Source organism: Oligoflexus sp. (assembly GCF_035638955.1).
GTDB lineage: Bacteria > Bdellovibrionota_B > Oligoflexia > Oligoflexales > Oligoflexaceae > Oligoflexus.
In genome coordinates this window covers 1-41,900 of sequence record NZ_DASQYZ010000079.1, presented here as the reverse complement: position 1 = coordinate 41,900, position 41,900 = coordinate 1, and the positions used below count along the sequence as shown (strand labels likewise).

Annotated in this window: 39 protein-coding genes; 21 read left to right on the top strand and 18 right to left on the bottom strand. The window is 53.0% G+C overall.

Annotated features, from left to right (window positions below; translation table 11 throughout):
* A partial coding sequence (locus VE954_RS07680; RefSeq protein ID WP_324951328.1) for a TonB-dependent receptor domain-containing protein occupies window positions 1-1,468 on the bottom strand: 1,468 nt, incomplete at its 3' end.
* 2 nt (window positions 1,469-1,470) lie between these two features.
* Window positions 1,471-2,538 carry a TonB-dependent receptor plug domain-containing protein gene (locus VE954_RS07675; RefSeq protein WP_324951326.1) on the bottom strand — a complete coding sequence of 356 codons (1,068 nt, stop codon included), beginning with the start codon at window positions 2,536-2,538 and terminating at the stop codon, window positions 1,471-1,473.
* Window positions 2,539-2,765: 227 nt separating this feature from the next.
* On the opposite strand from VE954_RS07675, the gene VE954_RS07670 reads away from it, so the two are divergent.
* Entirely contained in the window at window positions 2,766-5,000 is a 2,235-nt protein-coding gene (locus tag VE954_RS07670; protein WP_324951324.1) for an Hpt domain-containing protein, read from the top strand.
* A gap of 11 nt (window positions 5,001-5,011) precedes the next feature.
* Window positions 5,012-6,223, top strand: coding sequence for a phospholipase D-like domain-containing protein (locus VE954_RS07665; RefSeq protein ID WP_324951322.1), 1,212 nt, complete (start codon window positions 5,012-5,014; stop codon window positions 6,221-6,223).
* Window positions 6,224-6,226: 3 nt separating this feature from the next.
* Here the strand turns inward: VE954_RS07665 and VE954_RS07660 are convergent, their stop codons facing one another.
* Window positions 6,227-7,351 carry an endonuclease/exonuclease/phosphatase family protein gene (locus VE954_RS07660; RefSeq protein ID WP_324951320.1) on the bottom strand — a complete coding sequence of 375 codons (1,125 nt, stop codon included), beginning with the start codon at window positions 7,349-7,351 and terminating at the stop codon, window positions 6,227-6,229.
* Between the two features lie 164 nt (window positions 7,352-7,515).
* Between VE954_RS07660 and VE954_RS07655 the strand changes: the two genes are divergently transcribed.
* Window positions 7,516-8,730: an EAL domain-containing protein gene (locus VE954_RS07655; RefSeq protein WP_324951318.1), complete on the top strand. Its 1,215-nt coding sequence runs from the start codon at window positions 7,516-7,518 to the stop codon at window positions 8,728-8,730.
* A gap of 1 nt (window position 8,731) precedes the next feature.
* On the opposite strand, the gene VE954_RS07650 is transcribed toward VE954_RS07655, so the two are convergent.
* A complete protein-coding gene (locus tag VE954_RS07650) occupies window positions 8,732-9,577 on the bottom strand; it encodes a hypothetical protein (RefSeq protein ID WP_324951316.1) in 846 nt (281 codons plus the stop codon).
* A 215-nt stretch (window positions 9,578-9,792) separates the two neighbouring features.
* On the opposite strand from VE954_RS07650, the gene VE954_RS07645 reads away from it, so the two are divergent.
* Entirely contained in the window at window positions 9,793-11,694 is a 1,902-nt protein-coding gene (locus VE954_RS07645; RefSeq protein ID WP_324951314.1) for an LTA synthase family protein, read from the top strand.
* Here the strand turns inward: VE954_RS07645 and VE954_RS07640 are convergent.
* Window positions 11,629-12,423 (bottom strand): GDSL-type esterase/lipase family protein, encoded by a 795-nt coding sequence (locus VE954_RS07640; RefSeq protein WP_324951312.1) that lies wholly within the window; start codon window positions 12,421-12,423, stop codon window positions 11,629-11,631. The two genes, VE954_RS07645 and VE954_RS07640, sit on opposite strands and share 66 nt — an antisense overlap.
* A gap of 138 nt (window positions 12,424-12,561) precedes the next feature.
* Between VE954_RS07640 and VE954_RS07635 the strand changes: the two genes are divergently transcribed.
* Window positions 12,562-13,254: an SDR family oxidoreductase gene (locus VE954_RS07635; protein WP_324951310.1), complete on the top strand. Its 693-nt coding sequence runs from the start codon at window positions 12,562-12,564 to the stop codon at window positions 13,252-13,254.
* Here VE954_RS07635 and VE954_RS07630 read toward each other — a convergent pair.
* From VE954_RS07630 to VE954_RS07620, 3 genes are read right to left on the bottom strand one after another with little or no spacing between them, the layout of a single operon-like run.
* Window positions 13,236-13,835, bottom strand: a complete 600-nt coding sequence (locus VE954_RS07630; RefSeq protein WP_324951308.1) for an alpha-ketoglutarate-dependent dioxygenase AlkB family protein — start codon at window positions 13,833-13,835, stop codon at window positions 13,236-13,238. The genes VE954_RS07635 and VE954_RS07630 overlap by 19 nt on opposite strands.
* Complete coding sequence (locus tag VE954_RS07625; protein ID WP_324951306.1) at window positions 13,832-15,064, bottom strand: hypothetical protein; 1,233 nt, start codon at window positions 15,062-15,064, stop codon at window positions 13,832-13,834. The genes VE954_RS07630 and VE954_RS07625 overlap by 4 nt, the downstream gene beginning before the upstream one ends.
* Complete coding sequence (locus VE954_RS07620; protein WP_324951304.1) at window positions 15,061-15,708, bottom strand: ABC transporter ATP-binding protein; 648 nt, start codon at window positions 15,706-15,708, stop codon at window positions 15,061-15,063. The genes VE954_RS07625 and VE954_RS07620 overlap by 4 nt, the downstream gene beginning before the upstream one ends.
* A gap of 184 nt (window positions 15,709-15,892) precedes the next feature.
* Between VE954_RS07620 and VE954_RS07615 the strand changes: the two genes are divergently transcribed.
* On the top strand, window positions 15,893-17,137 hold the full coding sequence (locus VE954_RS07615; protein ID WP_324951302.1) for an MFS transporter: 1,245 nt from the start codon (window positions 15,893-15,895) through the stop codon (window positions 17,135-17,137).
* 19 nt (window positions 17,138-17,156) lie between these two features.
* On the opposite strand, the gene VE954_RS07610 is transcribed toward VE954_RS07615, so the two are convergent.
* Window positions 17,157-17,603, bottom strand: coding sequence for a hypothetical protein (locus tag VE954_RS07610; protein ID WP_324951300.1), 447 nt, complete (start codon window positions 17,601-17,603; stop codon window positions 17,157-17,159).
* On the opposite strand from VE954_RS07610, the gene VE954_RS07605 reads away from it, so the two are divergent.
* Window positions 17,586-17,870, top strand: coding sequence for a hypothetical protein (locus VE954_RS07605; protein WP_324951298.1), 285 nt, complete (start codon window positions 17,586-17,588; stop codon window positions 17,868-17,870). The two genes, VE954_RS07610 and VE954_RS07605, sit on opposite strands and share 18 nt — an antisense overlap.
* A gap of 24 nt (window positions 17,871-17,894) precedes the next feature.
* Window positions 17,895-18,500, top strand: coding sequence for a hypothetical protein (locus tag VE954_RS07600; protein WP_324951297.1), 606 nt, complete (start codon window positions 17,895-17,897; stop codon window positions 18,498-18,500).
* Here VE954_RS07600 and VE954_RS07595 read toward each other — a convergent pair.
* Window positions 18,497-20,449: a 7TM diverse intracellular signaling domain-containing protein gene (locus VE954_RS07595; RefSeq protein ID WP_324951295.1), complete on the bottom strand. Its 1,953-nt coding sequence runs from the start codon at window positions 20,447-20,449 to the stop codon at window positions 18,497-18,499. The genes VE954_RS07600 and VE954_RS07595 overlap by 4 nt on opposite strands.
* 175 nt (window positions 20,450-20,624) lie before the next feature.
* Between VE954_RS07595 and VE954_RS07590 the strand changes: the two genes are divergently transcribed.
* The 3 genes from VE954_RS07590 (at window position 20,625) to VE954_RS07580 (ending at window position 25,523) form a co-directional block, all read left to right on the top strand.
* Window positions 20,625-22,532, top strand: a complete 1,908-nt coding sequence (locus tag VE954_RS07590; protein ID WP_324951293.1) for a 7TM diverse intracellular signaling domain-containing protein — start codon at window positions 20,625-20,627, stop codon at window positions 22,530-22,532.
* Between the two features lie 281 nt (window positions 22,533-22,813).
* Window positions 22,814-23,857, top strand: a complete 1,044-nt coding sequence (locus tag VE954_RS07585) for a PA14 domain-containing protein (RefSeq protein WP_324951291.1) — start codon at window positions 22,814-22,816, stop codon at window positions 23,855-23,857.
* Window positions 23,858-24,026: 169 nt separating this feature from the next.
* Window positions 24,027-25,523, top strand: coding sequence for an MFS transporter (locus tag VE954_RS07580; protein WP_324951289.1), 1,497 nt, complete (start codon window positions 24,027-24,029; stop codon window positions 25,521-25,523).
* On the opposite strand, the gene VE954_RS07575 is transcribed toward VE954_RS07580, so the two are convergent.
* Both VE954_RS07575 and VE954_RS07570 read right to left on the bottom strand, forming a co-directional pair.
* Complete coding sequence (locus VE954_RS07575) at window positions 25,520-26,902, bottom strand: glycoside hydrolase family 5 protein (RefSeq protein ID WP_324951287.1); 1,383 nt, start codon at window positions 26,900-26,902, stop codon at window positions 25,520-25,522. The two genes, VE954_RS07580 and VE954_RS07575, sit on opposite strands and share 4 nt — an antisense overlap.
* An 89-nt stretch (window positions 26,903-26,991) precedes the next feature.
* Complete coding sequence (locus VE954_RS07570; protein ID WP_324951285.1) at window positions 26,992-28,209, bottom strand: hypothetical protein; 1,218 nt, start codon at window positions 28,207-28,209, stop codon at window positions 26,992-26,994.
* Window positions 28,210-28,369: 160 nt separating this feature from the next.
* Here VE954_RS07570 and VE954_RS07565 point away from each other — a divergent pair, with 160 nt between their 5' ends.
* On the top strand, window positions 28,370-28,909 hold the full coding sequence (locus VE954_RS07565; protein WP_324951283.1) for a heme-binding domain-containing protein: 540 nt from the start codon (window positions 28,370-28,372) through the stop codon (window positions 28,907-28,909).
* A gap of 54 nt (window positions 28,910-28,963) precedes the next feature.
* Here the strand turns inward: VE954_RS07565 and VE954_RS07560 are convergent, their stop codons facing one another.
* Window positions 28,964-30,472 (bottom strand): hypothetical protein, encoded by a 1,509-nt coding sequence (locus VE954_RS07560; RefSeq protein WP_324951281.1) that lies wholly within the window; start codon window positions 30,470-30,472, stop codon window positions 28,964-28,966.
* Window positions 30,473-30,883: 411 nt separating this feature from the next.
* Between VE954_RS07560 and VE954_RS07555 the strand changes: the two genes are divergently transcribed.
* The 4 genes from VE954_RS07555 (at window position 30,884) to VE954_RS07540 (ending at window position 33,713) form a co-directional block, all read left to right on the top strand.
* The gene (locus VE954_RS07555) at window positions 30,884-31,270 is read left to right on the top strand and encodes a hypothetical protein (protein ID WP_324951279.1); all 387 of its coding nucleotides are present in this window, start codon (window positions 30,884-30,886) and stop codon (window positions 31,268-31,270) included.
* Window positions 31,271-31,375: 105 nt separating this feature from the next.
* Window positions 31,376-32,074, top strand: a complete 699-nt coding sequence (locus VE954_RS07550) for a hypothetical protein (RefSeq protein WP_324951277.1) — start codon at window positions 31,376-31,378, stop codon at window positions 32,072-32,074.
* Window positions 32,071-32,892 carry a DUF692 domain-containing protein gene (locus VE954_RS07545; RefSeq protein ID WP_324951275.1) on the top strand — a complete coding sequence of 274 codons (822 nt, stop codon included), beginning with the start codon at window positions 32,071-32,073 and terminating at the stop codon, window positions 32,890-32,892. Before VE954_RS07550 ends, VE954_RS07545 begins: the two co-directional genes overlap by 4 nt.
* Window positions 32,889-33,713, top strand: coding sequence for a putative DNA-binding domain-containing protein (locus tag VE954_RS07540; RefSeq protein ID WP_324951273.1), 825 nt, complete (start codon window positions 32,889-32,891; stop codon window positions 33,711-33,713). The genes VE954_RS07545 and VE954_RS07540 overlap by 4 nt, the downstream gene beginning before the upstream one ends.
* Here the strand turns inward: VE954_RS07540 and VE954_RS07535 are convergent.
* Genes VE954_RS07535 through VE954_RS07525 form a run of 3 tightly spaced genes read right to left on the bottom strand, consistent with a single transcriptional unit; the run spans window position 33,710 to window position 35,416 of the window.
* A complete protein-coding gene (locus VE954_RS07535; RefSeq protein WP_324951271.1) occupies window positions 33,710-34,072 on the bottom strand; it encodes a hypothetical protein in 363 nt (120 codons plus the stop codon). The two genes, VE954_RS07540 and VE954_RS07535, sit on opposite strands and share 4 nt — an antisense overlap.
* Window positions 34,069-34,962 carry a hypothetical protein gene (locus VE954_RS07530; RefSeq protein WP_324951269.1) on the bottom strand — a complete coding sequence of 298 codons (894 nt, stop codon included), beginning with the start codon at window positions 34,960-34,962 and terminating at the stop codon, window positions 34,069-34,071. The genes VE954_RS07535 and VE954_RS07530 overlap by 4 nt, the downstream gene beginning before the upstream one ends.
* Window positions 34,949-35,416, bottom strand: a complete 468-nt coding sequence (locus VE954_RS07525) for a hypothetical protein (protein ID WP_324951267.1) — start codon at window positions 35,414-35,416, stop codon at window positions 34,949-34,951. Before VE954_RS07525 ends, VE954_RS07530 begins: the two co-directional genes overlap by 14 nt.
* A 90-nt stretch (window positions 35,417-35,506) precedes the next feature.
* On the opposite strand from VE954_RS07525, the gene VE954_RS07520 reads away from it, so the two are divergent.
* From VE954_RS07520 to VE954_RS07500, 5 genes are all read left to right on the top strand, one after another.
* Window positions 35,507-36,790: a HAMP domain-containing sensor histidine kinase gene (locus VE954_RS07520; protein WP_324951265.1), complete on the top strand. Its 1,284-nt coding sequence runs from the start codon at window positions 35,507-35,509 to the stop codon at window positions 36,788-36,790.
* Window positions 36,787-37,296 carry a response regulator transcription factor gene (locus VE954_RS07515; protein ID WP_324951263.1) on the top strand — a complete coding sequence of 170 codons (510 nt, stop codon included), beginning with the start codon at window positions 36,787-36,789 and terminating at the stop codon, window positions 37,294-37,296. The genes VE954_RS07520 and VE954_RS07515 overlap by 4 nt, the downstream gene beginning before the upstream one ends.
* 84 nt (window positions 37,297-37,380) lie before the next feature.
* A complete protein-coding gene (locus VE954_RS07510) occupies window positions 37,381-38,865 on the top strand; it encodes a hypothetical protein (RefSeq protein ID WP_324951261.1) in 1,485 nt (494 codons plus the stop codon).
* Window positions 38,866-38,971: 106 nt separating this feature from the next.
* Complete coding sequence (locus tag VE954_RS07505; RefSeq protein ID WP_324951259.1) at window positions 38,972-40,939, top strand: hypothetical protein; 1,968 nt, start codon at window positions 38,972-38,974, stop codon at window positions 40,937-40,939.
* Window positions 40,940-40,969: 30 nt separating this feature from the next.
* Window positions 40,970-41,287 carry a hypothetical protein gene (locus tag VE954_RS07500; protein ID WP_324951257.1) on the top strand — a complete coding sequence of 106 codons (318 nt, stop codon included), beginning with the start codon at window positions 40,970-40,972 and terminating at the stop codon, window positions 41,285-41,287.
* A gap of 334 nt (window positions 41,288-41,621) precedes the next feature.
* Here VE954_RS07500 and VE954_RS43740 read toward each other — a convergent pair whose 3' ends face one another.
* Both VE954_RS43740 and VE954_RS07495 read right to left on the bottom strand, forming a co-directional pair.
* Entirely contained in the window at window positions 41,622-41,690 is a 69-nt protein-coding gene (locus VE954_RS43740; RefSeq protein WP_349263805.1) for a hypothetical protein, read from the bottom strand.
* On the bottom strand, window positions 41,687-41,900 hold a 214-nt coding region (locus VE954_RS07495), incomplete at its 5' end, for a transposase (RefSeq protein WP_324951255.1). The genes VE954_RS43740 and VE954_RS07495, both read right to left, overlap by 4 nt.

The window sequence follows — 41,900 nt, the reverse complement described above, 5'->3', positions numbered from 1 at the left end:
TCACAATCATTCGGCGGCCCAGGTAACTGTAAAGACGGTCATCGTTATCCGGCACAGGACGATCAAAGACGTTTTGGAAGCCCAGACCGATCTCCGCGTTCCAGAAGGCCTTGTAGTTCATGTTGAGGCCCCACTCAGCATAATCTTCAACGTCCGCACCATTGTTCTGCTGAGGTCCGATGACGTTGACGGAGGCGGCTGCCGAATAAGGATCCTGATCCCAGCGGAAGAAAGTCTTGTTTCTCCACTTCGGTTTGCTGAAGTTCCCGACCTGCTCGGCAAGGACAGCACCTGGCCAGTCCTTGGATTTGTTGGTTAGCATCACCGAATGATCCGACTTCACACTGAAACGACCCACACCTGTTTTCATGGCATAAGCAGCTGTGTAATCGAGACCACGTGCTTCCTTGCGGCCGAGGTTTTGGTTGAGCGCAACCACGCTGACGATCTGATCCGTCGTGGCATCGCGGGTAATGCTCGCCCATTTACGGATGTCGTAGCCCTGGCCTTCCGCTTCAGTCAGCGAGGTCAGGTTCTGAAAGCCGATGGTATTACGCACGATCAGGGACCAGTAATCAACAGTTAAACTCAGGTCCTGAATCGGTTCATAGCCAAGACCCAGCGAGAAGGATTCAGACCCTTCCTCTTCCAGATCCGGGTTACCACCAGCCGTGATGTAAGTATTTTTACTTCCGCAGTTGGAGTTGGTTGTATCATCAGCCGGACAGAGTTTGCGATCGCGGTACGAAGTGTACTGCTGATACTTGTCACGATAAAGTTCATCAAGAGTAGGAGCGCGGAAACCAGTACCGACTGAAGCACGTAGCAACAGGTCCGACAAGGGACGATAGCTCAAAGCAAACTTGGGGTTCACGGCGGAACCAAAGTCGCTGTAGCGATCGTAACGGGCTGCAATCTGTGCTTCCAGGTCTTTCAAAACGGGCACGCTGGTTTCCAGAAACGCTGAATAGACCTTGCGCGCGCCGCCACCCGAATAACCTGTGAAGTTGCCACCGTTGAAGCTCTGGCCGTCGGTTTCCAGGCGGTTGACGATCGGATCGTTTTTGGCGTCGAATGATTCACTCAGGAACACCACCCCAGCTGCGGCCTGGACGGGGCCTGCGGGCAGTTCAAATACAGGGCCTGACAGTTGAGCGGTGGCTTCGCGCGAATAGTTGATGGTGTTCATCCATGGCGCGATTTCTGCGTCTGCCAGGGAACCTCTGGTCTCAGGCGTGGTCCCAAAGGGATTGAATTTGCCCGTTTCCATCAGCTCGACCGCGGTGCGTTTATGAACGGAGCCGTTGGACTCGACATCCGATTGAAAGGCGCGGTCTTCTGTCACGTAGACTTCCCATTCGAAGTCTTGATTCAGAGGGAGAGGACCCTTGAGGCCGATCCCGCCGCCAAAGACATTCGATTCGACTTCACGAACTTCGTTGCCAAGGTCAGTCAACTGAAACTGCAAGGTCACATCACCTGTTTGATCGTCGAAGATCGTGGGGTAGATGTGTCCTTGACCATCTTCTTGGCTGTCGCGTTGGTGACGGTAAAGTTACGACTTGGTGTATAAGGTCCCCAGTTGTAAACAGAGCTCTTGCGCATGCCCCAAAGCCCACCAAAGAGCTCAAGATTGTCATTGATTTGATGGCGAAAGCTATTCAAAATGCTGAACGTCTCCACCGCAGGTACGACGACCGACTCATCTGCGTAATACGAAACGCAGGAAGGACCGCTGCCGGTATCGAGGAGTTTATCAGCCGGGCAATCCGGGAATGGAATCCAGGCGCCGCTGCCATTCCGGTAATTGCCGACGCCGCCGAAGGTTCGGGTGCTTTCGCGGCCAATCAGGTTGGGTCTCTGCGTCCAGGAGAGGGCCTCCCTCTGGTTATACGTCACCATTGTGGTGGTGCTGGTCTTTTCCGAATTCGTGCCTTGATAGAAAGTATAGGTTCGCGACTCGCCACCTGGATCTTCAGGCAGGTTCAAGCGAACGTTGGCGGTTGAGCCGTTAAAATCTTTTTTGGTGATGACATTGATCACGCCACCCAAAGCATCCGTACCATAAATAGCGGATGCGCCATCGCGAAGAATTTCAATCTTTTCCACGGCGGCCATGGGAATCAGGTTCAAGTCAACAGCACCGGCACCGGCGCGCTTGGCAATACGCTTGCCGTTCAGAAGGACCAGCGTACGGGCCACGCCCACGCCGCGAAGGTCGACGTTGGCTTCGGCAAAAAAGTTCCCGCCTGATTTTTCACGGCGTGAACCAAAGGCGTTAAATGTCTGATCCCGCAATAAATCGCCCACGGATTCCACTCCGGACTGGGTGATGTCTTCGGCTTCGATCGTTGTGATAGGGGAGGGGCCTTCGACATCGATACGGCGAATCCTCGATCCCGTGACTTCGATCTTCTCCGGCTTTTTTTCCTTGGCTTCGGCTCCTTCTTTTGGAGCTTCCGTGTTGTTTTCCTGTGCGGCTACCCAATTGGGAGCGCACAATGCTCCCAGAAGACTCAAGACCACAAGAGCTTTCATTCGACCTCCCTATGCGCCAATGATGAAATTCTATCCTGCTTTTCCAAGGTTGTCTGGTCTTTTCATGTCACGCTCGAAAATTGGCAGAAGCATAAAAGCCTTGAAAAACGCAGCTAATAATCCCATTTTGGGCCAAAAGCGCTGAAACATTTTCAGTAATCGTGCTTAAGTTACACGTGATTTGGGCCGAACTGCGACCCATGGACCATCAAAGGAACCAGAACGAAATGATTCGGACCAGCCTGACATTCAGATTGAATGCGACGATCCTTGGGATTGTCCTGGTGATGACATCGATGATGGTTCTGGCCTCGTCCTACTATCTCTATCAAAGAACCATCCAGGATCTGCGCATGGACGCAGACCAGACGGCCAGCCTTGCCCAGCTTTCGCTGGTGGATAGGCTTTGGGATTTCGACAGCGATGGGGTCAATGACATTGCCCGCTCGCTGCTTTTGGATGAAACATTCGCAGTGGTCAGCATTCGGGATAAAAGTGGTCATATTCAGCTGAAAATCCAGGGACAAGGCTATGAGAGCGTCAGCCTGGATCGATTCTCCGACGATGATTTCTTCCGCGTCACCCGCAAGATCAGTAAGGGGAACGACGAAATCGGTCAGCTGGATGTCCTGGTCAGCACGCACGTCGCCCATCAAAGGATTCTAGGCAACACGATGAACATCGTGCTCGCCAGTATCCTTTTGAGTATTATCCTGACAGGCTCGATTTCACTGGCCGCGGATCGGCTGATCAAGCGTCCCATCTTCAAACTGCGCAAGGAAACAGACGAGGTCATCAACGGTAACCTTCTGTCACCCATCGACCTTTCCCGTGATGACGAGCTGGGGGCCCTGGCCCGTGATTTTGCCCACATGCGTGACTCCGTGCGGGAAAAGATCGGCATCATCGAGCAGCAGAACTTCAGTCTGGAACAGAAGGTTCAGGATCGTACGGCCCAGTTGGAACAGAAGACCAAAGAGCTGACTGCGGTTTTCAGCAGCCTCCAGGAAGGTATTGTGACCTTTTCCCGGACCCAGAAACTTGACCCTCAGCCTTCGCCTTATCTTCTCGAAATCTTCGCCATTCCCAGCGTGGAAGGCCGATCGTTGGGTGATTTGCTCTTTGTCGACCAGAAAACCGATGCCGCCGCACAGTGTCTGTCCGCTTTGGACGCCATCCTGGGCAGCTCGGATCTGAACTTCGATTTCAATCGTTTCCTGTTGCCTCGCGATCATGTGATCAAAGTGAATGGCAAGACCAGGATCCTGGATCTTTCATGGTCCCCGGTGATATCCGATGCCGGAACGGTTGAAAAAATGGTGCTCTGCGTTCGTGACATCACCGAAATTCAAGCTGTACGCGCTCTGGCCCGCAGCAACCAGGAAACAGTCCGCTGTCTGCAGGAATTGATGAGCTGCGAAGCCAGTACCTATAATCTGTTCTTTGACGCTCTGCCGGGTCGCATCAGCAATATCCGCGAGCTGATCCTGCTCAATTCGCAGGAATCGGTGCGGGATGCCATGCGCAGCCTGCATACCATCAAGGGCAATTCCAGGACCTTTGGTTTCACCGCCCTATCCGATAAAACTCACGAGATTGAAGGTTTGCTCAAAGACGAGCTGCTCGGTACGGCGACTTTGAAAGACAATCAAAAGATTACCAATCAACTGATCTGCCTTCAGGAAATTTATCAGCAGTATCAGGACGTCCGGTATAAGGTTTTGAAAATCGCCCAGGCGGAAATCAAAATCACCTTTGGTGACTTGGTGGACGACTTCCTGAAAGACCTGCAGGGTCGCGAGAGCCCATCGGCACGCGAACTCAGCCGTCGTCTGAAAGGTGTCTTCGGACAACAGGATCTACGCATGGCTTTGGAAAGCATGGCTCAATCAGCCCTTCCATCGATTGCACGGGACTGTTTGAAACCAACTCCTTTGCTTCGAGTTCAGGGCGATAACGTTTATCTGGCCGCCGATCGACTGACCTTGCTCAGTGACGTTTTCATGCATCTCTTCAGAAACAGCATGGATCATGGTACCGAGCCGCCTTTTGAAAGAGATCGACTGCATAAGAGCTCTCAAGGGCAGATCGATGTCACCATGCATCATCACGATCATGAATTGGAAATCATCTATCAGGATGATGGGCATGGGTTGGATATCGGCCGGACTCGTGACGTTATGGTGAAGCAGGGCATGCTGGAAGCGGGCGCCAGGCCATCACGAGAGGCACTGCAGAAGGCGATTTTTGCGGATGGCTTCAGCACGGCCGAACGCGTCACGGCTGTCTCAGGGCGTGGTGTGGGCATGAGCGCAGTGCGCAGCATGATTCAACATCAGGGTGGATCCATTCAATGCGAAATTATGGGCGACGACAACCTCAACGAAGGTCATGCGGCTTTGCGTTGGATCATTCGATTGCCGCTGGATAAAAACAAGGAAACTCTGAAATCCGTGTCATGACAGGTGGTGCCATGAAGCTCAATCCATTTCTCCTCTTTATCGCCGCCTGGGCTATCCTCGGGTGCTCAACGCTCCCCGACGCTTCCGATCCAGTGGCCCAGCTCCAACTCGTGGAATCCGTTCCCGTAGAAACCGATCTTGGTAACCCCGACATGCCCAAGGCTGAAGCGGTCTGGATGGATATGATCAGCAAGGCCCGTGAAAGCATTCACGTGAGCCAGTTCTATGTGCAAACGGTTCCTCATTCCAGTCTGGACCGGGTGCTCAAAGCCATGGAAGCGGCGGCAGCTCGCGGCATCAAAATTCAATTCCTGGTGGATGAAGCCTTTGTCAAACGCTATCCCGATGATACGGGCAAAGCGGTCGAGGCGATCAAAAAATGGCCCAACACCGAGGTCCGTATTACCAACCGCTGGACCAAATCCGGCGGCATTCAGCATGCCAAGTATTTTGTGGTGGACAGTCGCGATGCTTTTTTAGGCAGTCAGAACTTTGATTGGCGGGCTCTGGACCATATTAAAGAGCTGGGCTTTCGTCTGCGTTCGCCGCCCTTGGTTGGCAGCCTGATGGCTGTTTTCCAGGATGATTGGACCAAGGCTTTCAATAAGGAAGCCGCGCAGGAACTCGATCCAAAGCTCTTTCAGCCTGCCATGTGGAAAGATGCCGACGGCACGGTGAATACAGTATCACTCAAGGTCAGCCCTAACCCGGATTCCAATAACCCGGTGCTCTGGGATCTGCCGCCGATTCTGCAGATGGTCCGCGAGGCGAAGACGCACGTCCGTATCGCGGCCATGCTCTATAAACCCTCGTTTTTTGATAAACGCACCTGGACGGAGCTGGAATCACTCCTGATCGAAGCCGCGAAGCGGGGTGTGAAAGTGCAGGTGATGGTGGATCAGAAAAATAAGCCGGTGCTGTTTAAGAATCTGATTGAAGGGGGTGTTCAGGTGGGTTTTGTTAAAATCCCCACCCATAGTTCTGGCGTCATCCCCTATGCGCGTCTGGTTCATGCCAAGTATATGGTCGTGGACAATCAGAAGGCCTGGCTCGGGACGAGCAACCTCGAAGGTGATTACTTTTATAACTCCCGCAATATCAGCCTGATCTTTGACAGCGCTCGATTCGCTCAGAATATGGGGCAGGTTTTCGACCGTTACTGGTCGTCGAGCTTCACCGCCATGCTCAAGTCTGATGACAAAGGCATCCTGAAAGCCCATTGAAGCTTATTTCTTTGGTCTTGGCACCGCTTTCAATTGCAAGGTGATAGGCAGATGATCCGATTGCCCCGGTACGGCGGCGCTTTCCCAGCCTATGGGAAGGCCATCGGGGGTCGTTTGGAAATCAAAGCCTTTCACGACAGCCACGGAATCACGATCCAAAGTCCACTGGTGCTGCGGCTGCTCTTGACCACCTCTCCAGACCATAATCGAATCCAAAAACGACCAGGACTCCTCCTTCTTAAAGAAGTGCGTGCCGAGGCACTGGTGACAACCTTCCAGGTGCGACACCTGCCAGTCCTTGGCTGCAATACTCCGATAGAGGCGGGAATCCTCCTTGGCATTGGTGTTGAAATCGCCTGCTGCCAGCACAATATGAGACTTCTCAGCCGCTTTGCGCGCGGCTTTATTGAGCGTCTCCATGGCTTCCAGCCGCTCGGAAAAGGGGTGATAGGGAGCCGGGAAGTGGATGCCAAACGCGGTGAGAATATCGCCATTGGGCAACTTCAAGCTGGCTTCGAGAATATCGCGCGTCCGACGGATCTCGCCTTTCGTGCGGCTTGACACAAGATCCACGGGGTGCAGGACCGGCTCGCCCGTCCGCTCAAAACGGGACAGGATCGCGGTATCAATCCCGCGCCTATCGCCACCTTCGAGCAGGATACCGGGTTTATAGTTGCAGGGACCCAAAAACTCCGTGCGGAGGCGCTCCAGGACCTTGATGTTTTCAATTTCCACCAGCACCAGAACATCCGCGCATTGACCTTGATTGGCACTGATCAGGATTTTGCTGATGCGTTCCAGCTTGGTTTTCAACTGGGTCTCCGTCCAATCGAACTCCTCACACTCGGTCGTCCGCTGCTTGCTGCTGCTGGTTTCAGCGCAGCGCTGCCGGTATGCGGTGGTTTTTTTCTGAGCGGCGGGCAGATAGGTCCAATCGTCCTTGCCTTCATCGTGTTCCGTATCAAAGAGATTTTCGACGTTGTAGGCCATTACAAAAACAGGCGCCGGCACGGATGGCGGCTGGGCCTTGGTTTTGGTGACCGGCTTGGCGCCAAGCAGAATGGGTGCAAGCAGGGCGGGCACGATCAGGTGGCGGCCGAAGCGGGAACAACGTGTCTGAACTTTCATGGGGCGTCCTCTATCCAGGGTCCAACATCAGGGCTAATATACAGCCCTTGTCCTGAATTTCCACCTTCGCTTGAAATGAGAGGCGAAGGCTGGCATCATTTCTATGAAACTTAACGCAGCTTTTCCAAGTTCCCAAAGTGCGGCTCACCGGACGAGGCATTGCTATGGTGGTTAGGCAGAAACAGCGGTTTCAACAAGGCGATATCATCTGTGCTGAGGGAAGCCACGGGGATTGCGCCTATATCGTTGAAAGCGGTCGGGTGGAAATTTTCGTTGGCTCGGGCGTGGAACGGGTCACGCTCAGCATTCTGGGAGTGGGCGAGATCTTTGGCGAAATGGCTGTCATCGATGGCTCGCCACGGTCGGCGTCGGCAGTCGCCCTGGAGCCTTGCGAACTGATGTCCGTGTCGAGTGAGGCGATTTCCGAGCGTATTAAAAACGCCGATCCCATTGTGCGTCTGCTCGTGGCCATGCTGCTGAAACGGATGCGTCATACCAATGAGAGCACCAAAAAATCCCGCCACGAGGAAGAAGAGGAAACGACTACCGGCAGTTCCGGGCTGGCGCAGGAAGTGATCGACAAGATCCGCATTGAAGCCGAACTGAAACCAGCCCTGGCGGCCAATGAGTTCGCGCTGCATTTTCAGCCCGTCATGGACCTGCAAAAGATGCAGATCGCGGGGTTTGAAGCCCTTATTCGCTGGCGCAGTAGCAACCGGGGCCTCGTTCAGCCGGATATCTTCATGGGTATCGCCGAGGAAACTTCGCTTATCGTACCCATTGGTCGTTGGGTGCTCGAAAACGCCTGTGCTGCGCATACCCGTATTATCAGTGAAATGAAAGCCAACGGTCTGAACGATCCTATCTTTATGAGTATCAATATATCCAGTCGGCAGTTTCACGATCCCCAGTTTTTTGATCATTTGACCGAAGTGGTCCAAAAAAATGGCCTGCGGCATGATCAGATCAAACTGGAAGTGACCGAACGCATCTTTATGGAAGGTCCGGCCGCGATTTATGCGATCGAACGTTGCCGCAGCCTCGGTTTTCCCATTGCCCTCGATGACTTTGGAACCGGTTATTCCAGTCTGAGCTACCTGGCGAAATTTCAGGTTGATACCTTGAAAGTGGATAAAGCTTTTGTCCAGCTCCTGATCGAAGATCCGCGGACCTATACCATCACCGCCGCTATCGTGGACATGGCCAACCAGCTTGGGATTCAAATTATTGCGGAAGGGGTGGAGACGGTCGAGGAATGCGCGTCCCTGCAAACGATGAATTGCCGTTATGGACAGGGCTTTCTCTTCAGCCCTGCCATGCCACTGCCCGACGCTTTAAACTTCATCAAAGCCCATAAAGCGATAGGCGCAGCCAGCTGATTCAGGGCGTGGATGTTTCCAGACTGCCTTTTAACTGCGTGAGCAGAGACAGGCAGTCCATGGTTTCGGCCCGCACGTATTCGGGAATGGCTCCAGTTGCCAAATGCTGTTCGAAGTCACTCAGCGATTGGGTGGCCAAAGTCAGAGCCTCTGCTGGCTGTCCGAGCACCAAGAGATTCCGCACCTTGTGACTAAAATTTTCACAGTAGAGCTGACCTGAAATGCTGCCTTCCGCATAGGGTGGGGCGGCGATGGCCTGATTGATAAGGACCAGAGCTTCCTGGGGATTGAAAAGCCCACCGGGAATCTCCTGAGCGGCTGGATTGTATTTCACAGCTGCGGCCACGCGATAGATTCCTCCTGCTTCATAGCTGGTGCCGCCTTCTGTTTGCAGACCCTTTTGAACGGCATCCAAAAGTTTGGGAACCAGAGCCAGTTGACCTTCCAGATCGGAGACCTGCGCATCATAGGCAAGGCACGCCGAACGGAAGTAATAGTAAACTGGTGTTTCAAAGCCAAGCGCGACGGGACTGATCGTTTCCGCAGCTTCCGACCAGCAGCTTGAAAACACGGCCTTACGGGCTTCACGGCCGGCGGCATCATCCAGACTGTGATAATGCGTGCCCTCAAACATGTACGTTCTCAGGTACCCTTCCGCGGCTCGCAGTTTGTCGGCATCCTTGGACGCAGTCTCCAGAAGGCTTCTGTAGGCTGCGCGCGCATCGAGTGTGGATTGCAGATTCACATCACGTTGCGCGAATTTTGCATCAGCATCGGAAAAGTCCGTTCCGAAAGCCTGCAGACTGCTGAAAAACAAGGCTCCTGCCACTAATTGCTTATCCATCATGGATAAACCTCCTCATAAAAGTTATGGAAACATGTGATGAAGAGACTCGAAAGTAATATGCGTCGATTCGAAAAGTCAAGGCAGGCGTGCCAGCCAAAGTCCCATATTGACGCTTGTGAAATCAACCAACATCCAGTAAATATAAAGAAGTTGAAAAGATTGTCAGGACCTTCATACGGCCGGTTCTCACCATTCACCCCATTGTCAGTTCAGGCATGAAAAAACCAACCTACTTTCATTTATTCTTTGCAGATCTGCTGCTTTTTACGGCTCTTTTCGTGCTGCATCGCGCGTTCACTTTCAACATGCTCAATGCAGAAGTCTTGTCCGGGATCCGGCAAGGCTCAGGATTTTTCGTCGGCGTGCTCAGTGATCTATGGATCGCGGGCCTTCTGTCGCTTCTGACCGCCGGTTGCCATCGGCTGCTCTGGCAAGTGCTTCCTGGCGGCTTCGTCCAAAAACTTCGCTGGCTCCTGTTTATCATCGTTGCTGTGCTGCTGGCTTCGCATCAGTCGTATGTGGAATTTTTTGGTTTCACCATGATGGCCTTTCACCTGCGCTACCTGCATGATTCCGCCTTTATCATGGCCAACGGCCAGTCGCTTTTCAGTTGGCCTTTAGTTGTGTATGGGGGACTCTTGCTGGCGCTGCTGCTCGGGCAAAGGCAGTTGGGCGAGCGACGGCCTCGACATGCGTCTGGAATGTTCCTGGGCGCCGTGCTCCTCCTGGTCCTGCTTCACAATCGCAATATCCATTGGCGGGTGCAGTGGTTCATTCCGGAAAATCTGCAGATGAATGTGCTGGAAAAACTCTATACCCAGCTACGTCAGGCCAAAGCCATCGAACCCGTGCAGCCTGAGGAACGTCAACGTCTGCTGTCGCTTCTCAATCTTCCGTCGTCCATTCCGGATTTTCCCAGTTTGATGGAATCCATTCAAAATGATCCGATCGGGACGGTGCATCCAGTCGGCGAGAGGATCAAAGGCGCCTGGCAGGACGCCACGCAAGCCAAGCGGAAACCAATCCTGGCGGTGCTGCTGCTGGAATCCTTACGTCCTGCCGAGACCGGATACTTTGCTCCAGGAACACGGAGTCTAACGCCTCATCTGGACCAACTCGCTCAGTCGTCCATCGTTTTTACCAATGCGTATTCCACCGGCTCGGTAACACGTGGCGGGCAGGAGGCGGTTTTTTGTGGGCATATCAGCAGCCGCGATACCTCGCTGATGCGATACGATGCTGTGGCGCCTATCCGCTGCCTCTCGGATGTTTTGCAAAAGCCTTTAGCCGACGGCACGCGCCTGGAAACGTTCTGGTATCACGGTGGCAACGGTTTGTTTGACAATCAGCTCAGCTTTTGGCGGAAACATGGGATCCAGCAGCTGTTCACGCAGGACCAGTTCGGACCAAATGCACCGCTGACTGGCTGGGGCGTGGGTGATGTCAGCTTTCTACGTTATAGCGCTGATGAAATCCAAAAACTCCGCCAGGAATCGCAGGCTGATGCAATGGTCGGCATGCTTTTAACGGTGACCAATCATATTCCCTGGCAGCTACCGGGTGACATAGTACCCTGGGCTCTGCCGTTGGATGTCACGCATGAGAGTTATCGCACGACGGCCTATGCAGATCATGCCGTGGGCCTCTTTGTGCAAGAGATGCAGACGCGGGGTCTGTGGGACGATATGATCCTGATTTTGGTTTCCGATCATGGCAATCAGCTGCCGCCTTATCAGGATATCTATCAGGACAAAGCAACCACGACAGCGCGCTTGCAATCGCATATCAATCTCATCATCAGCGGCGGCCTCACTCAAAAAGCTCTGGGGACGTTGCAGCTTTCCCATCTAAAACGTGACGAGCTGGTCAGTCAGGTCGATGTTTCTCAATTCCTGGCCGATACCATGGGAGTCGATGCGTTCCGCGGCATGGGCGAAAACCTGTTCCGAAGTGCGCGACGTCTGCCGGTGCTGTCGCGACTGGAACAACATCTCTTTGATCCTGCCAGTCAAACTCTGCTGTCACCTCAGGCCTGGCAAGCGCCACCCGCGTCAGGGGACGGGGAGCGTAACATCCTCTTTTATCGGGCCTACATTGATTACATCAGTACCAAATAACGGCGCGAGGATCGGCTGCAAAGCATGCGCCAGCTGCTGATAGCCCTCGGGCGACGGATGCAGAAAGTCGGGCATAAGGTCTTCGTTGATGGAACCATCGGGCAGCAAAAAAATTGATCCCACATCATGATACGACATGCGGGCCTCTTGCCAATCTAGCAGTTTCTGATTGGTCCTCAGGATATCCGCTCGCAGAGGATCGTCCGAGTAGCGGCCACTCGGCAGAATACCCAGGACCAGAATCCAGGTTTGCGGCAGCTGGATGCGAATACGTTCGATGACCTTATGAATGCCCCGTGTGGTGGCATCAGGGCTGTCCCCGGCGCTTAGATTATTAATCCCGATCAGCAGCACCAGAACCCTGGGATTCAAGCCTGATAATTCACCCTGATCGATGCGCCACAGAACATTTTGGGTGCGATCGCCGCCGATGCCGAGGCGCAGAGGTTGCCGTGACCCAAACTCCGTTGTCCATATTTCAGGTGCCTTCTCGGTCCAGCCCTGCGTGATGGAATCCCCCATAAAAACCAGCTGCGCCTGACCGCGTGCAGGATCCTGCAGCTGGGCTTGAAATCTTTCACACCATTCGACGCGTGACATCCAGGGATAGTCCTCGCGACGTGGGGAGGGTGTCCAAGGAAATTCCGGCTCGGCAGGAACGGGAACAGGGCAACCAATCCAGGCTGAGCCCGCAAAGCTGGCGAGCAGAAGACTGGTCATGAGAGTCATGCTGAACCTCCGAGCATTTTTTCTTTGTTATCATGTTTGCCAATGTGTCGCCATGGGAAATGAACTGACGCCTTTGAGTCGAGTGGTAAGCAGCGCCGGGTCCGTGTTAAGGTGAGGGCTCAACGAGGGAGGAAACCTATGAGCCAGACAGTATGTATTACAGGAGCCGCGCGCGGTTTGGGCCTTGGTTATACAGAACATTATCTGCAGGCCGGTTGGCAGGTTTTGGCGGTGGCACGCAAAGCCAAAGAGAAAGATAGTCTAAAAAAATTAAGCCAGAAATTTGGTGCGCGTCTTGAACTCGTCGATGCTGATGTCACCCAACAGGCAACACTGCAGCCGCTCCAAAAGCGTTGGGAAACGGAGTCACTCGATCTTTTGATCAATAACGCGGGCGTGCTTTTGGATCAGCATATGGAGTTTCAAAAGTTTCCGCTCGATACCATGCGCACCTCGTTTGAAGTGAACGTCATCGCGCCCATGGCCATCACGCAGATGGCTCTGCCGGCGTTGCAAAAGACCAAAAAACCCGTGGTGGTGATGATGTCGTCGCTGATGGCGTCCATCACGGATAATGCTTCGGGCGGTTACTACGCCTATCGCAGTTCAAAAACCGCCTTGAACATGGTGACGCGCTCCCTGTCCGTGGATTGCCCTTGGCTCATAGCCGTAGCCCTGCATCCCGGTTGGGTGCAAACGGATATGGGAGGATCGAACGCGCCGACTTCGGTCGAGGAATCCATCAGCGGTTTAACCCGGGTCATCGCCAATCTGCGGGCGGATGATTCGGGCCAGTTCCGCAACTTCAAAGGTCAGACCTTGCCCTGGTAACGTGGGTCGGGATGAATGCAGCGAAAGGTGAGATTGATGCGGAGAGCGACGGGTTTGCGTGTCCTGGGTAATGCGTGAACCCATTCTTCCTGCAAACGTCCGCCCATGAGAACCAGACTGCCATGCGCTAGAGGCAACTCCAGGCGACGCTGATCCCGGCGATTTTTCAGCACGAAACGTCGCGTCCCACCTAGACTGATAGACGCGATCCTGGGTTCCTGCCCCAACGTGCGTTCATCATCGGCATGCCAGCTCATCGACTGGGAACCGTCAGCGTAGCGATTGGCGAGCACGGAATTGTAGGGGGCGCCGGTTAATGTTTCCGCGTCCTGTCTCAACTGGTTTAAAAGTGGAATCCATGGCAAAGGTTCGTTCCGAATACCGGAATAGTGATAGACCGCGGTGGGATCCCCATACCAGGCCGTCAGACGCGGCAGGGGTGTGGTCCGGCCAAACATCGTAATGGTGTCCTGGCGCCACGAGATAGCTTGATCCAGCTCGGCAACATCATAAGCCATCAAGGCTTCGGGCCAAAACCAAACACGGCCACTCGTGTCATCCAGAATAATATCCGGTTTCATTGCATGATCCTCTGCAGCGCGTGGTCACACAGATAACCGATAAGAATAAACCATAGACTCATGCCGAGGATCAAGACGATGCCGTTTTCCAGATGACGGCTTCGCTGCGCGACGCGCAGAAACCCGAAACCCAGCATGTGAATGGGCAGGACCAATAAAGGGACCAGGGCGGGAATGAAACCGGCAAGCGTCAATCCCAGGCTCATCGGCACCGTGAGAATCCCATAAAAACTGAGCACAAACCAGGTGTCGTGAGCCCGCCACCAGACCTCAGGTCGAGGCAGACTGTGCAACCAGGTTTGCCATGTAGCACGCTCTATAGCAAAGGTACGAAAAAAACTGCTAAGGATCAGACTTATAAATCCGGTGATGCATGTATAAACATAAATCTTTTGGCTGAGAGGCACAGCCTGCTTCAGGACCATGGCGAGGATAAAAATCAGCAGACCGCTGAGAAGCGCGCTGTAAATAACCAGAGCCGGTTTCGCCAGAACATAGGTGATCTGCATTAAGATTTGCGGTGGGAAGCGTCGCGTGAGGGATGATCGACACTGCGTTTGCCATGTGCCTAGAGGCAATTCAGGATGGTCGTGCGGTCGCGATTCCTGGCGGAGCAAGACCCATAATCCCAGTCCGGCGGTGGCGAATAGAAGAGGGTAGGCGGCTCCTGTGCCTTTACCGAACATCAGGGCAAAAGCACCCAAAAATCCAAGTGGGAAGAGCCGCCAGCTGCGTTCCAAAAGGCACAGCTGCAGGCTTAAAATCCATAGGTAATAGGCGGCGAACAGTAACAGTCCCTCATGCCAAGGCTGATGATTCCGTACCAGGGTTTGGAATCCAAGGCCCAGCACAATCACCAGAGTTAAGTTAATGAGGCTGAGGACCAGAGCGCGAATCGTTCGTTCCCAGGCAAAGGGTAAAGGCAAGGATTCTGCAAAATAATGCACACGGCCTCCGCGGGCACTGAAGCGCACCACAGCGGCCGCAACCCATCCATAGAGGAGCAAGCAACTGAGCGTGACAAGATCCGCTATGGTCCATGGACTCATGGTCAGAAGATGAGCCATGCTTTGCTGCACAGCCACTTGATCGTTGGCGCTCAGGAGGAGGCCAAACACATAAAGAAAGGCGATCAGAAATCGTTGGTGCAGCTGCAGGATTTCCTTAAGGAAGAGCCGCAGTCGTAGCACCGCATAGGTCGAGAACAGCTGCCAGCCAGGAGTTGTCACAAGCCCTCACCTTTGATCAAAAGAGTGCGTTGTTTATGTACCATCTGGAGGAGCGTCAAGGGAATGTTTTCCAGCTGATCGGCATCATGGTTGACGAGAAGGATGATAGCGCGTGGCGCCAGATCCCGCATGAGCCCTTTGAATGTTTGCTGGGACTGTCGATCAAAGCCGGTGCAGGCTTCATCCAACAGCAAAACTTCGAAAGGCACCATAACCGCCGCAATCAATAGCGTCTTTTTTTTATTGCCGAGTGACAGTTCGTCAAACCGCGTTCGTAAAAAAGGAGTCAAAGCAAAGCTCTGAATCAGAGCGTGCGGAAATTCCGCCGTCGGTCGACCTCGAATCTGTAAAATCAAGCGAAAGTATTCTTCCGGCGTGACAAAGGGAAACATCCCGTCCATTTCCGGAGCCCAACTGACCTTCTGCCGGTAGGCGATCCGATGGTCCTCGGGATTCAGTCCCTGCAGCTCCACACGTCCGGTACTGGGCGATTCAGCCCCCGCAATGAGTCGGAACAGAGTGCTTTTCCCGATGCCGTTGGGGCCAGCAATGGCATAAACGCCGTGGGTCTCAAAGATAAAATTGAGGGACTCCAGGACCTTCTTGTCCTGATAGGACTTGCTGACATTTTGCAGAAGCAGCACGATGGGCTCTTTTCCCTGACTGGGTTGCAGTTTCCTCCCTTGTTTAGCAAATCCGAACGCCTGTTTCAAGGTGCCTGCGGCCCTTTTTCGCTTATGGGAAGGGTCTGGGATCGGGCTTCAGCCTGTGGCAGAATGAGGAGGCCAGGGTCCGTGTGGATCCCGCCTTCCCCAGACAGGACCTCTGATGCACTCACTTTTCCGGCGTTACCTGTCCCTGCAGCCTTCTGTCATGCGTGCCATCCTCGCCGAATTCTTTCTGCAGCTGGTTCACAATGCTTTTTTTCTGATTGCCAATTTTTACATGAGCAAGGAAGGCTATTCCGATGCCGTGATCGCGCAGGTGCTGTCCCTTCGTTTTCTGGCCGTGCTGATCTTTGCGCTCCCTCTCGGTCTGCTCGTGCGACGCCGGCGTCTTTTGCCATTTTTACGCGCGGGGTCGGTGCTGGTGCCGCTCGGGTATCTGCTCATCCTGCTGGCTATTCCGCAGCATTCTGAAAGCCTGATGGGACTGGGGAATGTCCTGGTGGGAGCTGGACTGGCCATGATTCAGGTGCTGGTCATTCCCTATATTCTGCGGCATGAGAAAGTGCAGCACCAGGCCCATGCCATTGCCCTGAGTTTTTCCAATTGGAGCACGACCACTTTTCTGCTTGGTATTTTCTTTTATATCCTGAACCATGCCCGCGCCGAGGCCTTGCCTGAGTCCTTGATGCTGGCTCTTTTTACAGGCCTGTCCTGCCTGGGTTTTGTGATGCTGATCGGGCCTTGGGATGACCGGCCGTCGCCCGATGAAGAGAATGTAGCGACGCTGTCGTCGTTGCGAGACTATGATTGGGGCCTGATTGCGCGTGCGCTCGCACCCAGTCTGATCATCGGTGTCGGGGCGGGCTTAAGCATTCCTTTCATCAGTCTATTTTTTAAACATGCCTTCGCCATGGGTTATGAGGATTTTTCCTTGATAAGTTCGGGGGCCACATTCCTGGTCACCGTGGGGTCTCTCTATGGACCGCATATCCTGGAGCGATTCGGCTATGGAATGGCCATCGTGTGGAGTCAAAGCCTGTCGATCGGCGCGCTCGCCATGATGGGAATTTCGGAATTTTTTGCTCCCTCCACCGGTGCCATGGTTCTGGCTTCCATCTGCTACCTCTTGCGTCAGCCTCTTATGAATATGGCCAATCCCATCGTCTCGGAGCTCACTATGAATCTGGTCGGGCCTCGCAACCGCGAGATGACCAGTGCTTTGAAGCAGGCCCTCTGGGCAGCCAGTTGGTTTTTAAGTTCGCAGCTGTTTCGCGGTTTGCGGGACGCAGGTTTTTCTTTTGTTTGGGTCTTTGGGGCTACGGCTGCGATCTATGCCGTGGGCGTGATCTGGTATGCGCGATTGATTCAGGTCTATCAGAGCCGGAACGTAACTGGCACAAGCTAAGGGAGAGGTGCAATGCGGATTAGGCGGAATTTCTCTCATCCAGCAGCTCATCCTGATACCGGACTCTCTGGTAATAGAGTTTTTGGGAATGGTTGCTGTCGCTCTGAAGCGTAAGCCGACTGGTCCATTCAATGGCCGTAAAGCTGGGCCGTTCTTCGGAACTGAGGCTGTTGTAAACCCGATCCTGAATCACAATGGTCGAACCTTCCAACAGTCCATTCTTCCGAGCCTGCTTGCTGATTTCATTGATCTGATCGGCTTTGATGAGTGGCTCGCCATGCAGATGGTACTCGATGGGAAAACCTCTGGTAAAGAAGCCCTCCAGTTCACCTGATGCGATTGCCACGGAACAGTGGATGGTGCGGTGATAATCCATTTTCAGAATATTTTCGTGAAAAGTATGAATAAAGTCCTGAGCCAGCTTCAAGGAGAGGCGGGAAGGACGCTCATGGTTGGGACATTGCAAAGGAAATCCGACCGAGCAGACGAATCGATTGTTCAGCTCGATCACCCGAAAACCCCTGCCAATCTGGGCCTCGCCATCCTAAGAGTCACGCAGCTGAAGACTGAAGAGGCGAAAGATCTCGCGAATAAACTCCTGCGCAAGCTCATGCTTGATCTTGGCACTATCGACAACCTCGAGCATCACACAGCATCCGTAGCCCTGTTCAATAGGCAACGTGGTCTCGACGATGGCGCCGGCAGCAATCTGAGCGATCTGGTGAGGGTATAGAATCTTTTCGAGCTGTTCGTACCCATGCTTCCTCTGCGCAATGACACTCTTAAGATGGAGGCTGCGGCGACGATTCAACTCGTTGATAAATGCGGAACTTGTGCCATAAAGGACGAAGAAAGTAAAGAAAATGTACTCGTCGGTGCCGATGTCAATATTGAGAGCGATAAGCATGAAGACGGCCATGGCCAAATGCGTAAGAGCAAAGACCATCGTTGCCCAAAAACCAAAGCTGTTTTTGATAAAGAGAAGTCCAAAGGAGAACAGAAAGAGGACAACGTATCCATTATAATCTTTATTGATTTGCAGGCCGACATAAAGCCCCCAAATGCCATGGAGGTTGGTCAAAAATGCCGTCAAGCGATTCGGGTTCGCATTCCATCTTTTGTTCAGCTCAAAAAAGTTCAGGATCATACTGATGAAGATAAGGGAGATAGGGACGACAAGAAAATGTATGATATTGATCTGGGGAGGCTGCTTGAAGATCATCCCAAAGAAATAAATGATCACGAGAGCCGAGCTCCAAGCCACCACGCCGAGCAGCGAAAGAATCAGGCCAGACTTGTTCCGCCGATCCAAGCGTTGATATTTTTCCACGATTATCTTCATGAGCACGTTCTTAACCTCTAGCTTGCTTCAAGGAATGTGGTGACCGCCGGTATCTGCAAAAAGACCAATGTCGTCGCCTCGGGATGGTCACGCACCTGCAGGCCGAGTCCGTCAAGGCTATGAACCTGAAACTGTGCCCGAACATGTGCAGGCAGGGAATAATAGACATCCTCCTGCAGGATCAGCATATTTCCTGGTTCCAACGGAAGCTTTTGCAGGATCTCCTTCCGCAAGGATTCGTACCGTGTTGCCAGAATAATCCCTCGGCCCCACATATCGTATTTCACGGAGCCGGATTTGGAAAAATAGGTCTTCACCTGACCCATGGCCACACCAATGCAACAATAGACAGGAGACGGCGCGTCTAATTTTTCGTTCAGCCGCGTGAATCTGTCGATGATCTGCCGGGCAAGTTCTACAGCGCACTCCGCTTTGGATGATCCCAATTGCTTGAGTGGAAAACCGACCGAGCAAAGAAAGCCATCGCCCATTTCCTTGATCATGTAGCCCGCACTTGTCAGAGTGTTGCCATCATACCCGCGCATCATAAGCTCGCGGCAGTCGGCAAGGAACTCTTCCATGATCTCGCTAAACCCTTCGCTCTTCACTTTGGAGCTGTCCATGACGTCAAAAGACAGCACGCAGGCGATATCAAGACCCGCTGGCATCGTCGTCTCAATCGGCAATCCCTTTTGAATCATATCCAGTTGATGGGGATAAAGAAGCCTCTCCATCTGCTCATAGGAGTGCTGTTTTTCAAGAGCCAATGCCAGGGCGTTCTTTTGCGCTTCGTAGCGACTTTTACGTTCACCATTGATTTTGCTGGCCAGCGCGATCGACAGCATAATCACTTCAAGCGTCGACCCCATCTGTGCGCCATACTCTGTGATCATAGTGTTGGGAACGAAGCCGAACGTGAGCGCTGAAGCCAGGATGACTCCCATAAAAAAAGCGAAAAAAGCCAGACAATAGATGCTGGCGGGCCTATAGCCTTGGCGGTAGCGAATCATGCCACTGATGAAGCAGACAATGGAAAAGTAAAAGGGAAGAATGTTCGCCAGGGGAATGATCCTGGAATAGGGTAGAAAAGCACTCAGCGCGATCAGCAGACAGCCCAGGAGGACGCATAACTGAAGCGCGCGGTGAAGACGCGGGGTGAACGTGCGCGACTCCAGAAAGGATTGCGTAAATAAACTCACGCCGATGCTCGTTGTGCCGACCAAAATGGGAATCATGGCTGACGCTAGGTTGGGGAAGTCCGGCATCACAAACTGCAAAAGATGTCCATTCAGGCCCATCTGGAAGAGAGTATGGCTCAGGATATAGAGGACATAGTATATGTAGGTCCTTTCGCGAATCGATATATAGAGCAGGAGATTATAGAGTATCATGGCTGACATCGTTCCATAGAAGAGGAAGAACGCAGCTGTTTCCAGCTGATTCCTTTCCAGCAAGCGCTCCGTCGTAGAGAGCCGCATGTCGATACGCATCGAACTGCCGCTCCGAATATTGATATAAACAGGTTGACCGTTGACTTCATCAAGATCCAGGTCAAACACAAAGCGTGTGACCTTGATAGGGCGTTCGAAAAAGGGGAAGTTATCTCCCGTCACGACTTCCTGGTAGGCGCCTTGCTGATTCGGTCTATGAACTTCGATGCGATCGTGGAGGGGGTAGGAAACCACCAGGAAAAGGCGCTGCAGGCTGGTCGTCCTTTTGGAAAGCGTGAATCGAAACCAATAGGAGGCTGACGTATAGCCGAGATTCAAGGTCGGTGAAGCAGCCGGCTTCCAGGCTGCGCTGTCTTTGGGAAGGGAGCGAAAATTCAGATGGCCATCAGAGTCCGTGAGAATGTCGAAAGGAAAAAGCGTCATTTCCCCAAAGTTATCCGAGATTGTCAAATGACTTTGGGCATGAGTTTCCTGATGGAATGCGATGAGCACAATGAATGTCAGAATGATTTTGAACATGACACAGCGCCCAGGGTTTTTGCGAACTTCTTCTCAACGGTATGTCGGTAGATTCTGCCATAAATTGAGGGCTGTGGGCTGACCGACCCACCCATAAATAGCTTCATGATCCCAACAGAATTCCGATGGATAAACAACGATAGGTGGGGTCCACTCCCAATACAGATGAAATTCGATGGATGTTTTGCACTATTTTCGCTTCTTTATCCTGATCTGGTCGACCTTTGTGATCAGCTCCGCCTCGCTGCGTGCAGACGTGATCGACATATCGGAACCATTGGATGGCAAGCCCCTGGGTTCCTTGACATTCTGGTACAGGGGTGAGGAATCCATCGATCGTGTTACGGACGAGGCCTTTCGGCCTGATTTTGTCCGAGGAACGTCGGCGGTCATCAACCATGGATACTCATCAGCCAACTACTGGTATCGCCTTGCCTTTTATAATTCTTTTGAAGGATCGGCAAAGATCTATCTGCACGATCCTCATAACGTCTACGACGACTTCGAGGTCTACCAGGGTGCCGATCTCTTAAGCAGCCTTCATTACCGGGACGCCCTGGATCAGCGCATTGTGACGATCGAACTCCCTGCGAAAAAAACCACATGGATCTACGTTCGTAAAAAGACCAACGCTGTTGTGCACCAAACGACGTTCACCTTCTGGAGTGACTCTAATGCGCTGAGGAAGTCCATACATGCGAGCGAGATGCGCTTTCAGACCGTCATCACAAGTCTACTCATGAGCGCATTTTTCACAGTTGCCCTGGTCTTTGCCTATCGCAAGAAAATCTATGTGTACTATTTGGGCTATCTCATGTCCTTTGCGATATTTGCAACTTGGGTATGGTCGGTTTATGACTTTCCCAACTATTCCCGCTATGGAGGCGTCTTATCTCTTTTCTGCGTGGTCTTCACAGCTCTGTTCGTGGATGAGTTTCTCGAGATCAAACGCCACTCGGAGACGATGCATCGGCTTTTTCTCGTTTTTGCCGGGCTTTCTGTTGGAGCTACGGGACTCGAGCTGGTCAACCCCATTGCCAGAGCATACGCGGGCTCGATCCTCTCCATTGTTATACAGGCCAGCACTGTGTGGATGGGTTTTTCACTCTACTATAAATACCGTCAACCGCATGTCATGATCTTTAATGCAGCCTTTGGTTCATTTCTCATCAGCGGGTTCATTCAATTATTGATTTGGATGGGCTCCATCGACTCATCTGAAAATCTCATCATGTTTTACGGAGTGGCCGCAGAAAATGTGTTGATGGTGCTGGCGATCGGACACAAAATCCTTGTGACGGAAGCGGCCCGCAAGCAAACAGATAACCTCCTTCTGCATAGCTTTGATCAGCTTTCCAAGGTATTTTATCCGCATCAGATTTTACAGATTCGAGCCGGCAAAAGGGTGGAAGAAACCATGCCTGTGGGTGAGAAGAAAGCATGCATTCTTTACTTCCAAATCATGGGCGGGTCAGCGCTGATGAACGAAAGCTATGAGGAATGGGTGGAGAACTTCATGATTCGCTGTCGCCAGCTGCTGATGGAGCGCTATGATCCCCTCACGTTTTATTCTGACGCCTATATTGTCCGCGAAATGGGCGATGGTTTTCTTTGTTCAATCGGCTACCCGTTCCATCAGATTGGGGCTATTAAAGCGGACTCAGCTGTGCTGTTGGCCGAGAAGCTGATCGCCGAGTTCGAGGTGATGCTGGCAGCCTTGGATGCAGCTCATGACATCCATTGCTCGATAGGCATCGTACATGGTTCGGTGAAATCCTACTTCTCGCGTTCGGGGCGGATCCGCGACAATCTATGGGGGCGTGCCATCGCCCTGGCCTCTGCCTATGGGGCGTCGAGCACGCGGCTCTTTTCTCATCTCGAAAGGGAACCGCGCAATGTCATCATACTGCACGATGCTGTGTTTGAATCATTATCTCGTAACAATCGACGGGATTTTCAGGTTCTGGATTTGGCGGCATCGCAGTCGATACTTGGAGAGGATCTGGACGGTGATTTTCTGGGTTACCGGGTCTGCGATTCGGGGTGCGGGACCGCCAGGATAAACACGTCGCTGTCATCGTGAGTGACTCGACCCTCATACCTTGAATCAGAAAGTCGTCAAGTACGCGCGGTTTCCCGTGCGTATGACTTCCGTAAGAATCAGTCATCCAACCGGTTTTTCAAAAAAATATGCAACCCGCCTTGCCCGCCTCTGATAATTTCTCCTCAAAAAGTCAAGCTTCTGCCGGTACTTGTTACGGGGAAGGAAGGAAGATAAAATTCCTGCCGTAGAGTCTGTTGTCCTCTTTGCAGGTAAATCATTTACCGGCAATCAATCAGGACACTCATAGAGGAGACACTTGTATGACTTTGGGTAAGTCTTTGACTCAAAAGCACCTTTCCCTAGCGCTGATGGCCAGTATAGTGGCTGCCTGCGGGTCTGAAACTCCGGCCTTCCAGGAAAAGGCAATGTCCGCACTCATGGAACAGCAGCAAAATGCTGAAAGCTTTTCCACAGACTCTGTCGATCACGAATCTGCAGACAATAGTGCTGATGCCACCGCTGCAACTTCTGAAAGCTTGGACGACAACGATGACTTCAACACCATCGAAAACCTGTCCATCCCAGGGGCGGATGAAGGCAGCGACTTTGCTGTCGATGTGCAGGAAACGCAGCTGCGGTTTGGGTCACAGACCACCAGCATCTCGACATCCTTGGGCGGCGAAAAAACCAACGACGTTATCTATACCGTCGTGGCTCCAGCCGGCAAGGATCCTGGCAAGATCGTCAATGGCAACACCTACGTGAGCCCAACCACGGGTACGGAAGCCTACGAAGTTAAAATTATCGCGGTTTCCAAAGCTGATCCAACTCAGGCTTCCAGTACGACTTTGAAACTGGAACCAGCGGCTCAAGTCTTCGTGGGTTGTACCAACGACATGAAGGGCTTCCCCATCAAGGCTGAAGTCTATGCGATTCCCGATGACACCAATCGTTTGCCCGACTTTACCTCGTTCGCCAAGCAAACGGTGACCGCTTGTATGGACGCCTTCCAGATTCCCAACCGGGCCTGGTCGGATGGTTTCCCTGGTCAACCTAAGTTGATTGAATGGTTCGCTTTGCGCGCCACCAGTCATCTGAATGTGACCAAGAGTGGTAAACACTACTTCAAATTGAATGCCGATGACGGGGCCAAACTCTATATCGACGGCCAGCTCGTAGTGGATAACGATGGCCAGCATGCTCAGCAGGCGGTCACCGGATCCATCACGCTCAGTGCCGGCGACCACGAAATCGTCATGGAATACTTCCAAGGTCCTCGCTACCACATTGCTCTGGAACTCTTTTGGAAGGTTCCAGGAACCAGCACTTACACCTACGTTCCCGCTTCCGCCTTCAAGCCATAATTAGAGAATGGCCTCCTTTATGTGAGTGTGGAGGGCCAGGAGAAATCCTGGCCCTTTCCGTATTTGTGGCGTAGTTTAAGCCGATCGGACTTGACCTCTGGCAGGCTCTGCGGGATAACCGTCCAGGTTTTTCTTCCCCCTCAGGACATTGTTTGGAAAGGTACCACGCATGACGGACAAGGCCCCGGCGCAGGCTCCAGGTCAATCTGCGAGTCAGTTGATATTGGACTACTTCCGCGAGTTTAAAGTCCTTAAGGAAACACCCCGCGAATACTGGGGCATTCAGATCATCAATTTCCTCGACTGTACGGCTTATTTTGCCTTGCTCAGTATCGTCACGATTTTTCTTTCGGACCAGATTGGGCTCGATGATAACAATGCCGGATACATTGTCACCCTGTTCACCTCCCTGACTACCATTCTGCTGCTTTTCTCGGGTCTCGCCACCGATTCCCTGGGGATTCGTAAATCGCTTTGGCTGGCGATGCTGAGCCGAGCGGCCGCGACCATTGCCGTCGTTTTCCTGGCTTTCAACCCGGATATTCCTTTCCGCGTGCCACTGGTCGCCGCCTGCTTTGTGGCCATGGCGCCGTCGATGGCCATGGTGCAAACCGTTTTTCAGTCTGCAAATAAGCGCTATACAAGCGAACGGTCGCGCAGTGCAGGTTTCAATCTTTGGTATCTCTTTATGAATATCGGCGCCGCCTCCGCTGGCGTCCTGGTCGATGTTGTGCGCCTGTCGTTGGGATTAAGCAGCACCTGGGTCATCGCGGCTGGTGTCATCACTTCCATGCTTTCCCTCGGTGTGATGCTCCTCATGGTCAGGCGCGAGGATCAGTTTGGTGATAACGGCCGTTTTGTGGAACGCACGGCGCAACAGATCCAGGCGAGCGCATCTGCTGCCAAGCCCAATCCGTTGACTATTTTGAAAGCCATGGTCAGTGAGTCTGCCTTCTGGCGCTTTGTGGTCCTCGTCACGCTGCTGCTTGGTGTACGTGCGGTCTTTACCTATATGTATCTGCTGATGCCCAAATACTGGACCCGGGTCATGGGCGAGGACGCTGCAATCGGAACGCTTAACGCTATCAACCCTATTTTGATTGTGGCGGGCCTGATTCTTTTTATTCCATTCGCCAACAAATTCAATATTTTTAAAATGCTGGTCTACGGTGCGATGATTTCCGCTCTGAGTCTCTTCGCTTTGGTTATTCCGTGGCAAAGCATGGGGCAGGTTCTCGGGTCTTTGGGACAGACGCTGGGCGTCAGCTGGATGCGCAATGATTTTGTGCCGGCTTATTATGCCCTGTCCGTTCTTTGCATGATTTTCTTATCCATCGGCGAGGTGATCTGGTCACCGAAACTGCAGGAATATACGGCTGCGATCGCTCCCGAAGGACAGGAAGGATCGTATCTGGGGCTGTCGATGGTGCCCTGGTTCGCGGCGAAAACCATTGTCAGCGTCCTGTCGGGACATATGCTGTCGCGTTGGGTTCCTGAAGGTATCGGCGAGCGTCTGCGGACCGGAACCGTTCCTTTCTGGGAAACGCCCGAGGCCATGTGGCTGATCCTGGGATGTGTGGCTCTGGCCGGACCGTTTCTCGCCCTTCTCTTTCAGGGTTGGCTCACCAAAGGGGCTCGTTGGCATAAAGCCAGCCCCAAGGTTTAACGGGCTCGAAATAAAAAGGTCAGCGATCTTTGGGTCAGGCGTGGGCCCTGATCCCGGACACAGCGCAGACGATGGGCGTTCTCCATCTCACACTGATGGGAACGTTCCCCTTCTTTCACCTCAACCCCGATCCATTCGAGTCGAGCGGGAATGACAATCTTGACTTCCTCGGGTAGAACGCGTGGTTCATAGACCAAAGATAAGGTTTTCGCCGTTTCGCTCCACTGCATGCTGACGATATCACCGGGTGTTTCTTCAACAAAAGGCCGCGGCCGATACGTCCCACGCAAGCGACCCTGATCATCATTGATACTGAAATCTTCCTGATTCCATCCATCCTTGGTAACGGCATTCCACTGGGGCGTATAAACCCACTGCGCTCCCGAATACAGTTCGCGATCCATGAGATCGTATATGGCATCGATATAATCGGCCGCGTTCGGGAGATGAGCCGGGGCTCCGAATTCACCCAGATACAAGGGGCTCGACCAGCGCTGCAGAATTTTCCGCCAGTGCCCTTGCGTTGTTTGCAAAGTCCAGGCGCTCCAGGATTGGAAGGTTTGCAGTCCAGGATCGTAGAAGTGTGAGGAATGGACGATATTGTCGAGCGGAATGGGCGGCAGTTGGGACGCAATCAGGCCTGTGCTGGTCAAAGCATGCGCACTCAAAAACAGGACTGTTCCAGGAATAATCGTTTGTACGATGCGGCCTGCATCATGATAGAGGGTGGGCAGTTCACTCTTTTCCAGGCCCCAGGGTTCATTCATAAGATCGAAACCGACAAGGTTGGGTGCATCGGCAACGGCTTGGGCCAGATGCTGCACCATCAGCAGATAACGGTCTCTGACGCCGTATGTATTGCGATGGAAATGATGCCAGGCCGTGTGCATCGAAATGTCCAAAAACATCTGCACAGACCAATTTTTACAGGCCTCACCGTTATCGGGTACCGCAGCTTTTTGAAACGGTGGCAAAGCCCATCGAGGGAATCCTTCGCCACAGCCCCTGACGGCAAAGCGGGAAAAGGCATCCTGATGAATATCGACAATCACCAGAAGATCATGCTGAGCGGCCCAGTCCACCGTCTGCCTATAGGAGTTGAGATAATCCCAATCGTAGGCGCCTGCCTGTGGTTCAAAAGCCTCCCAATTGAACAGGAGCCGCACGCTGTTAAAGCCCCAACCGCGCAGAGGTGCAAAATCCTTGTCCCCGCGAATGGAACGAAAAGGTGGAACCTTGGTATCGCCGCCGACGTTGATGCCTCGCAGCAGGATCTGCCGGCCATCCTGCGTGCGAAAGCGGGCGCCATCCACATGAATGGACCCGTGCATGGGGTACGAGAGTCCGAAGAGCAGGCAAAGGCAGAGTATGTATCGCATTCGACACTCCTTCGAGGGGGCTCGGGTCCAGGTGTATTCTGGTCTTCTTATAACCAATTTACCCAGCCCGAGAAAGAAGGAGATATTGCTTATTGAGCCAGAATTTCCGAAAACCAGCTCACCGGTGCGAAGATGAAGGGACAGTTACCGTGGGAATAGGGGCGGCTGGCATCGGGACTGCGGGCAATGACTGCGGTCACGGGAGCTTCGGCATTGAGTGTTTTGAAATGAGCGAGCGTTTTTTCGGTAGCCTCGACCGCGACGATTTCGTCTTCAGCGCAATGGTAAAGCCGGGTCGGCGTCACCGGAACCCACGCATCCTGATTCAGACTTTGTTCCACCAGCAGGCGCCGCATGAGCTGGGCCTGCGCCGTGAGCGGTACAGGCCGAAGAAAGTCATCGAGATAGTCGCCTTCGATGAGTTTACGCGTTTCGGGCGGCAGAGCTTTCATGATGTCAGAGCTGCTCACACCACTGGTATAGAGACTTTTCAACTGGGTCACATCGATCGCAAAGACAGCGTCAAGATCGATTTCTGGGGCCAGCCATTGATCATAGGCCAGAACCAGGAAGGACGAGATAAGGGGATTCGACACAGGCCGTGAGAGCGCGGCCAAAGCTGCCACTTCGAGGTCATAGGGGCCGGCTGAGGGTGCTGATGCCGTGACAGTGAACTCTGTGCTGTGATCCAGTTCCAGGGCCCTTTGCAGAGCCATCGTCGCATAACCGCCTTCAGAGTAGCCTTTCAGAAAGAGTTTGCCCAGGGTGATCCCCTGGTCTGCGGTGAGGCTGCGCGTCGCTCGCAAGAGATCCACGCCCGCCGGGACATAGCTTGAGGCGATCAAATAAGGGTGAAACTCATTCGCGGACGTGCCATATCCCAGATAATCCATCACGGAGGTCACAAAACCTTGCGAGGCTTCGTAAAGGCCTTCATTGGGGCTCAGGGAAGGGGCCTCTTTTTTGCCGGCAACTGTGCCATGCTGCAAGCTGATCCAGGGCAGGTGTTCCGCCGTGACATCCGGGATGATAACCAACCCGGAAGCCTCTGTGGGAAGCCCTGTGCCAGGACTTATTTGACTTTGGTAGTTAACTCGAAATAATTTGATTCCATACCGAGCCTGTAGACCGAGTCGCTGAAAGTTGGCGTTGAGTTGCTCCTTGGTATACGACGCGATGAGAGCGGATTCAATCAAGGTTCCTCGTTCGGGTGCAGATGCTGCTGCTGCTGTGGTGATAACTTCAGCGCTGGATAAGAACAAAGCGCAGAGAACTGAAAGACGGAACATGCGTAAATTGCGAAGCATGCAAACTCCTTTCAAAGATGGTGCTCACGGGTAAAGTCTGGTTTTAACACAAGAGAGAGACGGCTGGAATAGCACGAGTCCTGATCATTTTCTCATGCAATTTGTGCTTCGCTCATTAAGATGAGTTGTCCAAGCCTGAGCCGGAATTGGGAGAATTGAAATGAAAATCCGACGCTTAAACTCACGCAACGCCACCCTGTTGATCGCGTCTCTGGTCGCGTTGGGTGGACTTCCAGCGTGGGCCCATGAGGGGGAAGAGGCGCCAAAGGCGAAAATCAGGCCAACGACAGACGATGAGCGCGAAAGGCGAATGGTCGAAATCACGGCTGATTATCAATTGGCTGTTGCACCCCTGTTTCAAAAAGCCTGTGCTGACTGTCATTCTGGAGATACTCAATATCCCTGGTATTCCATGATGCCTGGTGTGAGTCAGTGGATCAAAAAGGACATTGCAGAAGCGCGGCAGCACATTGAGTTTTCCAACGGCTATCCCTTTCAAAGCCATGCCTCACCTCTTGAGGATCTGATCGCTGTGGAAAAAGTAATCACAGATGGTTCCATGCCGCCTCTGCGTTACCGCATCATGCATAGCAGGGCTCGATTGAATGAACAGGAAAAACAGCGGATCACCCATTGGGCCCGCCGGGGGCAGCAGATGCTTCGTGACGATATGGCCCGCGCTGCGGAACGGACTGAATAAAAAAATCGCAGATTCCTGTCGAGGAACCTGCGATTGTACACTAGGATTCTGTTTTTACAGTGAGCAGAAGCTCACCACGCCTGAAACATCTTCATTATCAGTTTTGGCATCTTTCCAGCGTTTCACCAGGACGGGAAACTTACTGGTGACCACATTACACAGTGCGGTTTTATCTGCACCTTTCAGGTAGCTGATGCTGGTGCCCACGGCCGTATTCATAATGCGGCTGAGGCTCGCCTTGCCACCCAGATCATCAAATTCGTTGGAAGCCTTGATGGATTTTAACCAGGCAAGAGCCATTTCCGCTTTCAAGACGGACGAGTCCTGAGTGGGATTCGTTGGGACAGCCGCGGCGAACACAGCATCAGCCGTGTGGGCCATGGCGGCGCCGATGATATGAATATCCGAGAAAAACGGCTGACTGCAGGCTTCAATCGGCGATGTGGGTTTTTCCTGGAGTTCCTCACTGAGCTTCGTGCTGAAGGTCTTATTCCAGAGGGTTTCGTCCCAGCTTTTGCTGATACCGTTATAAAAGGTAGGCGAAACAAGGTTACGGTTTTTGGCAAAGCAGCTGATATCGAACATATCAGCCGGCTGCTTCAGGGAGTAGTAAGCCCACATATCAGCAAAACCTTCGTTCAAGGACCCAATAAAGAAATCCTGTGACTTCACGAACTCACCGAAACTAGCCGCTTGAGTTGGCTGGCTGGCGATGCGAGCCAGGGTCGAGGCCGGTGTTTGGAAAAGGTGCAGGTCGGGATGCGCCGCCGCGTGCTCGTGATACGAAAGAAAGGATGCGCCCCCTTCATTCATCATGGTTGAGAAAATGAAGTGACCAAATTCGTGCTGGAAAACGCCTTTTATCGCCCACAGAGGTTCACCGCCCAGAAGTTTCAATTGCTGGCTTTGCTTGCTCTGCGGATACGAGATCAGTGTGGGATGCGTGCCACCCATGAAGACGGCGTTGTCTGTCTGGTATTCGGTGTCTTCCCGGGCGACGTCATCAGCATTCACGGAGCGGTCAATCATTTTGACTTTGATCGCAGCGTTCAGATAGATAGGCTCGAGGGTCGGGAGAGTGAGGCTGCCCTTATTTTTAACCGCCTGGTACAACGCATGGGCTGTGTCGGCATCGGATTTCATGCTGATGGCAGCGCCTTCCTGAGTGTTGACGGGAATAGTGCTGGCATCGCGGCAGAGGGCGACGGGGCGACCCTGGCTTATATAGTCCATTTCGTAGGTCTGACGCGTGATGGATTTTTCCTTGGCGTTTTCCCAGATGTTCTCTTCGATGGTGGTACTCGTGCGGACCATGTCGACACCAATCAAGGCTTCCGCGATAAGAGCGCTCCTTAAGCCCAGACCGCGCTGATCGTTGCAATTGGGGTCATAAACCTGAACCTCAACCGGATCGCCCGAGGATTCGCGGGTGAATTCATAGACCTTATCCTTTTTGGGCACTTCAACAGTGACGTATTCAGTTTTGGTTTTAGTCTTGGGCTGACACGCCATGACCAGAATAAGGGCGGTGGTGGAAGTGAGGGCGAAAGCGGTCTTATTCATAGTAGAAAATCCTAAGAGTGGGTCAATCATTGAAGTCGTGGGTTAGACGCAGAACCACAGGATTTATTGCAAAGTCTTGAAATTGTGAGGACGTCCTGATTTGGACCGCTTTTGTCCCGTAGAGCGACCGGAATTTTTGAGCAGCCTACCAGAAGGTGCGATTTTTTAAGGATTTTTATGTGGCATCGTTTCTGCAAATCGGGAGCCAACCTCTTCTGGAGTAACCGACTATGTCTATTCATCCTTCGCTGTTTTTTTACCCAAGGCCCAAACCTCAAGCCACACCGACCAAGCCCCCACCGAAAGATTCAACCCCTGGCCGATGAGCGATAATCTTTCGGCTCAGGCGTTGTCTTGCCAGCAGGGCTTTGTTAGACTTCAGGCGTTCCGTGTAACCCTGGGAGTCGTGCGGTGCAGAGTGTCAATCGGAGTTGGCGGCGATATGCAAAATGGTTGGGATTCATTATCCTGACCTTGAATATTGTGCTCGTTTCGATTCCGCGCTGTGAGTTCGTCATGGCGATGCTGCAGCATCAATGGGCCGATCCTGTGACGGCGCATGAGGGTCATGTTTGTCATGAGGACAGCTTGCCCGCCCATGATAACGACCCGGCCTTCACATCCAAACGGCTTTGTCAGTGTTCTGTTTTTCAATTCATGGCGTTTCATGCTCCGGCCTTGAATTGGCATGAGTATGTGTACTTCCGCATTCAATCCGAGCGACTTCTCACCTTTCCCTCAAGCCATGCCTTAAGTCAGTTTTATCCCCGCGTGGAACCTCCCTATCCAAAAGCATAGACGTCTTCGACCTGACATCACTTCATAAAGCTCGAACTATTTCTGGGCGCGCCTTCGATCTTTGCGTTCAGATTCTATAGATTCCATTCCAGGAAAGGATGAATCATGTCTGTCGCTCATTCGGAAACAGGATTGTCATCGACCCTTTTGGCAGCGGCTCTGGCGGGGCTGATGGGTGGAGGATTGGTGGGATGCAACAAAGAAGATGAAAAGATCGTGGAAGTGTCCGCACCTGCCGCTGCTATTACCTCCACAACGGTTGATACCACGATGACCAAAGCCACGTTCTCTAATCTTTGCGAAACGCGAGGGGGCGTGATGCAAACCCATGCCAGCTGCTCGGGTTCCAATACCTGTGCCGGCGTTTCCTTTCACACGTCGTCCGGAAAACTCAGTGAGCATACCTGCAAAGCTGCCAACATCTGCGGCGGTATGAGTTGCGTGGACCTGCCCGAGGACCGAGGTTTGACAGGGGCTGCGATTCTGGAAGGCGGCAGCGGGGTCGCCATGAGCGATGCTGATATTCAATGCAACTTCTGTCACGGTGAAGGCAAGACGGCCTTCATTCTGCCGATTGCCCCAGGGGCCGACGCAACAGCCGAGGCTGCCGCGTTTCAGGCTCAATCCGATGCGGCTATGGTGGCCACGATCGCCTTTGGAATTCATGGCATCAACGCGGATGGAAGTGCCTTTGCGAACATGCCTGGCTTCTATAAAACTTATTCTCTGCCCGAAATGAAAAGGCTGGTGACGCATCTCAGATCGCTGCCGCTGGAAACCAAAGAATGGCGGGAGACGCCGTGACCGACCAGCGAATCGCTCGGGATGCTTTAGGGCTCGGCCTGCGGCCGGCTCTGTATGCGAAGGTTTTGGCCGAGCGTCCGCTCGTCGATTATTTTGAAATTATCAGCGAGAATTTTATGGGACCAGCGAAGCCTCCGCGGCAGAACCTGGCCCAGGTTAGAGCCCATTATCCTGTGGTCATGCACGGGGTGGGCCTGAATTTGCTCGGTCATGAACCCTTGAATGAACACTATCTCGAGGCCCTTTGCCGACTGGCGGACATAGTGGATCCGCCCTTCGTCAGTGATCATCTGTGCTGGACAGGGGCGCATGGATTTTCGCATCACGATCTTTTGCCCACACCTTACACCCGCGATCTGGTCGGCTACGCAGCCGACCGGGCTCGCCGGGTTCAGGAACGTTTGGGGCGACCCTTTGCACTGGAAAACCTATCCAGCTATGTGCGCTTTGCTGGAAGTGAAATGCCCGAATGGGAATTTTATCGGGCGGTTGTGGACGAGGCTGGGGTTTATTTTATGCTCGATATCAATAACATCTACGTTTCAAGCCAGAATCATCAGTTCAATCCGTTGGAGTATCTGCAACACATCCCGTTTGATCGGGTGGTTCAGGTGCATCTGGCGGGACATAACACGCGTCCTGACGGCACTATCATCGATACTCATGATCGTGCGATCGATGCGAATGTCTGGGATCTGTATCGAAAAGCATGGACCATGGGAGGACCGTTCCCAACCCTTTTGGAATGGGATGACGACCTTCCTCCCATGCCCGGACTGGTGGCCGAAATGCAGAAAGCGCGGGAGTTTCAATCATGAGGTCCGCCCCATCGTGGTTGGCTCCTTTTCAGCAGTCTTGGAGTGAAGTTCTCCAGACCCCTCTCGCGTCGCATCAGGGAACGCTTCAACCCAGCCTTCCCCCCGTTTGGTTGGAACTGGGAGCGGATAACTCCGTGCGTGATCCGGCGGCAGGGGTTGCCGATTATCAGCGGCAATATTGGTTCCGTCTGCTGAACCATCTGCAGACCGAATTCCCTCTGACCGCCCGACTCATGGGGTTTTGGTCGTTCAATCATCTCGGCATCGCCTACCTGCAGAAATTTCCGCCGCGCAATTATGATTTGCAAGCGATCCAGCGGCATTTCGTGAATTATCTGCGTGACGTGAATCAACCGCTTGTCTGGATGCAGGCAGCCCGCATCGATGAGGCGCGCAGCAAGGTCTTCTTGGCTCCTGACTATGAGACCTGGCATTGGGAAGATGCCAGGGTATCCCATCCCGCATTGCTTTCCTTACATTCGGCTCCCGACTGGATGCTTATTGATGAAGATTGGGCGCTCATGGATCTCTGCCTGCAGTTGCCTGACCTGCAGGGCGAAGGGGCACTTCCCTGTCCAGAAGCTCACGCGCAGACTCAATACTGGTTAATTCAAAGGGATGCGCAGGGCCTTATCCATCGCTGCCTGCCCCAGCCGCAGGCGCATCTCTATGATCTCTTAACCAGCCACACCATTCACGACGCCGTGATGATGCTGCAGCAGGAATGCGCGAAGCAGGGCTGGACCGTACGGCCGTCATCCGTACAAACTTGGACGGCCCAAAGTGTAGCGTGGGGGCTTTGGGCCAAGCGTTCTCTCTAGGGTTGACGCAGATCGCGAATGTATTTTTCTACGGGGAGGTTACGAACACCAAAGGCTTGCGCAATGGATTCATCTTTGTCAAAGAAACAGGTCGCAGCGGAGGCTCGATCTTTTAAATAGACCTGCAGAACTTTATCCGCTTTCGGCCTGGTATCAGCTGACGCGACAAAGATAGTGTCATGAATGCGATCCGCTGTGATATGACTCGCGCAGCTGGAGCACCATGATGCAAAGAACACGACCCGATTGGGGCTTTTTTGCGTCGCTTCACGAAATTCCGTGATGTTTACGGGCCGGCAATCAGCCCACAGGGGTGAGCCGAGTCCCAACAGTCCCATGATAAGCGCAAGGCATTTCATAGAGTCTTCATCCAGGCCAGTGTGTAGGTTAGCGTCTCCGTGGCATTCCGGTTGGAACCGAAAGCGGCTTTTTGACTCCAGCTCAGGCGAAAGTTATCATCTTCCACCCGCATGGTTTCCAAAGTGAGAAAGACATCATGCGAAAGTTTGTCCGAAGGCACCGGCGAAGGCTGATCGTCCAGTTCAATGGGCCCTCGTTTATCACGGACCACACCGCCGATAATTTTAAAGGTTTCGGCTGGCTTATACCCCAGCGTGCCAATCCATTTTTCAGTCGGGCCCATCTGCAGACGACCGCTTCGGGTGTTTTCTTCCCAAGGCTGGGAATAGAGAAAGCTGGCGCCGAAGAGTATGGGCTGCATTCCAAACCAGACATCGGCACCCACAAAGGTTTCATCATAACCGGCACCAAAGGAATCTAGATTGTAAAGTTCCTTGGAATCCTGAAGACTTTTTGTCGTCTGAAAACGATGCGATACAACCAGCTGCACCTGGGGAATCCAGGGTTCTGTCACATCCTGCATCAAGGCCGTCCAACGAAGATTCAAAGCGGTGTCGGTCATTCCGGTTTTGGCGCGCGATCCTTTTCGATTTTCTCCCAAACCTGTGTCGAGACTCACAAAGAGCGCCGACGTCAGGCGATGCGCATAAGCCAGTTCCAATTTGGTTTTACGATCCGGGCCGTAGTCCTTGCGCGTCTGACCCTGCTCATCAACAGCCTGAAATCTGTGGGCCAGGGTCATGCCCAGATAAAATTTGCGCTGCTCCAAGGGATTTAAGATGACCGGATCAGCCGCGCCGCTTCCGCAGGACGAGCAGGCCCACGCGGGTTGCCAACGCAGTGCTGCTGCGATAGCCAAAGTCAGCAGTAGGCCGTTACTCCACTTCATGTGGGATGCTCACGCGAACTTTATCCTGCTGACCCTCGACTTCCGCTTCCAGATCAACGACCCAGGACCCAGCCGATCCACCCATGGAAAAGAAAATTCGACTCACCGTCCAGTGTCCGCGCGCCACCTGGTTGAAGACCATGTCCTCTTCCTTGATGGAGGGGTGACCCATGCTTGCCATATAAAGGTGAAAGCGAAGCAGGCGGCTGTCGACCAGGTTTTGGTTATTTTTATCAACGAAATAGACCTCGGCGCTATTGTCGAGAGACTGGGAGCGAGGCGGATGATTCCAGACAATTTTTACTGCGAATGTCTGATAGGTGCTGAAAGCGTAAGGCGCCTGCGCCTCCTGTTCGGGTCCTGTCGGACGTGCCGGCGGGTCCGCCGTATTTTTGTCAGCATCACCGCATGACACAAGGGTAAAAATAAACAATCCCATCCACCAGACTTTCATGGACTCTCCTTTAAAACTCTTCTGTTTTGGTATAAAAGAATTTCATCATGGATCCAACGCAGCGAATTGTTGCAGGTCAGGAAGTCGAATATGCGTCAAACCCATCAGCAATGGATCAAGCCCCTGCTGGAAATGTCCCCGTCGTCCAGTCGGGATGGGGAGGAACAAACATACGCGAAGCATGCCCTGCTGCGACGGGTGCGATGGTATGTGATAGGAGCGCAGCTTGCGGTCATGTATCCGGCCTGGAAAACCGGCTATCTGGTGGAGAACGAGCTGACGATTGGAATCTATCTCATGATCGTAGCAGGCCTGGCTTATTGGAATATGAGTTCGAAATCTATTCACGTCACGGGCGGAATTTTTCTTGAACTCACAGTTGACCTTCTGGCTTTGACCGGACTCCTGATCCTGACCTCGGGCTGTCAAAATCCATTTTTTTCCCTCCTGTTTGTTGGGGCCATCATGGGGCCCATTCTTTTATCCCGACGCCTGGCCGTGGGTTATTTAGTGGAGTCGGCTTTGGCTCTGGCCTTGGTCTGCTTTTTTACAGAACCGAAAATGGTCAACGCGCACGGACATGAGGTGGCAACGGTCCTGACAGTGGGCGTCAAGATCCTGGTGATTTTCATCATGGGGGCGATGACGCTCTGGTTGAAGGATCACTGGGAACAGGCACGGATTCATGCGGAAAGCCTGCAGCGTCAACGGCAAAGGTTAAATAATTTTCGGGCGATGGGGATCGTAGCGAGCCAGCTTTCGCATGAACTTTCCACGCCGCTCAATACGATCAAGATTATGATGGATCGCCTGCAACGTCATTCGGATGGAACCCACCGTCAGGAGTTGCGGGTGGCCCAGGCTGCTCTGCAGCAATGTGAACGCAGTATCCAAGGCCTCTTCGCGACGGGAGTCGATGCTCAATCCCTCTTATTCAAGGACACTCATCTCGCGCCCTTTATCCAATCCGTCTGTGATAAATGGCATCTGGATTTTCCCGATGTGAACCTGAGCGTTGCGGTGGACGAAGGAACTCATGATGTGATCACTAGAATTCCCGTTACGCCCCTGGCCCAGGCGGTGCTCGATCTTCTTGATAATGCCAAGGAAGCTGCGGACCAGGAGCCGGCTGATATTCGGGTGAGCATGAAAGTCGAATCTGAACGTCTGCATATCATGATCACCGATCGAGGTCGTGGGCTGGATACCAGTATCCGGGATCGATTGGGAGAACCTTTTGTATCGACCAAGGCCAGTGGCACCGGACTTGGTGTCTATAATGCTTCCTCGCTGCTGGAGGCGCTTGGCGGGAGTCTGGGATTTCAGCCGGGACAGGGTGGGGGAACCCAGGTGTCGTTGGTGCTGCCACTATGAAACATTTATTGATCGTGGAAGACGATGCGATGTTCCGCGAGGCCCTGGCCCAGGAATTTTGTGAGCGCGGGTATCAGGTTCACGGTTGTGCCTCACTTCAACCGTGGAATGTGCCCGCATCCTTCGTGCCCTCGCATGCGATCATCGACTTGAAATTGCATGGCGCTAGCGGGCTGGATGCCCTGGCTCAATTGAAGCACTATTATCCCACCTGTCAAACCATTATGCTCACCGGATACGGCAGCATTCCAACCGCTGTTCAGGCCATGAAACTTGGGGCTTTGAACTATATTGCCAAACCCGCTTCGATCGATGACATCGAACGTGCCTGGCTCGGGCCGCCGACGCGGACGGACGAGATGATCGAAACGCGAAACCTCTATGAACATGAGCGGCAGCATATTGAAAAAATATTGCAGGACTTTGACGGGAATATTTCCAAAGCCGCCAAAGCCCTGGGGATCCACCGGCAAAGCCTCCAGAGGAAACTCCGTAAATACACGTGAGCCGCCATGGCTTTTATTATCCCTTGGTTGATTCTGCTATAATGGAAGCACATGTTTCCTGCTGACTCAACGAAGAGGATGCTCATGTTCGATGCGCGATGGCTGGTTTTTGTAAGCCTCTTTCTGAGCTCCGCTGCCTGCCTTCGCGCGGCGAAAACCAGCGGGCCTCAAAGTCAGGAGAATCAGCGCTGGTACGCGACGGAACGTGATGTACCCCCACTGGAGCTGAAGTATCATAGTGCCCTTACGCCTTTTCCCAAAGGCGAGGAGATGCGTAAGAAGCTTTGCTTTGGATTTGACAGCCAACGCAGCCAGGACTTTGATAAGGTCCGCCAGGTGTTTTGCCAAGCCAACGTTCCCGTTATTCAAAGCCTGCGTGACCTGCAGACAGCTCTGGGTCTCGCCATTCCCGATAAAACGCCGAGAGGCCGGGACTTCAATGGTCAGCCTGGTGTGACGCCGGGTTGGGCTTTGACTGGTCATTCCACTTCACTTGTCGCCCGCTTCGTGTCGCCCATCAATCCAAGGGTTATTCTTTTCACCGCGCCCAAGGATGCCAACACAGCAATGACGGATTTTGTTGTGATGGGATTTGTTCGTGGTGATCAATTTGTGGAGCTTATTGCCCGCGAGCCGAAGTCTGGAAAACTGAATTTTTTCCTGGTTGAGTTCACGCAGGCCTGCAATGAAAATGGTCACTGCTCCACGGGTCACCTGCAGTCCGCCGCGATCGAAAGTCAGTGGCAGGCCATCACCATTTATGAAGATATCTATCTCAGCAATACCGTCTTCGATTGCACACACTGCCATCAGCCGGAAGGCCCCCTGACTGATAAAATGCTGCGGCTTCAGGAAATGGATCGACCCTGGTCGCATTTTTATCGCGATGATACGCAAGGGCAGGACCTCATTCAAATGTTCCGGGATTTTCATGGTCCCGATGAGGGGGTGGGAGGTGTTCCGGCTCATCTCATCAGCTCCTCGGATCCTGAAAAACTGGTCTGGCTGTTAAAGGCTAACGGTTTTGGTGAGCAGCCAAATCGATTTGCATCGGCAGTCATTGAGCAGGAAGTTCAAAAGGACAAAGGACCAGGGCAGGCGTGGCTGCAAGGTTGGGATCGATTTATAAAAGGTGAAACGATCGCATTTCCCTCGTGGGCGAATTCCATTCTGGATACAAATAGATGGGGTGACGTCAAAACCCGCTGGAAAGCTGCGACCACAGTCGAAAGCCGCCCGGATCTGCGCGAGGCGCTGGACGATCGCCTGAGCGCAAGTTATGGCGCTCGCGCGCCGCAAAATGCAACAGGCCAGGAGCTTTTGGCTTTGGCCTGTCAGCGATGTCACAATCAAAAACTCGACAGTACGCTTGGTAAATCCTTGTTTCGCGCGGATCAGAACCCGCAGGAACGTTCCGCCTTGAATGCCAAAAATGCAATCGATCGCCTCGAGATTTTGCGCAAGGATCCAGCGAATCCTTTGGCCATGCCGCCACGACTCTTTATGGACCTGACGGGACCGGAGATTGATCTCATCATTCAGGAGCTTAAAGCCGGTCGTGCCCTTTAATTCCTGCCCCATTGGGTGTTCTTTCCGAACCAATCCTGTTAAGGTGAAAACCACGCGTGGGGAATCCTGCGCGTAGGTTGGCATTTTTTACGCAAAAGGGTTTTCTATGATCGCGTTTCTTTCCCGGCGCTGGCCCGCAATTTTCACGGGGTTGCTCGCTGTATCGTGCACGTCTGTTCCCAAGGATAATCGTTCCGAGACTGAATTTCGTATGGATCGCAAGGAATTCAATCGCCTTGCCGTCCGTCTGAATCTGCCTTTGCTCTGGGAAAACGATGCCAATAACAACCAGGCCATCGATCCTGATGAAGTCCGAACCCTGCAGTTTTATCCGACTCAGGAACAATGGTCGGATGGGAAAACCTTCACGCCTGCATTTCACGACGCTCTGACCCGTATTAAAGCCCTGGCGCAGGCTCCAGCACCGACGGACGAACGCTTGAAGCTGGTGGTTCAGGACCTGAATTCGGGTCTGCCGACGGTTATTTATAACGACCTGCGCAAGCTCAATGAATCGGAACGCGCCTTTGCGCAAAGCATGTTGAAGCTGTCGGTGAAAATCGATGCGCTGTATGCCCGGCAATCGGGACTTGATGCCGTTCGCGCGCAGGTCCCAGCCGATGATGTGGCCAGTCAAAGTCTCTTCCGCCGCAACTGGGGACCGAAGTGCCGTTCACCGCAGTTGGAAAACAATCCGGCCTGTACCGCCATCCCCGGCATGACGAATGTGCCTTTTGATATTTATCCGACCGCCATGCAGAGCGATCCTAATTTTTGTCAAACCTTCGAGAAGCACAAAGACAATGCGAAGCTGATGAGCCCCTTCGTTGTGGTGCGGGAAAATAAAGGCCAATTCGCAGCCGTTCCGTATACCGAGGCTTATCGCGATTTGATGTCGGATGTGGCCAAGGATCTGGAAGCGTCGGCAGCCCTTCTGGGCGAGTCAGAGGCGGCTCTTAAGAAATATATTCTGGCCGCGGCCGCAAGCTTTCGCAGCAATGATTGGGTGCCCGCGGATGAGGCCTGGTCCCGGATGAGTGCCACCAATTCCAAATTTTATTTAAGGATTGGCCCGGATGAAACGTATTGGGAACCTTGCTCGCGCAAGGCTGGTGTTCATATGACCTTTGCCTTGATCAACAAGGATTCGCTGAAGTGGCAGAATACTCTTTCGCCAGGTCTGCAGAAAATGGAAGAGGATATTGCCCGCCTTATCGGGGCTCCCTATAAGGCCCGCAAGGTGTCTTTTCATCTGCCGGATTTTATCGATATCGCTCTCAATGCCGGTGATGATCGTGATGCATTTGGTCTGACTGTGGGTCAAAGTCTGCCGAACTGGGGGCCAGTGGCCAACGAAGGCCGTGGCCGCACCGTGGCCATGAGCAACGTCTATCAGGACACTGATAGCTCGATGATGGTTCGGCAGCGGGCAGAGTCCTTATTTGTCAAGGACGATCTGGTCCATCTGACCACTGATAAAACGGTGAGCATTGTGAACACCATCCTTCACGAAATCAATCATAACCTGGGGCCATCCCACGAGTATGCCTATCGCGGCAAGCGTGATGGCGAACTGTTCGGTGGGCAGCTTGCCTCGATGCTGGAGGAGTTGAAAGCTCAAACCAGTGGCCTTTATTTCATCGACTCCCTCCAAAAGCAGGGATTCATTACCGAGCAAACCGCGCAATCCCTTTACATGGATAGCGTGCTATGGGCCTTCGGTCATGTGTCTCAAGGCATGTGGACGGCGCGCAAGGAACGCAAGGCGTACAGCCAGCTGGCCGCGATTCAACTCGGCCTTTTCCTGAAAGAAAAAGCTGTGATCTTCAATCCCGACGGCGTGGCGGCAAACGGCAAGGATCGCGGAACATTTAAGATCGACTTCGCTAAAATGCCCGCTACCATCAAGAAAATGGCTCAGGAGATTGGTGGTATCAAAGCCAAAGGTGATAAGAACAAAGCCGAGCAGTACACACGCGATTACGTGGATGGCAATCAGCAGCTGCGTGATCTGATCACGGAGCGGTATCTACGCTATCCCAAGCAAAGCTTTGTCTATGCGGTCGATATTTGAACCTGATTTCCTGGCAGAAGGAGTGTGCGGATGGATCTCTTGAATGCAATCATTGATACCACCAAGCAGATGGCCGGTGACGCCCTGGCTCAGAAGGCCGGCGCGCATACCGAACAAAGCGCCGACACGGTCTTTGCAGTGTTTCTGGACTGGTTCAATGCGATGGAAGCCGAGCACAAGGCCGAGTTTGTTAGAATCGTGAAGCACGTGACGGGCGCTTTGTCCACCAATGGGGAAGGTATCGAAGCGATCTGGGAGCAATTCAAGGATAACGAATTGGTCCGCCACTGGATTGGCAGCTTTTCCACCGAGTTGGTGAAAAAGCTGACCCAGGAATTTCTGTCTTGAAGAGAAGCAGGACAGGCGGCCTTAGGCGGTTCTGTCCTGCTGTTGATCGCGGGCGATTTAAAATGCCTCGTGTGCGACCAAGTCACCTGGTATTGGAATGGATGCCGTACGACGCTGTCTTCAGGGTAAGCCAGGGGCTATCAAGGTCCTGCTTGTCAGGCATTCTTGATGGGGAATTCTAGAAATTTCGTTTTGAAATCTCATTGCCGGCTCATCTATCGGATTGTCGACAAGTACTCCAGCCATAGCCCGTCCCGAGCCGGCGAGGAACCAGACGGGTTTGGCTGGTGGTGAAAGCCGACTGCCGTGATCCGAGCCAAGCGAGGTGAGCGGCCTATTCCACTTCAGCCTGATTTTCAATGTATTGCTTGAGCACTGAAAGTGGAGCGCCACCAACGGTCAGAAGGCAATACGTCCTGCTCCAAAAAATCGGCTTCCAATAATATTTTGAATGTGTTCGGCAAATTCCTTTCGGATAAGGCGGGAGCTTACCGTTTTCAGATTGCCCACGAGTTTGGATGGCTGCGCTTTTGGATTGAGTGCCATCAAAATATGGACATGATCAGCCTCGCCATTGAATTCCAAAAGACAGCAATCCCATGTTTCCAAAAGT

Coding starts and splice junctions, on each gene's coding strand:
- VE954_RS07650 (WP_324951316.1), bottom strand. CDS start 9,577: ATGATGGATAAGCAATTAGTGGCAGGAGCCTTGTTTTTCAGCAGTCTG.
- VE954_RS07630 (WP_324951308.1), bottom strand. CDS start 13,835: ATGAAACCGGATATTATTCTGGATGACACGAGTGGCCGTGTTTGGTTT.
- VE954_RS07550 (WP_324951277.1), top strand. CDS start 31,376: ATGTCTGTCGCTCATTCGGAAACAGGATTGTCATCGACCCTTTTGGCA.
- VE954_RS07585 (WP_324951291.1), top strand. CDS start 22,814: ATGACTTTGGGTAAGTCTTTGACTCAAAAGCACCTTTCCCTAGCGCTG.
- VE954_RS07590 (WP_324951293.1), top strand. CDS start 20,625: ATGGATGTTTTGCACTATTTTCGCTTCTTTATCCTGATCTGGTCGACC.
- VE954_RS07615 (WP_324951302.1), top strand. CDS start 15,893: ATGCACTCACTTTTCCGGCGTTACCTGTCCCTGCAGCCTTCTGTCATG.
- VE954_RS07540 (WP_324951273.1), top strand. CDS start 32,889: ATGAGGTCCGCCCCATCGTGGTTGGCTCCTTTTCAGCAGTCTTGGAGT.
- VE954_RS07645 (WP_324951314.1), top strand. CDS start 9,793: ATGAAAAAACCAACCTACTTTCATTTATTCTTTGCAGATCTGCTGCTT.
- VE954_RS07565 (WP_324951283.1), top strand. CDS start 28,370: ATGAAAATCCGACGCTTAAACTCACGCAACGCCACCCTGTTGATCGCG.
- VE954_RS07655 (WP_324951318.1), top strand. CDS start 7,516: ATGGTGGTTAGGCAGAAACAGCGGTTTCAACAAGGCGATATCATCTGT.
- VE954_RS07665 (WP_324951322.1), top strand. CDS start 5,012: ATGAAGCTCAATCCATTTCTCCTCTTTATCGCCGCCTGGGCTATCCTC.
- VE954_RS07570 (WP_324951285.1), bottom strand. CDS start 28,209: ATGCTTCGCAATTTACGCATGTTCCGTCTTTCAGTTCTCTGCGCTTTG.
- VE954_RS07640 (WP_324951312.1), bottom strand. CDS start 12,423: ATGACTCTCATGACCAGTCTTCTGCTCGCCAGCTTTGCGGGCTCAGCC.
- VE954_RS07505 (WP_324951259.1), top strand. CDS start 38,972: ATGATCGCGTTTCTTTCCCGGCGCTGGCCCGCAATTTTCACGGGGTTG.
- VE954_RS07500 (WP_324951257.1), top strand. CDS start 40,970: ATGGATCTCTTGAATGCAATCATTGATACCACCAAGCAGATGGCCGGT.
- VE954_RS07595 (WP_324951295.1), bottom strand. CDS start 20,449: ATGTTCAAAATCATTCTGACATTCATTGTGCTCATCGCATTCCATCAG.
- VE954_RS07520 (WP_324951265.1), top strand. CDS start 35,507: ATGCGTCAAACCCATCAGCAATGGATCAAGCCCCTGCTGGAAATGTCC.
- VE954_RS07525 (WP_324951267.1), bottom strand. CDS start 35,416: ATGAAAGTCTGGTGGATGGGATTGTTTATTTTTACCCTTGTGTCATGC.
- VE954_RS07660 (WP_324951320.1), bottom strand. CDS start 7,351: ATGAAAGTTCAGACACGTTGTTCCCGCTTCGGCCGCCACCTGATCGTG.
- VE954_RS07560 (WP_324951281.1), bottom strand. CDS start 30,472: ATGAATAAGACCGCTTTCGCCCTCACTTCCACCACCGCCCTTATTCTG.
- VE954_RS07535 (WP_324951271.1), bottom strand. CDS start 34,072: ATGAAATGCCTTGCGCTTATCATGGGACTGTTGGGACTCGGCTCACCC.
- VE954_RS07515 (WP_324951263.1), top strand. CDS start 36,787: ATGAAACATTTATTGATCGTGGAAGACGATGCGATGTTCCGCGAGGCC.
- VE954_RS07675 (WP_324951326.1), bottom strand. CDS start 2,538: ATGAAAGCTCTTGTGGTCTTGAGTCTTCTGGGAGCATTGTGCGCTCCC.
- VE954_RS07635 (WP_324951310.1), top strand. CDS start 12,562: ATGAGCCAGACAGTATGTATTACAGGAGCCGCGCGCGGTTTGGGCCTT.
- VE954_RS07530 (WP_324951269.1), bottom strand. CDS start 34,962: ATGAAGTGGAGTAACGGCCTACTGCTGACTTTGGCTATCGCAGCAGCA.
- VE954_RS07580 (WP_324951289.1), top strand. CDS start 24,027: ATGACGGACAAGGCCCCGGCGCAGGCTCCAGGTCAATCTGCGAGTCAG.
- VE954_RS07600 (WP_324951297.1), top strand. CDS start 17,895: ATGCTTCCTCTGCGCAATGACACTCTTAAGATGGAGGCTGCGGCGACG.
- VE954_RS07670 (WP_324951324.1), top strand. CDS start 2,766: ATGATTCGGACCAGCCTGACATTCAGATTGAATGCGACGATCCTTGGG.
- VE954_RS07575 (WP_324951287.1), bottom strand. CDS start 26,902: ATGCGATACATACTCTGCCTTTGCCTGCTCTTCGGACTCTCGTACCCC.
- VE954_RS07605 (WP_324951298.1), top strand. CDS start 17,586: ATGGTTGGGACATTGCAAAGGAAATCCGACCGAGCAGACGAATCGATT.
- VE954_RS07510 (WP_324951261.1), top strand. CDS start 37,381: ATGTTCGATGCGCGATGGCTGGTTTTTGTAAGCCTCTTTCTGAGCTCC.